This window comes from Stenotrophomonas sp. SMYL8, assembly GCF_036320065.1.
In the GTDB taxonomy this organism is placed as follows: Bacteria; Pseudomonadota; Gammaproteobacteria; order Xanthomonadales; family Xanthomonadaceae; genus Stenotrophomonas; species Stenotrophomonas maltophilia_A.
In genome coordinates this window covers 185,682-240,054 of sequence record NZ_JAWIRR010000004.1, presented here as the reverse complement: position 1 = coordinate 240,054, position 54,373 = coordinate 185,682, and the positions used below count along the sequence as shown (strand labels likewise).

Here is a 54,373-nt window from a genome sequence, read left to right as displayed (position 1 = left end):
TGTACTGGGCGCAGGCGCTGGCCGCGCAGGACGAAGACGCCGCACTGAAGGCACGCTTCGCCCCGCTGGCCAAGGCGCTGACCGACAACGAGCAGAAGATCGTTGACGAGCTGATCGCGGTACAGGGCAAGGCCGTGGACATTGGTGGCTACTACCGCCCGGACGTGGCCAAGGCCAGCAAGGCGATGCGCCCGAGCGCGACCTTCAACGCCGCGCTGGAGCAGCTGCGCGGCTGATCCATCGCCGCTCGGCCGTGACACCGGAACCCGCGCTTCGGCGCGGGTTTCTTTTTGGGCCAGGATTACTGCGGCCCTTCATCCACGCATGGCGTCGATCTACCGGGGACCAGAACCGTGACATCCATCGGCTGTCGGAATGCCGTCAAAGGGGCATGAAACTTGCCCGCGATGGCCGTCGCAGAACGGATAGGAGACAGCCTGCAACCGCCCTCGATCTGAGCAGTCGATCACGACGGCTGCCGCTGGCGATGCCCTAGCCTTGGCGACGCGAGGCCACCGGGGAGGTGGCCGCACGGGGAACACGGATGGCACGCGTGCTGGTAGTGGGAACCGACATCCAGGGCGAGCAGGCCCTGCTGCAGCGGCTGCGCGTGGCATCGGCCCTGCCGGACGGCCAGATCCGCCGCAGCCAGGACCTGGATGATTGCGATCTGCTGGTCATCCGCGATACGCCGGCGCTGCGCAACGCGGCCCAGCGCATGCGTCAGCAGCGTCCGCGACTGCAGTGCTGGATCGAAGACCTGGGCGGCCAGCTGCGTGACGGTGATGGGCACCAGGACGTGCTTGACGATGGTGCCATCGGCCGCGCGCTGCGCCGCATGCAGTTGGCACCGGAGCCCATGGCCATGCACGCACCCGCACCGATCCGTCTGGCCGATGGTGCACACGCCATCACCCGCCTGCTGCGCGAGCGGCTGCCGCTGCGACAGGGGCAGGCACTGTTGAGTGATGCGAGCGAGCCTCTGCTGCTGATGGATCTGGAGCACGACCAGGCCGTGCTGCTGCAGGAACCGGCTGCGGCGCTGGTGGAGCGTCTGGCCGATGCCTTCGAACGCCTGCAACTGGATGCGCTGACACCCGCACGCCTGCAGGCGCTGGCCGGTGAGCGGCCAGGCCAGCCACTGCGACCGCTGCTGTGGCAGTGGGCGCAACGCAGCCGCCATTGGCAGGCATTGGACGAGCGCCTGCGTGGCGCTTCAGTGAAGCTGCTGCGCTGGCCGGACTTCCGCGTACTGGGCCACGACCATGATGGCTTCCGCCTGTGTTCGCTGCTGCTCAAGCGCGCGTGCACGGTTGACGAGTGCGTGATGCTGCTCGAGTTGCCGGCTGCGGCGGTACGCGATTTCATCCATGCCGCCTACCTGTGCGGCTACGCGCAGCTGCAGACTGCACCGGCGACGCCGCTGATGGCGACAGGTGGCACCCGCACCGACAACGGCCTGCTTGCCCGCCTGTGGCGGCACCTACGCGGGAGCGAACGCAATGCGTGAGCACAAGGTGGTGGTGCTGGGCGGCATGGGCAGCGGCAAGTCGACCCTGGTACGCAGCATCGCGGTTGGCGCGGTGGTCGACACGGATGTGGCCAACAGTGATCGCCTTGGCGCCGACAAGGCGTCCACCACCGTGGCGCTGGACTACGCAGACATCGACCTGCCCAATGGCGAACGCCTGCGGTTGTACGGAACACCCGGCCAGCAGCGTTTCGATTTCCTGTGGCCGATCCTGCTGCAGGGCGCGCGTGGCGCGGTGCTGCTGCTGGATGCGCGTCGTGCCGGGCTGGCCAGCGAGCTGGAGGACTACCTGCAGGTGCTGCAGCCGTTCGCATCATCCTTGGCACTGGTGGTGGCGGTCACCCACCTGGACCAGGCACCGCAGGCCGCACTGGATGACTGGGCCGCCCGTGCCAGCCTTGACGACCAACCACTGCCGCTGCTGGCGGTGGATGCCCGCGACCGCGAACAGGGACTGTTGCTGATGGATGTACTGATGAGCGAAATGGAAGCGCACGCACTGGTGGCGGCGCATGGCTGACGGGCAGATGGCGGTACTGCCCGATGCCGGTCAGCGTGAGCGCCTGCAGCCGCTGCTGCAGGACCTGCAGCAGCGCGTGGAAGGCGTGCGCACGGTGGTGCTGGCCAGTGTCGATGGCTTCGCCCTGGTCAGTGCCGGGGCCGAAGGGCGCGGTGAGCGGCTGGCGGCGATGACCAGCGCGATGCTGGCGCTGGCCGCGGCAGTTGGCCGCGAACTGCTGCTGGGCGATCTGCAGACGCTGATGCTGGAGGCCGCGGGCGGCAAGGTGCTGATGCTGGCGATCCAGGCCGAAGGGCGCGCACCGCTGCTGCTGATGGCGGCCTGCGACCAGCGCAGCGTGATCGGCCAGGTGCTGTGGCAGAGCAGGGAATGTGGCCAGGCGATCCTGGCCGAACTCGGCGGATCGTGAGCCCGGCCGCAGGGGAACGAGGGGCTCGAACCAACATCGACAAGGGGTGCGACGTGGCTGGATTGAATGAATCGTTGAACGCACTGATGGGCATCGACGGCGCGCAGGCAGTGGCGCTGGTCGACTACGAAAGCGGCATGCTGCTGGGCGAAGCCGGTGCCGGCATGGACATGGAAGTGGCCGCCGCCGGCAACACTGAAGTGATCCGCGCCAAGATGAAGACCGCCGCGTCGCTGAACCTCAACGACAGCATCGAGGATATCCTGATCTCGCTGGGCAAGGCGTACCACATCATGCGCCCGGTGGCGAAGAAGAAGGGCCTGTTCTTCTACATCGTGCTGGACCGGACCAAATCCAACCTGGCGCTGGCGCGGCGCAAGGTGCAGGACGTAGAGGCCGATCTGGCGATCTGATCCACCGGCGCGTTGTAGAGTCGAGCTTGCTCGACTGCTTCTGCCCCTGCCTTCTGTAGAGTCGAGCCGTGCTCGACTTCGGCCAAAAGCAGTCGAGCATGGCTCGACTCTACACAAGCCACCCCACGCCAGCGTATGGTGGAGACGGTCCTCCCCGGGTACGCCGTGCATGTCAGAGCCTGTCATCGCAACCGTACTGGCGCCGCGTATTGCCGGTGCCATCCGCGATGGTTTCGAGCAGTACCATGCCCGCTTCGCGGCGATCACCGCGCGGGCGCGGCAGCGCTTCGAGCAGCGCGATTGGGCTGGTGCGCGACAGGATGCGGTCGAGCGCATCGCCCTGTACGACCTGTGCATCGCCGAGCAGATGGATGCGTTGCGCCGCCTCGCCGGTGACGCGATCGGCGAGCGTGCGCTGTGGCTGCAGGTGCACGCGCAGTACAGCGGGCTGCTGCAGGGCCTGATCGACGCCGAGCTGTACAAGACCTTCTACAACACGCTGTCGCGGCGCCTGTTCGCTACCCGCGGCGTGGACCCGGCGCTGGAATTCATTGCTTTCGACGTCGAGCCCTCCGATGCAATCACCCATCCTGTCGCGCGGCATACCTACGCGGTCTCGCCGACGCGGCCGGTGGAGGCCCTGCAACGCGTCCTGGCCGACTACCGTTTCGACATCCCCTATGCGCACCAGCTGCGCTGTGCGGCGGCCATCGCCGTGCGCCTGCAGGACGACCTCGCCCATTGGGGGGACACGCCGGTACGCAGCATCGAACTGCTCGACACGGTGTTCTACCGCGAGCGCCGCGCTTACCTGGTTGGCCGCGTGTTCGGCGAGCATCGCTTTTCGCCATGCGTGATTGCCCTGGTCAACGATGCGCGCGGCCTGCGTGCCGATGCGGTACTGACCCGGCGCCGCGATGTCGCCCATCTGTTTGGCGTGTCGCGCAGCTACTTCCAGGCTGACCTGGGCACCGTGGGCGACGCGGTGGTGTTCCTGCGCAGCCTGCTGCCGGGCAAGCCGATCGACGAGATCTACACGGTGCTGGGACGTGCCAAGCAGGGCAAGACCGAGCGCTACCGAACCTTCTTCCGCCACTTCAACGAGCATCCGCAGGAACGGCTGGTGCATGCCGAAGGCACGCCGGGCATGGTCATGGCGGTGTTCACCCTGCCCAGTTATCCATTGGTGTTCAAGCTGATCCGCGACCGTTTCGCCTGGCCCAAGGCAATGTCGCGGCAGCAGGTGGAAGAGAAGTACGCGCTGGTGTTCAATCTCGATCGTGTCGGCCGCCTGCTTGATGCGCAGCCTTATCGCCACCTGCGTTTTCCGCGCGAGCGCTTCGCGCCGGCCCTGCTGGAAGAGCTGCTGCAGCAGTGCGCGCAGAGCGTACGTGTCGATGGCGACGAGGTCGAAGTCGCACTGTGCTATGTGCAACGTCGTTTCCGTCCTTTGAACCTGTACCTGCGCGAGCAGTCCGGCGAGGCGGTGCGCGCGGCGGTGCTCGACTACGCGCAGGCGATCACCGACATGGCGCGCAACAACATCTTCCCCGGCGACATGCTGCCGAAGAACTTCGGTGTGTCACGGCACGGCCGGGCCGTGTTCTATGACTATGACGAGCTGTGCCTGGTCAGCGACTGCGTGTTCCGCGCCTGGCCGCAGCCACGCACGCCGGAGGAAGCGATGGCCGACGAGCCGTGGTTCCATGTCGGCCCGCGCGACGTGTTTCCCGAGCGCTTCGGTCCGTTCATGGGCCTGCCTGCTGCGGAGCTGGCAGCCGTGCGCGAGCACTACCGGCACCTGTTCGACCCGGGCTGGTGGCAGGGCCTGCAGGAACGCTTCGCCCGGGGTGATTATCCGGACACGCCGCCCTACGCGGGCGCACACCGGCTGGCGTGAACCGGCTGTCATGGCGGCTGGGACTGGGATAGGCTCGCCGTTCATCACCAAGGATCCGGCAATGATGCGTTCCCCACTGTTTCTCGCCCTCGCGTTGGCCGTAGGTGCCGGCGCCCCCCTGCTTGCAGGCGATGCCAGTGCGCAGACCGCACGTGCTGTACGTGCGACTGCGGAAATGAGCATGGTGCTGTCCGGTCATATCGAGGTCACGCCGGAGGGCGCGGTCCGTTCGCTGGTGCTGGACCAGAAAGCCATGGTGGCCCCGAGCATCGCCTCCTTCGTGGAAGGCACCATCGGTGGCTGGCGCTTCGAGCCCACGCTGCGCGATGGCCAGGCGGTGGCCACGCGGGCCCCTTTGCGCGTTCGCCTGCGCGGCAAGGCTGCGGCCGATGGCGGTTATGAAATCAGCATGACCAGTGTCGACTTCAGCGAGTACGATCCGAAGGCCACCGATTCGGTGACCCAGCTGCACATGACGCCGCCGCGCTACCCGGAAGCGGCCTACCGTAACGGTGGCCAGGGTGAGGTGCTGCTGTTGGTCAAGGTGGCCCGTGACGGAACGGTGGCCGATGTGGCCGCCGAGCAGGTGAACATGGCCGTGGTCGCACCTGAGCGGACCCTGGCGAAGATGCGCGACATCCTGGCCAGAGCCAGTGTCAGCACCGCCCGCACGTGGACCTTCAAGCCGCCGACCACCGGCGAGGACAGCACCCGGGACAGCTGGACGGTTCGCATCCCGGTGAACTTCGCCCTGAACAATGATCCCAATGCAGTGGCGGAACGCTATGGCCGCTGGCGCGCCTTCATTCCGGGGCCGCGGCAGACCGTCCCGTGGCGCGAGGCGGACCCGGTCGAGCAGGTCGGCAGCGATCTGCTGCCGGAAGGCGGCGTCTACATGGTGGATGGCGCCAAGCGCGGCCTGCGCCTGCTGACCCCGCTGGCGCAGGGCTGAGACCCGCTGCGGAGCCGGGCAGCCCGGCTCCGCGTCAGTCGGCGTACGGGTAGACCACCACCCGGTTGCGGCCCTGTTCCTTGGCCATGTACAGGGCCTTGTCGGCCAGCCGCAATGCCTGCTCGGCGTCGACATGGAAGCTGGGGAAGTGGGCCACGCCCAGCGATACGGTGATGGTGCCGACCGGTTCGAACGGATGGTCGGCGATGTGCTGGCGCAGGCGTTCACCGGCCTGGCGGGCCGATTCAGTACTGATGCCCGGCAGCAGCAGCAGGAATTCCTCGCCGCCGGCGCGGCAGAGGATGTCGCTGTCGCGCGAGTAGCGGCGCATCTGGTCGGCGATGTGGACGATGGCGTTGTCGCCGACGTCATGCCCGTAACTGTCGTTGATCGACTTGAAGCGATCGATGTCCAGCGCCAGGATCGCGAACGGAATGCCCTGCACCTGCAGCGCATCCAGCGCCTGCTGCAGCCCGCGGCGGTTGAGCAGGCCGGTCAGCGGGTCGGTGCGGCTGGCACGGTTGAGCGTGCCGATACGATCCTGCAGCGCATTGAAGCTGTGCAGCACCGCCTGTTTGAGCTGGGCGACCTCGAAGTACCAGGCGCGGATGCCGCTGACGTGGTTGATCGCGTTGCCGGTGTCCTCGCCGCCCTGCACGTTGCGCGCCAGTTGCCACAGCGGCATCGAAATGCGGCGTGCGAACCACCAGGTGACCAGCAGCGACAGCAGGCCGAGTGGAATCGCATTCCAGATCACTGCGGTCATCAACCGCGACAGCGGCTGCAGGGTGGCCTCGGTCGGGCGCTGCGCGATGATGCCCCAGCCGGTGGCCGCCACCGGTGCATAGCCGGCCAGCATCGACACGCCGCGGTTGTTGCGTACCTGCTGTGCGCCCCGTTCTCCGCGCACCACGGCCTTCACCGCCGGGTTGCCGACCACGTAGTCACCCACCCGCTTGCCATCGGCGTGGTACAGCAGGCGGCCATTGCGGTCCACCACGTACAGGTAGGAACCGTCGCGGTAGTAGTGCTTGCCCAGCAGCGTGTGCAGTGCACTGCGCTGGCGCAGGTACAGGGTGCCGCTGACATAGCCGCGATAGCGGCCCTGGCGGTCGAAGATCGGGTGCGACAGCGACACCAGCAGCTTGCCGGTGGCCGATTGGTACGGATCACTGATCATCGGCTGGCGCGCCGCCAGTGCCGCGTTGTTGCCGACACTGTGCAGCACTTCACCCTGCAGCTGCAGGGTCTGCGGCGAGGTGGCGATCACCAGGCCGTCGGCGTCCACCACCAGCGAGGAGTTGAAGCTGCTGGACTGCAGCTGCAGGCGGCTGGCTTCATCCTGGGCCTGCTTCGGATCAAGGTCGTCCTCGCCCAGGCGGGTCGCGGCATAGGCCAGCTGCTGCTGCGCGGCCAGCAGGAAGTTCTGGGTGGTCTCGGCCAGCTTGGTGGCGTAGACGCGGTTGGCTTCCAGGGTATTGCCGACCAGCTGGTCGCGCTGCACCCGGTAGCTGGCCAGCAGGGTGTTGGCCAGCGCGATGATGGCGCTGAGCAGGGCCAGGGCGAGGATCAGCTTGCCCAGGTTGAGGCGGGGAGACAGCGTTCGCATGCGTCGACGGATCCGGCAGGAGGCTGGACCCGACCGGTTCTCCGGAAGGGGCGACAGCGGGAATCGGTGGCAGGGCCCACGGGGGCCGGGCAGGGTATCGCGCGGATTATCGCCAAAAGCAGGCGCCAGCGAAGTGAAGTGCGTCGCCCTGCAGGCAAAAAAAAACCTGCCGCAGCGAGCGGCAGGTTTCTTCTGATGCAGCGCCAGGGATCAGCGCTTCATCGAACCGAAGAATTCGTCGTTGGACTTGGTGTTCTTCATCTTGTCCAGCAGGAACTCCATCGCGGCCATTTCATCCATCGGATGCAGCAGCTTGCGCAGGATCCAGATTTTCTGCAGCAGCTCCGGCTCGATCAGCAGGTCTTCGCGGCGGGTGCCGGAACGGTTGATGTCGATGGCCGGGAACACGCGCTTTTCAGCGATACGGCGGCTCAGGTGCACTTCGCTGTTGCCGGTGCCCTTGAACTCTTCGTAGATCACCTCGTCCATCTTCGAGCCGGTATCGACCAGCGCGGTGGCGATGATGGTCAGGCTGCCGCCTTCTTCCACGTTGCGCGCGGCACCGAAGAAGCGCTTCGGGCGGTGCAGGGCGTTGGCGTCGACACCACCGGTCAGCACCTTGCCCGAGCTCGGCACCACGTTGTTGTAGGCGCGGGCCAGGCGGGTGATCGAGTCGAGCAGGATCACCACGTCCTTCTTGTGCTCGACCAGGCGCTTGGCGCGCTCGATGACCATTTCGGCCACCTGTACGTGGCGCGCGGCCGGCTCGTCGAAGGTCGAGCTGATGACCTCGCCGCGCACCGTGCGCTGCATTTCGGTCACTTCTTCCGGGCGCTCGTCGATCAGCAGCACGATCAGGTGCACGTCCGGATGGTTGGTGGTGATGGCGGTGGCGACCTGCTGCATCATCATGGTCTTGCCGGCCTTCGGCTGCGACACGATGAGCGAGCGCTGGCCCTTGCCCTGCGGGGCCATCAGGTCGAGGATGCGGCCGGTGATGTCTTCCGACGAACCGTTGCCGCGCTCCAGGGTGAAGCGGCGGCGCGGGAACAGTGCGGTCAGGTTCTCGAACAGCACCTTGTTCTTCGACGCTTCGATCGGCTCGCCGTTGATGGTGTCGACGATGTTCAGCGCGAAGTAGCGCTCGCCGTCCTTCGGGAAGCGGATGCGGCCGGAGATGTGGTCGCCGGTGCGCAGGTTGAAGCGGCGGATCTGGCTGGGCGAGATGTAGGTGTCGTCCGGGCCGGCCAGGTAGCTGGCTTCGGCCGCGCGCAGGAAGCCGAAGCCGTCCGGCAGGATTTCCAGCACGCCGTCGGCGGCGACGCCGTCACCGTGGCGGGTCAGCACCTTCAGCAGGGCGAAGATCACGTCCTGCTTGCGGGCACGGGCCACGCCTTCGGAGATCTGCAGCTGCTCGGCGATTTCCAGCAGCTTCTGTGCCGGCATGCGCTTGAGGTCGCTCAGCGAGTAGACCGGGAAGCCCTCGGGCACGTTGGCGTGCGGGCGCGGCACGAACGGCTGCTGCTCGCCGCCGTCGTTGGGCAGGCCATCGTCGCGGAAGCGGTTGTTGCGGTCACGGTCGCGGCGGTTGCGGAAGCGGTCACGGCGGTTGCCCTGACCTTGCCCCTGGCCCTGCTGGCCGTTCTGGTTGTACGGGTTCTGGCCCTGGTTCTGGCCACCCCCCTGGTGGTTCTGCTGGCGCGGCTGGCCGGATTCGCGACCCTCACCGCCTTCGCCACCGCCACTGCTGGCGGGGGCCTCGGCGGCGGGCGCGCTCGGTGCAGGGGCAGCAGCCGGTGCCTCGGGCGCGGCGGCCAGCGGCAGGGTCGGCTGCGCCGGCGCGGCGCTGGTTTCGGCGGCTGCCGGAGCGGCGGCCTTGCTCACGCGGGGCTTGCGCACGCGCTTTTCGGCGGGCGCATCGGCGCTGCCGGTTTCGGAAGTGTTATCGGACAAGAGCGTTATTCCTCGCTTGAAGGTGCGAGCGCCCGGCTGGGGCGGCGAACGTTGGGAATGGGTCTGGAAGAAACTGCGTCCAGAGGGTGCGGCACGCGAACGCGGCCGGATATGCCGACACTATCATCGGCCTGCGGCGCCACGCAAGGGTCGCCGGGAACAGCATTCATCATGGGCGCGGGGCGCCCGCCGGCAGCCGCGGTCGGCGGCTGCCGGAGAACAGCAGGATCAGGCCAGGGCCTTGTCCAGCAGGCCGGCCAGCTGGGCCTTGCCCACCGCACCGATCTGCTCGCCGACCTTCTCGCCGTCCTTGAACACGACCAGGTACGGAATCGAACGCACGTGGTACTTGGCGGCCAGCGCACGGTTGTGGTCGACGTTGACCTTGGCGATCTTGGCGCGGCCCTGGTAGGCATCGGCCAGTTCGTCCAGCGCCGGGGCGATCATCTTGCACGGGCCACACCACTCGGCCCAGAAATCGACCAGCACCGGTTCCTTGGAATTCAGCACTGCGCTATCAAAGTCGGCGTCGCCGACATGTACAACCTTGTCGCTCATCTTGGTTTCTCGTCTTGGATTGCACCCGGCCATGCCGGAGGTGGGTGAACTGGGCCATGCCCGGTGGCGCGACCCTCGTCGTTGCCTCGCGGCGCACTGCCGCGGTGCGTTCGGCGGGATGCCTGGACGCTCACGGCCGGCAGTGTACCCCTATCGCAGGGCGGGGACAGGCGCCGGCTGGAACCCAGCGTATCGTGATCGCTTCGATGCCTGGTATGTGTCGGATTTCACTGTCTTCCTGTACATGGGGCTGGCAGCGGGCGACACCAACGGCCCTGGCAGGGCCGTTCAAGTCCGGTGTGGCTGGGTGAAGGGTGCCGTCTCTTGACTTTATGAGACAGCTCATTCCGGTTTGCCGGCCCGAGTGCGTTAAACTGGGGCATTGTGCGGCGCGCGGACCGGGTGGTCCCAGCCTGCCAACCCGCCGCAGGGGCCGCAGTTTGCGACGGTGCCCCTAGACGATGAAGTGCCAGCCGCCCCACGGGCCGGCGGCCATACCAAGACGGACTCATGAGCGACAAACCGCTGACCGATTTGACCTTCTCCTCCTTCGAGCTGCATCCGGCCCTGCAGGCCGGCCTTGAAGGAGCCGGATTCACCCGTTGCACCCCGATCCAGGCGCTGACCCTGCCGGTCGCGCTGCCCGGTGGTGATGTTGCCGGCCAGGCCCAGACCGGCACCGGCAAGACCCTGGCCTTCCTGGTCGCTGTCGTGAACCGCCTGCTGACGCGTCCGGCCCTGGCCGACCGCAAGCCGGAGGATCCGCGCGCGCTGATCCTCGCCCCGACCCGCGAACTGGCCATCCAGATCCACAAGGATGCAGTGAAGTTCGGTTCCGACCTGGGCCTGCGTTTCGCTCTGGTCTACGGCGGCGTGGATTACGACAAGCAGCGCGAACTGCTGCAGCAGGGCGTGGACGTGATCATCGCCACCCCGGGCCGCCTGATCGACTACGTGAAGCAGCACAAGGTGGTCTCGCTGCACGCCTGCGAGATCTGCGTGCTGGACGAAGCCGACCGCATGTTCGACCTGGGCTTCATCAAGGACATCCGCTTCCTGCTGCGCCGCATGCCGGAGCGCACCACCCGCCAGACCCTGCTGTTCAGCGCCACCCTCAGCCACCGCGTGCTGGAGCTGGCCTACGAGCACATGAACGAGCCGCAGAAGCTGGTGGTCGAAGCCGAGACGGTCACTGCCGCACGCGTGCGCCAGAAGCTGTACTTCCCGGCCGACGAAGAGAAGATCCCGCTGCTGCTGGGCCTGCTGTCGCGCAGCGAAGGCGCCCGCACCATGGTGTTCGTCAACACCAAGGTGTTCGTCGAGCGCGTCGCCCGTTCGCTGGAAAAGGCCGGTTACCGCGTCGGCGTGCTGTCCGGCGACGTGCCGCAGAAGAAGCGTGAGAGCCTGCTCAACCGCTTCCAGAAGGGCCAGCTGGAAATCCTGGTGGCCACCGACGTGGCCGCGCGCGGCCTGCACATCGACGGCATCAAGTACGTCTACAACTACGACCTGCCGTTCGACGCCGAAGACTACGTGCACCGCATCGGCCGTACCGCCCGCCTGGGCGAGGAAGGCGATGCGATCAGCTTCGCCTGCGAACGCTATGCGATGAGCCTGCCGGACATCGAGGCCTACATCGAGCAGAAGATTCCGTCCGAGCCGGTCACCAAGGAGCTGCTGACCGCGCTGCCGCGCCCGGAACGCCCGGCCCCGGCTGCAGGCGAGGAAGGCGAGGACAACGAAAGCGTCGGCCAGATCTTCCGCGAAGCGCGCGAAGCCCGCGCCGCCGAGGAAGAGCGTCGTGGCGGTGGCCGCAGTGGTGGCCGCTCCAGCGGTGGCCGCGGTGAGCGTCGCGACGGTGAGCGCAGCGGCGAGCGCCGTTCGCGTGGCCCGCGCAAGCCGCGCGTGGAAGGCGAGCAGGCTGCGGCCGCTCCGGTGGAAGGTGCTGAAGCCGCTGTCGCCCAGGCTCCGCGCCCGCCGCGTCCGCCGCGTGCCGAAGGTGCGCCGGAAGGTGCGGTGGATGGCGAGCGCAAGCCGCGCAAGCGTCGTCGTCGTCGCCACGGCCGTCCGGTCGAAGGTGCCGAAGGCGTGCAGGCCACGGCCGGCAATGGCGCCAGCCCGGTCACCCCGGTGCAGGTGGTGGCCAAGCCGGTGCGCACCGCGGCCGATACCGGTGATTCGTTCCTGACCCGCATCGGCCGCAAGATCCGCCGGATGCTGTCGGGCAGCTGATCGGCCGATGGTGGTGCCCCATGGGGCAGGGTAGTGCCGGCCGCTGGCCGGCAACCCACGAAGCTGCCGGCCAGCGGCCGCGCCGGTGGGGGCGCCCCGTGGGGGCGGCGGGGGGGGGCCGGGCGCCCCCCCCCCCCCCCGCCGCCCCCCCCCCCCCCGCCACTACCGATGGCGCTACCGATCCGTCGCGCTGGTCCTGCATAATCGGGGCATGAGTGTCCTGCGCTTCGACAATGTCAGCAAACAGTACGCCGGTGGCCACGAGGCGCTGACCGATGTCAGCTTCGAGGTCGCGCCGGGCGAGATGCTGTTCGTCACCGGCCATTCCGGTGCGGGCAAGAGCACCCTGCTCAAGTTGATCCACCTGGACGAGCGGCCCAGCCGCGGCGCGGTGGTGTTCGACGAGCGCAACCTGCTGAAGGTGCGCGGTGGCGACGTGCCCCGCCACCGACGCGCGGTGGGGGCGGTCTATCAGGACCACCGCCTGCTGATGGACCGCTCCATCGCCGAGAACGTGGCGCTGCCGCTGATCCTGCGCGGCACCCGCCGTAGCGACATCAACAAGCGTGTGCGCTCGGTGCTCGAGCGGATGGGCCTGGGCCATCGCGAGAAGGCGCTGCCCTCGCAGCTGTCGGCCGGTGAGCAGCAGCGCGTCGGCATCGCCCGCGCCATTGTCGGTGAGCCCAAGCTGCTGGTGGCCGATGAGCCGACCGGCAACCTCGACCCGACCCTGGCGGCGGAGATCATGGCCCTGTTCGCCGAGCTGCCCGCGCGCGGCACCAGCGTGCTGGTGGTCAGTCACGACCTGCCGCTGCTGCGCCGCATGCGCAAGCGCGTGCTGATCCTTGACCACGGCCGGCTGGTGGATGACATCTCGCCGCAGGACCTGGCGGAGTAATCGATGGCGAAGAACGAAAACAGCGAAGCCGCCGCCCCGTCGCGTGTGGGCGTCTGGTTCCAGCACCACGTGCACAGCGTGGTGTTCAGCCTCGGCCGCGCCTGCCGCAAGCCGTGGGCGACCCTGCTGACGGTGATGGTCATGGCGCTGGCGCTGGCCCTGCCGCTGGGCCTGTCGATCGCGCTGGACAACCTCAAGCAGTTCGCCGGCAGCGTGCAGCAGTCGCGCGACATCAACGTGTTCCTGAAGGGCAATGTCGATGGTCCCGGCGCGCTGCGCCTGGCGGGCCAGCTGCGTGACCGCGACGACGTGGCCGAAGTGAACGTGCGCACGCCCGAGCAGGGCCTTCAGGAACTGCGCGACGCCGGCCTCGGCGAGGCGATCGATGCACTCAACGACAACCCGCTGCCCTCGCTGCTGGTGATCACCCCCGGCCAGGGCAAGGACGACGCACGCCTGGCGCGCGCGCTGGAAAGCCTGCCCGAGGCCGACCTGGTGCAGCACGATGCGCTGTGGCGGCAGCGCCTGGATGCCTGGCTCGCGTTCGGTGCGCGGCTGGTGCAGGTGCTGTCGGTGCTGCTCGGCGTGGGCGCCGCGCTGGTGGTCGGCAACACCGTGCGCCTGGACATCCAGGCCCGCCGCGAAGAGATCGGCGTGCTGCAGCTGCTCGGCGCCAGTGATGGCTTCATCCGCCGCCCGTTCCTGTACCTGGGCGCGTGGTATGGCCTGGGTGCCGGCGCGGTGGCGCTGGCCCTGATTGCTGCGGCCGGCGCCGCCCTGCGCGTGCCGCTGGCCGAACTCTCGCGCAGCTACGGCAGCCCGTTCGTGCTGCACGGCCTGGACCTGCTGCATGGCAGCCTGGTCCTGCTCGGCACACTGCTGCTGGGCTGGCTGGGCGCGTGGCTGGTGACCGGCCATTTCCTTCGCCAGACCCGCCCGACCGATACCTGAGACCGGCATGCAACCGCAAGCGCTGAAGCACCTTGAAGGGCCCGCGACGCGGGTGATGGTGGTCGATGGGTCAAAGCTGGTCCGCAAACTGATCGCCGACGTCCTGCAGCGCGACCTGCCGGGCGTGGAAGTGATCGGCTGCGACAGCATCGAGGATGCGCAGCTGGCGCTGGCGCAGGGCCCGGTGGATCTGGTGACCACCTCGCTGACCCTGCGTGATGGCGACGGCCTGGCACTGGCGCGGATGGTCCGCGAAGCCGCAGGCCAGGCCTATGTGCCGGTGATCGTGGTCTCCGGCGATGCCCAGCAGCATCTGGAGCAGCGCCGCTTCACCGAGTACGTCACCGACTATTTCGACAAGGCGCTGGGCCACGAGGCACTGGCGACCTTCATCCGCGGCTACGTGCAGCCGCAGACCATTCCCGGCGCCACCATCCTCTACATCGAGGACAGCCGCGTGGTCGCCGAGGCCACCAAGCGCATGCTGGAACGCCAGCAGTTGAACGTGCTGCACGTGGTCAGCGCCGAAGAGGCGTTCACCCTGCTCACTGCCGAGTCGCTGGGCCGCAGTCGCCACCGCATCGACCTGGTGCTGACCGACGTCACCCTGAAGGGCGAACTGAGCGGTCGCGACGTGGTGCAGCGCGTGCGCGTGGACTTCGGCTACGGCAAGCGTCGCCTGCCGGTGCTGGTGATGACCGGCGATGGCAACCCGCACAACCAGACCGGGCTGCTGCAGTCCGGTGCCAACGACCTGGTGCTCAAGCCGATCGAAGAGCGCCTGCTGGTCACCAAGGTGCTGTTCCAGCTGCGCCTGGCCCGGTTGAACGATGGACCCCTGATTCGATGAAGTGGCGTGATGATTGATGAAGTAGCCGGCACCCCGACGATCCAGCTCGAGCCGAGCTGGAAGCAGCATGTCGGCGATTACCTGATGCAGCCGCAGATGCGCGAGCTGTCCAGCTTCCTGCGCCAGCGCAAGGCCGGTGGCGCGGCGGTGTTCCCGCCCGGCCCGCAGATCTTCGCCGCGTTCGACGCCACGCCGTTCGAGCAGGTGAAGGTGGTGATCCTCGGCCAGGACCCGTACCACGGCCGTGGTCAGGCGCATGGGCTGAGCTTCTCGGTGGCGCCCGGAGTGCCGGTGCCGCCGTCGCTGCTGAACATCTACAAGGAGATCGAGAGCGATCTCGGTCTCCCGCGTCCGGACCATGGCTGCCTGATCCCGTGGGCGCAGCGCGGTGTGCTGCTGCTCAATGCCGTGCTGACGGTGGAAGAGGGCCAGGCCGGTGCCCACCAGGGGCGTGGCTGGGAAGGTTTCACCGACCACGTTGTGGATGTGCTCAACCGCGAACGCGACGGCCTGGTGTTCATGCTCTGGGGCGCGTACGCGCAGAAGAAGGGCAAGGTCATCGACACCCGCCGCCACCGTGTGCTGAAGTCGCCGCACCCGTCGCCGCTGTCGGCCCACCGAGGCTTCCTGGGCTGCCAGCATTTCTCGATGGCCAACGAGTACCTGCAGCGCCGCGGGCAGGCCCCGATCGACTGGTCGCTGCCGCCACGCTCGGCGCTCTGAGCGGGCCGGGCAGTAGCCCGGCGCCGCCAGCGATGGATCAATGGCCCGCTGCTGGCGCGATATCCGCGCGCCGATAGTAGGCACGCGCGCCTTCGGCGATCACGCTGAGGGCTTGGACCGTGCCGTCGCCACCACGGTGGAACAGCAGCTCCGCACCTACGCTGCCGGCGAGGAAGCGAACAGGGGTCAGTGCCTGGAGCATGACGGCCTTGCCCCGTCCTGGAAGGCGCAGTTCCAGTCCCGCTTGGCCTGCCTGTACGTCCAACGTCGTGGCTTCGAACCAGTCAGCGAGACCGCCGCGGACGTCCATCGGCAGCGCGCCATCGAGTACGAAGTGGCCGCTGAAACCTGGGTAGCTGTCGCGCAGAAGCGTCGGGTCAAGCGTGCGGATGACCGGCTTGGCGTTGTGGCCGAGTGCATCGGACAGGGCATTGCGGATCTCCCCACGCAGTGCGGGGCCGTTGTCGCCATTGGTCAGGATGACGAATCCATCGCCGCTCTCCGGGTAGCCTTCGATGCCGGCGTGATAGCTGTCATTGCTGCCATTGTGGAAGAAGCGGCGACTGGCGCCGTTGCCGGCGAGCTCCGGTCCCAGGCCACGACCGGCCGGCGCCACTTCGCTGACCATCTGCAGGGCCAATGACTGCGGCAGCCATCCATCCTTGGTGCGGATGCTGCGCAGCAGGGCCGCGACGAACAGGCCCATGTCGTTGGCGCTGGTCCACAGCCCGGACGCCGCCTGTTCCGGAAAGCTCTGCCAGCCGCGTGGCAGGGCCTCCGGCAGGCCTTTGTTGTCGTGCGCATGGGCAACGTTGCCGTAGCCGGCAGGCAAGGGGCTCTGGTACGTGCTGCGGGACATGCCCAGTGGCGCGAACACCTCGCGACGTGCGACGTCGGCGAATGCTCTGCCCGTCAGGTCTTCGATCGCCAGCTGCACCACCGTGTAGCCGCCACCGGAATAGTCGACCTGCTGGCCGGGCGCGTGGATCAGGCGTATCGGTTCATTCTTTGCGGGCGCCAGTCCATCCAGTGTCTGCAGCAAGGTCGGCAAGCGTTCGGCGGGCTGGTAGTCCTGGAAGCCATGCACATTGAAGCCGGCGGTGTGCGAGAGCAGCATGCGCAGGTTGATCGGCGGGTGCAGTCCCTGCGCATCGGCAGGCACATGCCAGCGGCGCAGGCGGGGATCGATGTTCTCCTCCAGCGAGACCTTGCCGGCAGCAACCAGCTTCAGGGTGGTCGCCGCAGCGCCCATCTTGCTGACCGAGCCCACCGAGAACACGGTATCGGCATCCACCGCATCGCGCGTGCCCGCCTGGCGCAGGCCGAATCCAGCGGCGTATACCACCTGGCCATTCCGGATCACCGCAACGGCAGCGCCCGGTATCTTGTAGTGGGCGAGGCGTTCCTCGATCGACCACTGCGGCAGCGCGGCGCCCAGCTGCGCGGTGCTGGGGCGCAGGCCATGGGCCATTGCCTGGGCAAAGCGCGCAGGGTCTTCAGCACTGGCGTCAGTGGCCATCACGTGGAACGGGGTCAGGGAGACCAGCAGCGAACACAGCAGCAGGCGGTTCATCATCGACATCCTTGCAGGAGTGGAAGAGCGGGCGGGATCGGCACACGCGTTGCCACGCACGCCTGCCGCGTCCGGTCGTTGCGGGTGGAACGGGTTATCGCCGCAGCGCGGGAGGCGATGCGGCGGCGGCGTCAGCGTCGTTCGCGGCGGGCGCCCTGCGCCAGCAGGTAATCGCGCACGGCCGCGTTGCCGGCCTGGTTCAGCGGTGTCCGCCAGCGTCCCAGCCAGCCGTCGGCCTCCACGCCCAGGTTGATGTCGGCGCCGTGCGCGAGCAGGTACTGCACGGTGGCCAGATGCCCTTCGCGCGAGGCATTGATCAGCGGTGTCTCGTCATAGGTCACGACCCGGTTGACGTCTGCACCGGCCTGCACCAGCTGCTCGACGATGGGTTGCAGGCCCAGCGCGGAGGCGACGATCAATGGATTGCCTTCGCCCAGCGCGGCACGATCGGGGTCGGCGCCTAGCTGCAGCAGGGCGTCGACCATCGCCGGATCGCGTGCGCGGATGGCCTGGATCAGCGCCGTGCCGTCGCCGAGCACGCGCGCATCAAGATCGACACCGGCCGCCGCCAACGCGTGGACCTGCGCGACGTCATGCGTGCTGGCGGCCTGGAGCAGCGTGTTGACGCGCGTATCGGAGGAGCTGGCAACCGGTGGTGAGGCGAGTCGTGGTGAGACAGCCACCGCAGTGCCGGTGCAGGCCAGCAGAAGCAGCAGGCCCAGCACCAACAGGCTGCGGCGCCGGGGGGACTGCGACGCGGCGTCCAGCAGCTGATCGATGCGCTGCGCCAGCTGGCTGCGTGCACTGAACATGCCCAGTGCAAGCGTCGGTGCCTCTTCGCGCAGGGCCTGCAGCTGTTCGATGCTGGCCAGCAGCGAACCTGCATAGTCCAGCGGTTCGCGTGCCTGCATCGCAGCGCGTGCATCACAGGCCATTTCGCGCAGTACCGCCAGGCGTGCCTGGGCAAGGTGCAGGAGTGGATTCCACCAGAACAGTGCTGTTCCCGCCCGCAGCAGCGTGCTTGTCCACAGGTCGCGTCGATCCAGGTGTGCAACCTCGTGGCGGACGATGTCGCGCAGCACGTTGTTGTCCAGCCGTGCCAGCAAGGGGCGGGGCAGGAGGATCTGCGGGCGCCACAGGCCGACGACCATCGGCCCGTCGACGGCGCAGGTGGCGATCGTCACGTGGGCGGGCACGATGTCGGCCAGGACCGCGCGCAATCCGGCGGACGCCGGTTGCGCCAGCCGCCGCAGCCGGCGCGCGTGCAGCATCGCGTCCAGCAGGCGCATGCCCAGCCACAGGGTGCCCAGCAGCCAAAGCAGTGCAAGCACCGTCGGCAGGGTCTTCGGCAGTTCGACGTAATAGATGTCGGGCTGCCGTCCGGCTTCGAAGATGGCCTCTTCCGTCGTTGCCCCTTCGCCGGGCATGGGGTGGAACGCGGCCGCGGGCGGTGCCGGTGCAGGCAGGGTGGTCGACCAGCCCGGCAGGAAGGCGCTGAGCGGCAACAGCAGGGCCGCTGCCATCGCGGCGGTCAGCAGCCAGGAGCGTTGTTCGGCACTGAGGGCCCGCCGCCATGCCAGCCACAGCGCGGGCAGCAGCACAACGGCAGACAACAGCAACTGCCGAAGGCCCAGTGCCATCGCCATGTCGATGAGGTTCATTCCTTCCTCCCGGCCCTGGCATCGCTGATGCGCTGCTGCAGTGCCTGCAGTTCGTTGCGGTCGATTTCGCGTTCGTCCACCAGGTGCTGTGCCAACACGTTCGGTGAGCCGTCGAAGAACTGATGCAGCAGATGGTCGAGCGCTTGCCGGCGGGCCTGCTCGCGGCTGAGCGTGGCGTGATAGATGTAGGCGCGACCTTCCTGGCGATGACTGACAAAGCCCTTCTTCGCCAGCACGTTGAACATGGTCAGCACCGTGGTGTACGCGACCGGCTTGTGTTCGCCGAGCACATCCGCCACATCGCGGACGGACGCTTCGCCCTTGTCCCAGAGGATGTCGAGGATGGCCTGCTCGGCGGGGGTGGGATTCTGCGAGACAGGGCGGGCCATGCGCTTCTACGTATGAATTAGTTGATGCATCGGAGCATGTCGCCGGATGGCTGTCAACGGGTTTCTTAGTAGTAAAGGTGCGGCCCTCAGCCTTCGGGGCTGAACACCCGGCAACGTCTTCTGGCCTGAATGGGCCTCAAGAACGGCCCGTTCAGCTCCGCTTGACCGGAATCGGCCGGTTTCCGGCAGGTAATTGATTGAATTCCAAGGGATTGTGAATCCCGAAAAGCGTGCTCGCCACTGTCATCAAATCGCGCTACGGTAGGGTTCTGCTTGGGACCAGTGTTGCATCAATGGGACGCTGGAACTTTTTCCTCCTTTAGCAGTCCAAATGCCGGACTGCTAAGATGGGTGCCTATGAGCCAGAACACCTCTACTGCCCTTGTGGCAAACAATCTCCCGATTCCCAGTGCGCTCGGTTCGCTGGACGCCTACATCGGTGCCGTGCACCAGATCCCGGTGCTGTCGGTCGATGACGAACAGGACCTGGCCCGTCGCTTCCGCGACGGCAACGATCTGGACGCCGCCCGCGAGCTGGTGCATTCGCACCTGCGCTTCGTGGTGCACGTGGCCCGCGGCTACAACGGCTACGGCCTTGCGCTGGGCGACCTGATCCAGGAAGGCAACATCGGCCTGATGAAGGCGGTCAAGCGCTTCGACCCCGACATGGGCGTGCGCCTGGTCTCCTTTGCCGTGCACTGGATCCGTGCCGAGATGCACGAGTTCATCCTGAAGAACTGGCGCATCGTGAAGGTCGCCACCACCAAGGCGCAGCGTAAGCTGTTCTTCAACCTGCGCAAGTCGAAGACGCGCCTGGGCTGGATGAACGCGGCTGAGGTCAGCGCGGTGGCGAAGGACCTGAACGTGTCCGAGCGCGAGGTCATGGAAATGGAGTCGCGCCTGTCCGGTCGCGATATCGGTTTCGATGCGCCGGCCGACGAAGACAACGAACACGCGCCGCCGTCGCCGGCCGCGTTCCTGGTTGCCAACGACGAAGATCCGTCGATGGCCTACGAGCGCGAGGACAGCGAAGACAACCAGATGCAGCTGCTGCGCGAAGGCCTCGCCGAGCTGGACGCCCGCTCGCGCGACATCATCCGCCGCCGCTGGCTGGATGCGGACAGCAAGGTGACCCTGCAGGAACTGGCTGACGAATACGGCGTGTCGGCCGAGCGTATCCGCCAGGTTGAAGCGAACGCGCTGAAGAAGATGAAGGCGCTGTTCACCGCGTAAGCGGAAAGGCGTCGCAATTGTGAAAGGCTCGGCAGCAGTGCCGGGCCTTTTTCGTTTGTGGGGCTTAGCTACGCATGACGTGGCTCTATTCTGACGCCAGGACGGTGGTTGCGCCGACCTGATCATGTGCTGGATGCTGATGTTTACGCTGTACCACGCAGTGGCACGGTATGATCATGCCACGCGTCTTCCTCACACGAAGTTTCAATCGCAGCATGCGCAGGACCACCCTGTCCGACGCTGCGCTGTACCGGTCGGTACGTGAAATGGAAGCGAGTCTGGTGGATGCTGATCTTGGCGGCGGAATCTTCAAGAAGCGCGTTGCCTTGCCGGGGCGAGGAAAGCGCGGGAGCGTTCGAATCATCGTCGCCACACAGCGAGGCGGGCATTGGTTCTTACTTTTCGGCTACGAGAAGAATGAGCGTGCTGCGATCACGAATGCGGAACGCGATGCGCTGCAGTTGTACGCATCGGAGTTCCTGAAAATGAGTGCGGCGCAGTTGAATCGTGCCGTGGAGTACGGGGATCTACAGGAGATCGACCATGACGAAGACCCCTGAGCGACGGCGCGCGAAAAGTGCGCTTCTTGAAGCGGTGCATGATGCCGCTGTGAGTCTGCACGCGCATGGTTTCATCGATAAACGTCGATTGAGCAGCTACGAAGCGCTTTGCCTTGAGCCGGTGCCTGAGTACAGCAGTGCCCAGATACGTGCCCTGCGTACGTCATTGCAGCTCAGTCAGCCGGTCTTTGCGGGAGTTCTCAATACCAGCGTTTCCACCGTACGCAGCTGGGAGCAGGGCGAAAAGAAGCCCAGCGGACCGTCACTGAAGTTGCTTAACCTGATTGATCGGAAGGGACTCGAAGCAGTCCTGTAAAGCAAAGGCCCGGTTCTGCCGGGCCTTTGTTTTTCCGAGGCGTTCAATCCACGCATGGCGTGGATCTACCCAGTGTCAGTAGAGCCACGCCATGCGTGGCTGCGGCGCGGCCGTCACTCTTCGCGTGCGATCGCGCGCCAGCCGATGTCGTTGCGGTGGAACTCGTTGGCCCAGGTCACCTTGGCCACGCCTGCATACGCATTCGCCTGCGCGTCGCGCACGCTGTCGCCCAGTGCGGCCACGCACAGAACGCGGCCGCCGGCGCTGACGACCTGGCCCTGCGCATCCAATGCCGTACCGGCATGGAACACCTTGGCACTGGCCGGCACATCATCCAGGCCGGAAATCACGTCACCGGTGATCGGTGCTTCCGGGTAGGGCTTCGCGGCCAGCACCACGCCCAGCGACGGGCGCGGATCCCAGTGTGCTTCCACCTGATCCAGCCGGCCATCGATGGCGGCTTCCACCAGCTCCACCAGATCCGACTGCAGGCGCAGCATCACCGGCTGGGTTTCCGGATCGCCGAAGCGCACGTTGAATTCGATCACCTTCGGCGCGCCGCTGGCATCGATCATCAGGCCGGCATAGAGGAAGCCGGTGAACGGGATGCCGTCGGCGATCATGCCCTGCACGGTCGGGTTCACCACCTCGCGCATCACGCGGGCGTGCACCTCCGGCGTGACCACCGGGGCCGGCGAATAGGCGCCCATGCCGCCGGTGTTCGGGCCGGTGTCGCCGTCGCCGACGCGCTTGTGGTCCTGCGAGGTTGCCATCGGCAGCGCATGCACGCCGTCCACCATCGAAATGAAGCTGGCTTCCTCGCCGTCGAGGAATTCCTCGATCACCACGCGGGCACCGGCATCGCCGAAGGCGTTGCCCGAGAGCATGTCACGCACAGCGTCTTCGGCTTCGACCTGGGTCATCGCCACGATCACGCCCTTGCCGGCGGCCAGGCCATCGGCCTTGACCACGATCGGTGCGCCCTTCTCGCGGATGTAGGCCAGCGCGGCGTCCACGTCGGTGTGCACGGCGTAGAACGCGGTGGGGATGTCGTGGCGGGCCAGGAAGTCCTTGGCGTAGGCCTTGCTGCCTTCCAGCTGCGCGGCAGCGGCGGTCGGCCCGAAGATACGCAGGCCAGCAGCGCGGAAGCGGTCGACTACACCGGCCACCAGCGGTATTTCCGGGCCGACCACGGTCAGCGCCACGCCTTCGGCCTGTGCCAGCGCCAGCAGGCCGTCGATATCGGTGACCTTGACCGCCACGTTGCGGCACTTGTCTTCGCTGGCGGTGCCGGCGTTGCCGGGCGCCACGATCACTTCGGTGACACGGGAGGACTGGGCCAGCTTCCATGCCAGGGCGTGTTCGCGGCCGCCAGAGCCGATGACAAGTACGTTCATCACGAGATTCCAGATTGCGTGGGAAGGGAAGATCGATATCCCCGGCGGCGCGCGTGGTTCACTCGCAGCCTTCGCGTCGCAGCGATTCGGGGAAGGAATAGGCCCAGGTCTTCGGGTCCAGGGTGAAGCGGTGTTCCTGCCGGACCTGCTTGCCACCGCAGGTGGTGCCGGTTTCGTCGATCAGCAATGGCCAGACCCGCGCGCTGCGGTCGCTGTCGTCGAAACGCAGGGCGAAATCGATGCTGAAACGGCGGGTGCGGCAGTCGTTGGCGGTGTCCGGGTCGGTACTGGCGTCGACCGTGTCGCACTCGTACTGGGCGTCATTGTCGATATGGCTGCGCAGGCTGCCACTGGCCACCAGGCCGTTCGGGCCCGGCAGGATCAGCGACTGCGAGAGCAGCGAGAAGCCCTGCCCGAACCAGCCGTCCTCGACGCGGAAACCATAGAAGTCGCTGCCGGCGCGGATGACGCTGGCGGTGCCGGGTTGGCCGCCGCTGCCGAAGCGCTCGCCGGTCAGTTCGCTGGTCACCTCGAAGCCATCGCCCTTGGGGCGCAGCACGAAGAACTCGATCGTTCCCGGGTCGATGTGCGCGCCATCGACCAGCGCACCGCACACGGCCAACAACTGCTGCCAGCTGTCTCCGCTCACCACCGGTTGTTCCGCGCAGACCTGCCAGTCCACCGCATGGGTATCGCCATCGTCGGTCCAGCTACCGCGCCATTCAGCGGAGAGCGTGGCGTTGCTGCCGTAGCGCTGGGCCAGGAAAGCCTGCAGTCGTGCGGTGCGGCTGACATGCTGCGCCGGTGAGGCGGGGGCCACTGCAGGCGCATCCACCTTCGGCGCCACGCTGGGCTCGCCGGCAGGCCTGCAGCCCGCCAGTACGGCCGCGCCCGCGAGGGCGAGGGCGGCCAGCGATTTCATTGAAACTGTGGACATCCGTGTCGCTCCAGGATCAGTGGCGGAAGTGGCGCACGCCGGTGAACACCATGGCCAGGCCATGTTCGTCGGCGGCGGCGATCACTTCGGCATCGCGCATCGAACCGCCCGGCTGGATGACCGCCTTGATGCCGGCGGCGGCAGCGGCATCGATGCCGTCGCGGAACGGGAAGAACGCATCAGAGGCCATCACCGAGCCCTCGACCACCAGGTTCGCATCGGCGGCCTTGATGCCGGCGATGCGGGCCGAGTACACGCGGCTCATCTGGCCGGCGCCGACACCGATGGTGCGGTTGTCCTTGGCATAGACGATCGCGTTGGACTTCACGAACTTGGCCACCTTCCAGGCGAACAGCAGGTCGGTGAACTGCTTGTCGGTCGGCGCCAGCTTGCTGACCACCTTCAGTTCGTCGCGGGTCATGCCGCGGTTGTCCGAGGACTGCAGCAGCAGGCCAGAGCCGACGCGCTTGCTGTCGAAGTTGTTCAGGCCATCGCCGTGCGGGATGCGCAGCACGCGCACGTTGGCCTTCTTCTGCGCGTACTCCAGCGCAGCCGGCTCGTAGTCCGGGGCAATCAGCACTTCGACGAACTGGCGGTCCAGGATCACCTTGGCGGTGGCGGCGTCCAGCGGTTTGTTGAAGGCAATGATGCCGCCGAAGGCGCTGGTCGGGTCGGTGGCGTAGGCCAGCTCGTAGGCATCGCCGTTGCCGGCACCGACCGCCACGCCGCACGGGTTGGCGTGCTTGACGATGACGCAGGCCGGCGCATCGAACTGGCGCACGCATTCCCACGCCGCGTCGGCATCGGCCAGGTTGTTGTAGCTCAGTTCCTTGCCCTGCAGCTGCTGGAAAGTGGCCAGCGTGCCCGGCACCGGATACAGGTCGCGGTAGAACGCGCCGCTCTGGTGCGGGTTCTCGCCGTAGCGCAGGTCCATCACCTTCACGAAGGTGGAGTTCATCTGTGCCGGGTACTCGGTACGCGCCGGCACCGCAGCGTCGGTGGCGGTGACCGCCGACAGGTAGTTGCTGATCGCGGCGTCGTACTGGGCGACGCGGTTGAACGCGGCCACCGAGAACGCGAAGCGGGTGGCAGCCGACAGCTGGCCGTTGTTGGCCTCCAGCGAGGCCAGCAGCTCGGCGTACTGCGACGGATCGGTGGACACCGCCACGCGGGCGAAGTTCTTGGCCGCCGAGCGCAGCATGGCCGGGCCGCCGATGTCGATGTTCTCGACCGCGTCGGCCAGGGTGCAATCGGCCTTGGCGGTGACCGACTCGAACGGGTACAGGTTCAGCACCAGCAGGTCGATGGCGCCGATGCCGTGCTCGGCCATCACCGCATCATCCAGGCCCGAACGGCCCAGCAGGCCGCCGTGCACCATCGGGTGCAGGGTCTTGACCCGGCCGTCCATCATTTCCGGGAAGCCGGTGACGTCGGCCACGTCCTTCACGGCCAGGCCGGCATCGCGGATCGCCTTGGCGGTGCCGCCGGTGGACAGCAGCTCCACGCCGCGTGCCGCCAGCGCAGTGGCCAGCTCGACCAGACCGGTCTTGTCGGAAACGGAGAGGAGGGCCCGGCGGACGGGCAACAGATCAGCAGTCATGGGACAGAATCGGCAGCGGAGCGGGGCCGATATTGTAGGCGGTGGGGGCCGGTGGCGGGCGCTGGAAGGGGCAATTTGCCATGGCAATCGGCGTAAGGCCGGGTCGGGCACATCGATCCGGACCGGTCTGGGGGCTGGGCTGTGGACCGGAGCCGGGTTGTCGGAATCTGCCGACGATGGGGTAGGCTGTGCCCGCACTGCCAAGGATCAGCGGGTACGGATCATGTCGATCTATGCATTGAAAGGACGTTTCCAGGACCTGTTGCGTCCAGCCGTTCGCGGTCTATACCGCATGGGGATCACCGCCAATACGGTGACCGTGGCCGCCGCCGTGGTCTCGCTGCTGGTGGCTGCCGCCGTGTGGTGCTGCGCGCCGGCCCAGCCCCTGCTGTACCTGCTGCTGCCGCTGTGGATGCTGCTGCGCATGGCACTCAACGCCGTGGACGGCATGCTGGCCCGCGAGTTCGGCCAGCAGTCGCGGCTGGGCGCTTATCTGAACGAGCTGTGCGATGTGATCGCCGACGCGGCGCTGTACCTGAGCCTGCTCAGCGTGCCGGGCGTGCGCCCGGAAGCGCTGTGGCTGCTGGCCTGGACGGCGGCCCTGAGCGAGTACGCCGGGGTGCTGGGGCTGATGGTCGGTGCCAGCCGCCGCTATGACGGCCCGATGGGCAAGAGCGACCGCGCGTTCGTCATCGGCGTGCTGGGCCTGCTGCTGGCGCTCGGCTGGGGGGCTGCGATGACTGTCACTGGCGTGGCCGCGGCCATGGCGGTGCTGTGCGTGCTGACGATGATCAATCGCGTCCGTCGCGGACTGCGGGAAGCGGCGGTTTCGCCGAATTAATCAAGCAGATACAAAAAGACAATCAGGAGATTGCATGCGTCAGGCGCAGGAACGGGAATTCCACAGCTTCGACCAGGTACCGCTGTTCTACCGGTACTGGGCGAGCACCACCGCGACCCCAGCCACCAAGGCTGTCGTGCTGCTGCATCGCGGCCATGAACATTCTGGCCGGGTCACCCACCTGGTCGATGAGCTGGACCTGCCCGACACCGCCTTCTTCGCCTGGGATGCACGCGGTAATGGCCGTTCGCCCGGCGCACGAGGCGATGCCCCGGGCTTCCCGGCGCTGGTGCGCGATCTGGACAGCTTCATCGCCCACATCGGCGCCGAGCATGGCATCGCGGTGGAAGACATCGTGGTGATCGCACAGAGCGTGGGGGCGGTGGTCGCCGCCACCTGGGTGCACGACTACGCGCCGCGCCTGCGCGCGCTGGTGATGGCTTCGCCGGCGTTCAAGGTGAAGCTGTACGTGCCGTTCGCACGCCCGGGCCTGGCCTTGATGCAGAAGCTGCGCGGCAATTTCTTCGTCAACAGCTACGTCAAGCCGCAGTGGCTGACCCACGATCCGGCGCGAGTGGAAAGCTACCGCACCGATCCGCTGATCACCCGGCCGATCTCGGTGCGCGTGTTGCTGGGCCTGTACGAAGCGGCCGACCGCATCGTCGCCGATGCGCAGGCGATCAGCGTGCCGGTGCAGCTGCTGGTGTCCGGCTCGGATTTCGTGGTGCACCGTGGCCCGCAGGACCGCTTCTACGAGCGCCTGTCCAGCCCGATCAAGGAGCGCGTGCATCTGCCGGGCTTCTTCCACGATACGCTGGGCGAGCGCGATCGGGCGCCGGCGCTGGCGCGTATCCGCAGTTTCATCCAGGCACGTTTCGCCGAGCCGCTGCGCGAACTGTCGCGGCGCGATGCGCACCGCCATGGGCCGACTTTCGAAGAATCGGAGATCCTGGCCTGGCCACCGGAACGCAACAGCCTGGCCGACCTGCGCTGGCGCGTGGTACGTGGCGGCCTGCGCTTCGGCGGAACGTTGTCCGAAGGCATCGCGCTGGGTCTGCAGACCGGATTCGATTCGGGCAGCACGCTCGACTACATCTATCGCGATGAGGCGCGCGGCAAGGGCCCGTTGGGGCGCATGGTCGATCGCAACTATCTGGATGCGATCGGCTGGCGCGGCATCCGCATTCGCGGCCAGCACCTGCAGGAACTGCTGCGCGACGCTGCCCAGCGCCTGCGCGGGCAGGGCACGCCGGTGCGCGTGCTGGACGTGGCCGCCGGCCATGGCCGCTACGTGCTGGAAGCGCTGGGCCAGGGCGAACAGCGCGCCGAGCGCATCGTGCTGCGCGACTTCAGTGATCTGAACGTCACCCAGGGTCAGGCCTTGATCGAGCGCCTGGGGGCGGCCGACATCGCGCGCTTCGAGCAGGGTGATGCGTTCGACCCGGCACAGCTGGCCAAGGTCGATCCAGCACCGACGCTGGCGGTGGTATCGGGCCTGTACGAACTGTTCCCCGACAACGATGCGGTGCTGCGCTCGCTGCAGGGCATTGCTGCGACGGTGCCGGCGGGCGGCTACCTGGCCTATACCGGCCAGCCGTGGCACCCGCAGCTGGAGTTCATCGCCCGCGCGCTGACCAGCCACCGTGGCGGCGCCGCGTGGGTGATGCGCCGCCGTACCCAGCAGGAAATGGACGAGCTGGTGCGCCTGGCCGGGTTCGAGAAGGTGGCGCAGCGTATCGACGACTTCGGCATCTTCACGGTGTCGCTGGCGCGCCGGACCTCGTGATGGCGACGCTCGCCGCATCCCCGCTGGCCGCAGAGGGGCGCCCCTGGCGGCGCGCCCTGTTGTGGCTGGCCCTGCTGGGCCCATTCTTCTTCGCCAGCTATGGCTTCGCCAACTGGATGGCTGGCCGCCATGCCGAACTGCCGGTGATGGCGTTCGGATGGGAAACGCAGATTCCGTTCGTACCGTGGACGATCGTGCCGTACTGGTCGATCGATCTGTTCTATGCGGTTTCCATCTTTCTGTGCCGGCAACGGTTGGAGCTGGACCGGCATGCGTTGCGGTTGTTCAGTGCACAGTTGATCGCGGTGACCTGCTTCCTGCTGTGGCCACTGCGCTTCAGTTTCGAGCGGCCGGAGATCGGCGGTGTGTTCGGTTGGTTGTTCGATGTGCTGCTGGGCTTCGACAAGCCGTTCAACCAGGCGCCATCACTGCACATCGTGTTGCTGATCGTGCTGTGGGTGAAATTCGCGCAGTACCTGCATGGGGTGTGGCGTTGGGTACTGCATGTGTGGGCGCTGCTGATCGGCGTCTCGGTGCTGACCACATTCCAGCATCATTTCATCGATATCCCGACCGGCCTGCTGGCCGGTTGGCTGTGCGTCTGGCTGTGGCCGGAGCAGGGCACGCCACCCTTGCGTGCCTGGCGCACCGCGCGTGATGCGAGACGTTGGCGCCTGGCAGCGCTGTACCTGCTGGGGGCCGCTGCATTGCTGGTGCCGGTGGTGCTTCTGCGTGGCGCGGCGTTGTGGCTGCTGTGGCCGGTGGTATCGCTGCTGCTGGTGGCGTTGGCGTATGCGGGGCTCGGTACGGCGGTGTTCCAGAAGCGTGCCGATGGTCGCCTGACCATGGCGGCACGCTGGTTGCTGGCCCCGTACCTGGGTGCGGCCTGGATCAATTCGCGGCTGTGGACGCGGCGCGCGCCGCAGCCGGTGCCGGTGATGGACGGTGTATGGCTGGGGCGTGTTCCCTGCGCTGCATTGCCGGCACCCTTGGTCGGCGTGGTCGATGCCTGTGCCGAACTGTCCTGTCGTGCACCGGGCGCGGCGTATGCCAGCGTGCCGATGCTGGACCTGGTGGTGCCCACGCCGCACCAGTTGCGCGAGGCGGCCGAGGTCATCGAGCGGCTGCGTGCGCATGGACCGTTGCTGGTGTGTTGCGCGCTGGGCTATTCGCGCAGTGCTGCCAGTGTGGCGGCCTGGCTGCTGCGCAGTGGTCGTGCCACCGATACCGATGCCGCGGTGGCGATCGTGCGCACGGCACGTCCGGGCATCGTGCTGGGCGCGGCGCATCTGCATGCCATCACTGCTGCAGCGGGATCACGCACGTGAGTACGGTTCCCGATCTGGCGACCATGCAGCTGCTGCTGCGGCAGGGCCGTTGGCCGGCCGGCCTGTCGCTGGGCCTGCTGCTGGTGGCGCTGCTGCTGCTCGGCACCGAACCTGGCCTGGCGATGATTGCCGCCGGCCTGTTGCTGCTCAGTGTTGCCGCGGGCATCGCACAGATCTACCACGCGTGGCGGGTGGCGCTGGATGCCAGCCTGCTGCAGCTGCTGCGCGATGAAGGCCTGGACGGCGAAGCCGCCGCGCGCCGCACCGACCAGCTGCTGCGCGCCAGTGGCCTGCGCCGCGCGTCGCCCGATGCGCCACTGCGCGGCTGGGATGCGCGCTGGGCCGGCATGCGTCGCCTGCTGCTGCGCCAGTACCTGCTGACTGCAGTGCAGTTCGCACTGCTGGTGCTGGCCGTGTTGTGGCCGCAGACGTGAACGGGAGGGACCGATGTTCGCTGAATTGATTGCGCGCGCCTGCAGTGGCGCGATCCATGTAGTGACCGGTGCCCGCGCGCTGTGGATCGGTTGCGCGCCATCCAGCGAGCGCCGTGTGTACTACGGCAACCACGCCAGCCATGGCGACTTCGTGCTGATCTGGTCGTCGATGCCGCCTGCGTTGCGGCGCCAGGTGCGGCCAGTTGCCGCGGCCGAATACTGGCAGCGCGACGGCCTGCGTCGCTACCTGATCGATGCGGTGTTCAACGGCGTGCTGGTCGAGCGCGAGGCCGGCCATCGCCAGCAGGATCCACTGCAGGCCCTGCGTGACGCGGTGGACGAAGACTGCTCGCTGATCCTGTTTCCGGAAGGTACCCGCAACGTGGGCGATGAGCCGCTGCTGCCGTTCAAGAGCGGCATCTATCACCTGGCACGGCAACGACCGGAGCTGGAATTCGTGCCGGTGTGGATCGACAACCTGAAGCGGGTGATGCCCAAGGGCCGGTTCCTGCCGCTGCCGCTGCTGTGCACGGCCACCTTCGGTACGCCGCTGCGGCTGCAGGCCGACGAGGACAAGGCGGCCTTCCTGGCCCGCAGCCGGCAGGCGCTGCTGGACCTGGCGCCGAACGGGGGGCGCGCATGAGTTTCCTGATCGATGTGTCCGGCGACCTGGCAGCGCAGAGCGTGGGCCAGCAGACCGGCCTGCTGTTCGCTGGCGTCGGTGCGGTGCTGGTACTGGCCACGCTGGTGGCCGAAACGCTGCGATGGCGCCAGCGCGGCAGGCCCAGCGCGGTCATCGCCAACCTCGTGTCGCGCATCCGCGCGTGGTGGGTAATGGCGATCGTGGTCGGGCTGGCGCTGTTCTTCGGCCGCGCCGGGGTGATCGTGCTGTTCGCGATCATCTCGCTGTTCGCCCTGCGCGAGTTCATCACCCTGGCGCCGACCCGCTCGGGCGACTACTACGCGCTGCTGGCCGCGTTCTACATCGTGCTGCCGTGGCAGTACTACCTGGTGTGGATCGACTGGTACGGCATGTACACGCTGCTGATTCCGGTCTACGCGTTCCTGTTCCTGCCGATCCTGTCGACCATCGGCGGCGATACCACGCACTACCTGGAGCGCACGGCGAAGGTGCAGTGGGGGCTGATGATCTGCGTGTTCTGCATCTCGCACGTGCCGCTGCTGCTGAACCTGCACGTGCCGGGCCATGACCCCTCGCGCAACGTGCTGCTGTTTGCTTTCCTGGTGATCGTGGTGCAGTCCTCGGACGTGCTGCAGTACATCTGGGGCAAGTTGTTGGGCAAGCACCTGATCGCGCCGAAGCTGTCGCCGTCGAAGACGGTGGAGGGCTTCGTCGGCGGCGTGCTGAGTGCCAGCGCACTGGGCGCGGCGCTGTGGTGGATCACCCCGTTCACGCCGCTGCAGGCGTTCGGCCTGTCGCTGCTGATCAACCTGATGGGGTTCTGGGGCGGCCTGGTGATGTCGGCGATCAAGCGTGACCGGGGCATCAAGGACTGGGGCCACATGATCGAGGGCCATGGCGGCATGCTCGACCGGCTGGATTCGGTGTGCTTCGCCGCGCCGGTGTTCTTCCACGTGGTGCGGTATTACTGGAAGGCGGGCGGGGGCGGTTGATTCTGCCGGGCTTTCATCCACGCATGGCGTGGATCTACCGGTAGTGCCGGCCGCTGGTCGGGCACTGCAACATCCTGCCGTCGTTCATGGGGTTGCCGGTCAGCGGCCGGCACTACCCTCGTGCGCGCTTACGCGCTGATGCCGTATTCCTTCAGCTTCTTGCGCAGGGTGGCACGGTGGATGCCCAGCATCGCGGCGGCACGGCTCTGGTTGCCTTCGCAGTGGTTGAGCACTTCCACGAACAGCGGAATCTCCATCTCGCGCAGCACGATCTCGTAGACATCGTCCGCATCGCAGCCATCAAGGTCACGCAGGTAGCGGCGCACGGACTGGGCGACGTGTTCACGCAGCGGTGGCCGGGGAGCGCCACGACTGTTGTCAGGACGAGAAAGGACAGCGTTCAAGGGGGTTCCCGATTCGGTGGGCCCGTGCGCGCGGTGCGCGCGGCCGGACGAGGTGGTGGCGGCCAGTCTAGCGCGAGCGTGCCCGGCCTGCCACGGCCGGTCGCCTTTTCACGTTCAGAGGAAGTCGAAGGTGAATGCGACGGTGGATGCGGCGGGCTCCTGCACACGGAAGGCGACGCGCGCGCTCTGGCCCGGTTCCAGCAGGGCGGCGCCGGGGTCCTCGCCCAGGTACTGCGCAGGCGTGAACACACCGCTGCCGATCACCCGGCCATCAGCATCGGACAGTGACAGGCGCAGGTCCGGCCAGGCCTGTGCCCAGCGTGCGTCGTTGCGGATGCTGGCCTGCACCTGCAGCACGCCGGCCTGGCCGGGCAGCGGCCGGATCTCGCGGCTGGTCATGGTGAAGGCGGTGGGTTCATGCCAGGCCGGCAGGCTGCAGCGCAGGAGGCCGCAGAGCGTGCCCAGCCAAGCACGGTTGCCGGCGTCGGCGGCCAGCCGCGCACGGTCGGCCAGCACGCTCTGCAGCACCAGCAGCAGCGCCAGCCCTGCAACCAGCAGCCAGTGCCAGCGCGGTGCCGGCAGGCTGCGGGGGCGCGCACTGCCAAGGAAACTCGGCGCCTCAACGGCGGCCGTCGTCGCCGGCACTGCAACCGGTGCCGACGCGATGGCCGCAATGTCATCAACGATGACAGGCGCATCGTCGTGCTGCATCTCCGCAGCCACATGCGCCGCTTCGGCGGGCCCGGCTGGCACCTGCATGGCAGGCGACGCGTGTTCTTCTGGTTCCTGCGTGCGCGCATCGGTCGCAGGCACGGGCGAACCTTCCGGGGCGGTGCGCAGGAAGGTGGCCAGGGGACGGCGCGGTGGGTTCGGCTCGGACATGCTCAGGGTGCGGGCTCGGATCCAGCGGTCATTCAACCACGATCAGGCGCGGCGCACGCCGGTGATGCGCATCCAGTCGCCATCCTGGGTGGCCTGCAGATCGTCGAACCATGCTGCATAGCGCTGCAGCAGTTCGCCTTCCTGGCCATGCAGGATGCCGGACAGGGCGATGCGGCCACCGGCAGCAACGCGCGCAGCCAGCAGTTCGGCCAGCGCATCCAGCGCCGAGGCGAGGATGTTGGCGACCACGATCGGATAGGTCGCGACCGGTTCGTCCTGCGGCAGGTACACATGCATGCGGGCCTGCTCGCCGTTGCGCTCGGCATTGTCGGCGGTGGCGACCAGGGCCTGCGGATCGTTGTCCACGCCGATGGCTTCGGCGGCGCCCAGCTTCAGCGCGGCCAGTGCGAGGATGCCCGAGCCGCAACCGAAGTCGAGCACGCGCTGGCCCTGCAGCACGCCATCGACCGCCAACTGGTCCAGCCAGCGCAGGCACAGTGCGGTGGTCGGGTGGGTGCCCGAACCGAACGCCAGGCCAGGGTCCAACCGCACCACGGCGGCATCGGCGGCCTGTGCGGCCTCCGGCAGTTCATGGTTCCACGGCACGATCCAGGTGCGGCTGCCGAAGTCCATCGGCTGGAACTGGTCGAGCCAGGCACGTTCCCAGTCTTCATCCTCGACCGCGCGGAAGCTGCCACTGCTCCAGTCCAGCTCCGGATCGAAGGATTCCAGTGCGGCCAGCAGCAACAGCGCGTTGCTGTCGGCGGGGAACAGTGCGCTCAGCACCAGCGTGTCCCACAGCGGGGTCTCGCCCACGCCCGGTTCGAGAATGGCCTGTTCGTTGCTGGTATCGGCCTCGGCATCGAGCAGGGTCACGGCCAGTGCACCAACGTCCTCCAGCGCATTTTCATAGCGGGGCTGGGTGGCTTCGGTGCAGCGCAGGGTCAGTTCCAGGAACGGCATGGTGGTGGGGGCAATCGCGGGAAAGGGGGCCATGCTAGACCATCGGGGCGTCTCCGTATTGCCTGAGATGCCGCTCGGAGATGAACGAAGCCCGTTCAGACACGCCCGTCGGGCCTTGCTAAACTTCGTGCTTTCCTATGCGCCGCATCGCCTACCGCCGCCGATGGCCTTCGCTCCGACCCTGAAAACCTGGTTGCTCGTACTGCCGGCTGTGGCCGTGCTGGGCGTGGCCGGCTATCGGGCCAGCGGCCATGCTGCGACGTCTTCGGTAGCGTCGGCGGATCTGGCAGGTGCGGTCGCGGCCGCTGACAGTGCGGCGCCGTTGCCGGTGATGCCGGAGGCGCTGGCGCGCCGCCTGGCACCCTTCGAGCGTGGCAACGCATTGCCGTCCGGGCTGCCCCTGGATCTCCGCGCCGATATCGAAGACGCCACCGACCTGTATGCCTATGCTCAGCGGTTGCGTGCCCAGGCGGACGAAGGCAACCACGAGGCGCGCTGGATGCTCAGCCGTGTCTATGACTACTGCGCGCAGTACGCGGTCGATCCGGGTGGCTACCGCTTGGACAACAACGTGCTGGCCGGGCTGGGCCTGACCGCCGCACCGGCGATGGTGCAGGCGCGCGAACGCGTCGCGCAGCGTTGTGGTGGTTTCGTGCCGGGCGACAAGCTGGGCACGGCCTTGGTGCTGTCCGAACGTCGCAAGGCGGCCGCACAAGGCAATCTGGCTGCTGAGGCTGCGTTGTTCGCCGAGGGCGAACCGCTGCAGGACAGCCCCGAGTACCGCCGTGACCTGGTTGAACGGGTGCGCACCTCGCGCGACCCGGAGGCCTTCATGGCGATCGCACCGGGCATGGGCGTGCGCGCCTCGGGTGACCGCGCGCTCAACGGCCTGGTGGCGGGCGAGCAGCTCAGTGAACTCGCATGGCGGCTTGCGGCCTGCGAACTCGGTCTACCGTGTGGGGCAGACAGTGTGCTGGTCAACAGTTTTTGTGCGAACGGAGGGATCTGTTCGCAGGATGGTACGCAGGATTTCCGGGATTTCGTGTATGACGCTGCGGTATCGCGGCAGGGCGCTGGGAAGATGAAGGAATGGATCAAGCGATTGGTTGGAAAGAGGAACGAGCAATGAACTACCGCCGATTCCTGCACGGGGCCAAGTTCTGGTTCTGGGTGGCCCTGTTCGTGGCCTACTCGGCCGGCGCGGTTGGCCTGTTGATGATCGATACCTATGAAGATCGCTACCGGCATCTGTCGAAGGTGGAACTGACCACGGTGAAGGCGCAGGAAGACGTGCGCCGTGCCGGTGCCAGCCAGGTGGCCGCGGTCTATCGCGCGCAGAGCGGCATGCCGTTCGCGTCGCTGCCGGCGGGCAGCACCTTCCAGGTGGTGTGGCCGGATGGTTCGACCGAGACCATGGTGATCGTCGACCCGACGTCGCCCAATGGCGTGCGTCCGCTGGCGAACTCGCAGATTCCGGCCGAAGCTGCCGACAAGCGCTGATGCGCCTGCTGTAGCGCCAAGCCCACGCTCGGCTGAGCTTTCCGGCAAGCCGAGCATGGGCTCGGCGCTGCAGCAACAGAAAAGGGCGGGGATATCCCCGCCCTTTTCATGTCCAGCACGTGGCGCCGATCAGGTCAGCGCGATCGGCTTGTTCTTGCGTTCGGCCAGGCGCTTTTCCAGGTAGTGGATGTTCTGGCCACCGGCCTGGAAGCCCTTGTCGCGCATGATCCGCTGCTGCAGGGCGACGTTGGTCTTGATGCCATCGACCACCATTTCGCTCAGTGCCACGCGCATGCGGGCAATGGCGGTTTCGCGGTCCGGGCCGTGCACGATCAGCTTGCCGATCATCGAGTCGTAGTTCGACGGCACGCGGTAGCCACTGTAGATGTGGGTGTCCACGCGCACGCCGGGGCCGCCCGGCGGATGGAAGCCGGTGATGGTGCCTGGGCTCGGCACGAAGGTCTCCGCATCTTCGGCGTTGATGCGGCATTCGATGGCATGGCCGGTCAGCACCACGTCACTCTGCTTGATCGACAGCTTCTGGCCGGCGGCGATCTTCAGCTGCTCGGCCACCAGGTCGATGCCGGTGACCATTTCGGTGACCGGATGTTCCACCTGGATGCGGGTGTTCATTTCGATGAAGTAGAAGCGGCCGTCCTCGTACAGGAACTCGAACGTGCCGGCACCACGGTAGCCGATGCGTACGCAGGCTTCGGTGCAGACCTTGCCGATCTGCTCGCGCTGCTCGGCAGTGATGCCCGGTGCCGGCGCTTCTTCCACCACCTTCTGGTGGCGGCGCTGCATCGAGCAGTCACGCTCGCCCAGGTGGATGGCGTTGCCCTGGCCGTCGGCCAGTACCTGGATTTCCACGTGGCGCGGGTTCTCCAGGAACTTCTCCATGTAGACCTCGCCATTGCCGAACGCGGCCTTGGCCTCGCTCTTGGTGGTTTCGATCGAGGTCTTCAGCGAGGCTTCGGCGTGCACCACGCGCATGCCGCGGCCACCGCCACCACCGGCCGCCTTGATGATGACCGGGTAGCCGATCTCACGGGCGATCTTGGTGTTGGCGACGATGTCTTCGCCCAGCGGGCCGCCCGAGCCGGGCACGCACGGCACGCCGGCGGACTTCATCGCGCGGATGGCTTCGACCTTGTCACCCATCATGCGGATGGTGTCGGCCTTGGGGCCGATGAAGATGAAACCGGACTCTTCCACGCGCTCGGCGAAGTCGGCGTTCTCCGACAGGAAGCCGTAGCCCGGGTGGATGGCCTGGGCGTCGGTGACTTCCGCCGCGGCGATCAGTGCCGGGATGTTGAGGTAGCTCTGCGGCGACGGCGCCGGACCGATGCAGACCGACTCGTCGGCCATGGCCACGTGCTTGAGGTTGCGGTCGACCGTGGAATGCACGGCCACCGTGCGGATGCCGAGGGTGTGGCACGCGCGCAGGATGCGCAGCGCGATTTCCCCTCGGTTGGCGATGACGACTTTGTCGAGCATGGCGTGCCCCTCAGCCGATCACGAACAGCGGCTGGTCGAATTCGACCGGCTGGCCGTTCTCGCCGAGGATGGCGACGATGGTGCCGGACGTGTCGGCTTCGATCGGGTTGAACATCTTCATCGCTTCGATGATGGCCAGGGTCTCGCCTTCCTTGACCTGCTGGCCAACGCTGACGAACGCCGGCTTGTCCGGGGCGGACGACGCGTAGAAGGTGCCGACCATCGGCGAGCGCAGCACGTGGCCTTCCGGCAGCGCCGGGCCCGGCTTGGCGGTGCCGCCGGTGGAGGCTTCGGTCGGCGACTGCATCGGCATCGCCTGCGGCGCCGGAGCGGCCGGAGCGGCGTACACCGGGGCGGCGACCGGGGCGGCATAGCCGGCCACCGGGGCGCGCGACAGGCGCACCGACTCTTCGCCTTCCTTGATTTCGATTTCAGCCAGGTTCGACTCTTCCAGCAGGTCGATCAGCTTCTTGATTTTGCGGAGATCCATGGTGGCCTCTTTGCTCTTGATGTCAGTGTGGTGGGAAGCGCATCGCGCTCGGGTCAAAGCAGTTCGTAGAACTCGCGCAGCTGCCGCGTACGGTCGCGCGTCTGGGTGATCAGGCACTGCATCTTCGCAGGGGTGCGCGAGGTGCCGTCTGCATTGAAGGCGTAGACTGCCTCGCAGTCTGCATCGCGCAGGGTTATCCAGATGCGCTGGGCCTTCACCAGCTGCTGTTCGGCCGCTGCGCAGCGGCTGCAGCTGCCATCGGCGGCCTGCGCCTTCAGTTCGCCGCGCGCCTGGACGTAAACGGCGTTCAATGCGCTGTCGGCGTCATCCAGGCGATCGGAATCGCACATGTCGCGCTCGTAGCCGCCGGTCGCCTGCGCGCAGTCAATGCCAGCGGCCGCGCGCTCGGCGGCGATGCTGGCGCCGCACACGCCGGCCCACAGCACGATGCAGGCAAGCACTCTTGGGAGCATCTTCACGCGCGGGCCGCCTGCACGCGCAGCAGCGCCGCGTCCATCGCGTAGCGGTAGCTGTCGGCGCCGAAACCGCAGACCACGCCCACGGCCTTGTCACTGAAGTAGCTGTGCTGGCGGAACGGTTCGCGGGTATGCGGGTTGGACAGGTGGATCTCGATGAACGGCACCGCCACCGCCGCCAGCGCATCGCGCAGGGCGACCGAGGTGTGGGTGAAGGCGGCGGGGTTGATCAGGATGAAAGCGGTTCCGTCGTCGCGTGCGGCCTGCACGCGGTCCACCAGCACGTGCTCGGCATTGGACTGCAGGCTCTCCACCGCGTGCCCGGCAGCCGAGGCTTGGGCGGCCAGCGCCTGGTCGATGTCGACCAGCGTGGTGTGGCCGTAGACCTCCGGCTCGCGGGTGCCGAGCAGGTTGAGGTTGGGGCCGTGCAGGACCAGCAGCTTCGCCATGGGATCCGGAAGACGGGAAAGGGCGGCAGTCTGGCGGAACCGGCGGATGCTGTCCAGTTCGGCGAAGTTTGCAGCGTTTCAATCGATTGTTTGAAATTCCCCGGAGGGCTTGCGGCCGTATGGCGGGCGCTGGATCAAGGCGCGCTGAACGCCGTGCAGCTGGGGGATGCGTGCACGTAGGCCGACGATGGCGGCAGGCCGGGCGATGACCGATGCCGCAACGGGCGGTGATGCGGTAGATCCACGCCATGGGTGGATGAGGGAAGTTCGGTGCGCAGCAAGCTAGGCACCCACCGAGGGGCAGCGCATGGTGCGCTGCACGCCACCCACCGCCCCCGCCACGCACCCGCTCACGTCTCCAGCGGCACCGTCGGCACCACGTTCGGGAACACCTCCTCCAAGGGCTCCCGTTCCCCCGGCTTCGGTGCCGGCCAGTTGTAGGCGTTCACCGGCTGCGCGCGGTTCACCCACAACGCGTAATACAGATGGTCGGCGCGGCCATCACCGGTATTGGGGTGGATCAGGATGGTCAGGCCCAGGCTGTTGAGCTGCAGCCAGGGCACCAGCACCGGCAGCAGGTCGTTGGTGAAGCCGAAATAGAACGACGGGGTGACGTGCGGTCCGCGCGGTTCCAGGTTCCAGTTGCCCAGCTCCACCGGGAAGCGCTCGGCCGCCCAGCGCCGCAGCAGCGCAGCTTTCTCGAAGCTGTCCTCGTCGAAGTAGATATGCGCGTGATAGCTCTTGATGTCGGTGTAGGCACGTGGGGTCGCGGGCAGGGTGGCCTCCCCGGGACGCACGCTGGCTGGGCGCGGGGTCGGTTCGCTGGCGGTGACCTGGCCCCAGGGGCTGCTGCCCTTCACCGGCGGCGGGACGATGGCACGGAAGCCGGGGCGCCCGGGTTCGGTGGTGTTCACCGTGCTTTCGCCGCGCGGGGCTGCGGCGGCAGTCGACGCACTGGCCAGGCCGCTGGCGGCCAGACCGGCCGAAGCGATCAGGCGGCGGCGTGTGGGCGAAAGCAGGTCGGCCCAGTGGGCGTCATCGTCGCCGGCGTCGATCAAGGTCAGCGGGTCCGGGTGCATGAAGGGCTCCGTGGCGGCATCGTGTGGGCAGGCAAGCACGCTCGGGCACCTGCATCCACAGCGTCCAATAAGCAGGTGGCATCACCTCATGCAGGTTTGCCCCGTCGTCGTTGAGCGCGGCTGCAGGGCGGGCTAGGGTGCAGGTCTGCCGCCCCGGAGCCCGCCATGACCTCGCCCGATGCCGATACCCAATGCAAGCGCGCGGCCTTCCGCCAGCTGCATGCAGCAGGGTGCTTCGTACTGCCCAATCCGTGGGACGTGGGCAGTGCGCGCTACCTGCAGCGGCAGGGCTTCCAGGCACTGGCCACGACCAGTGCCGGCTGTGCCTGGAGTGAAGGGCGGCCGGACGGAGCGGTTTCGCTGCAGGCCACGCTGGACCATCTGCGCCTGATGGCGGCAGCGACGCCGCTGCCGTTGAACGCCGATTTCGGCGATGGCTTCGGTGAAACGCCGCAGAAGGTGCAGGAGGCGGTGGCCGCGGCGATCGACACCGGCATCGCGGCGTTGTCGATCGAGGATGCCAGCGGCGTCGCCGATGCACCGCTGCGTCCGATCGATCAGGCGGTGGAGCGCCTGCGCGCTGCCCGTGCAGCCATCGACCGCGCGGGCGGCGACGTGCTGCTGGTTGGCCGTGCCGAGAACTTCTTCGTCGGCGTGCCGGATCTGCCGGACACCCTGCAGCGCCTGCGCGCCTATGCCGAGGCCGGTGCAGACGTGCTGTATGCACCTGGCATCAGCACGCGCGAGCAGATCAGCGCGGTGGTTGCCGCCGCAGGGTCGAAGCCGGTGAACCTGCTGGTCGGTGGGCCGACACCGCTGAGCCTGCAGGACATCGCCGCACTCGGCGTGCGCCGGGTCAGCCTGGGCGGTGCGCTGGCGCGTGCGGCGTGGGGTGGGCTGATGCAGGCGACCCAGCCGATCGTGCAGGACGGCCGCTTCGACGGCCTGCAGCAGGCGGCTTCCGGGGCCGCGTTGAACGCGCTGTTCCGTTGAGCGAAATCCCGGTGCAGTCCCAGACCAGCAGGGATAGTAGATCCACGCCATGCGTGGATGGATATGCCTGCGATTACAGCGCTTCCATCCCACCCTTGGGCAGCGTCACCCCAGGCTCCAACGCTGGCAGCAGTTGCCGCAGCAGCGCGGGATTGTCCAGCAACGCAGCACCGTCAATGAAACTCCATTGGGCTGTGCCGACGCGGCGCACGGCGAGCATGAACGAGGTGCTGCGCATCGGCGCCTCGCGCACGCGCAGCAGCGACTGGCGTGGCACGAAGCAGACTTCCTCATCACCGGCTGCATAGGTGTGGCCCGGCACGCCGGCCTCGTCGCTGATGATGGTGACCCCGGCCTTGCGCAGCTCTTTCAGGGTGTCGCGAGTCATACGCGCATAGGCCTCATCGCCCCCGGCCAGGCGCTTCAGGCTGGGATGGGTTCGGGCGATGATCAACTCGGCATCGCCGCGGGCGAATGCGCCCATCATCGCCTGCACGTCCTGGCGCAATGCGGCCGAGTCTTCCGGACTGAGCTCACCGGCCAGCGCTGGCGCAACGGCCATTGCCATCGGCAGGGCCAGCAGAAGGGCGAGCAGGTATCGGTGCATCGTCGGGTATCTCAGCGGGAACCGCCGCACTATACGGCGGATGCGGAAACAGCGTCCCACGCATGGCGCTGGTGTCCCGGGCGCCATTACCTACTATTGGTAGGTAGTGAATTCCGGACATCCCCCATGCACACCCTCATCGTTACCGCCCATCCTGAATCCGCCGCGTTGACCCATGCCATCGCCAGACGCATCGGCGAAGCCATCACCGCAGCGGATGCCGCCAATACCGTGACCCATGCCGATCTGATGGCCGAAGGCTTCGATCCGCGCTTCAACACGCACGACCAGGCGCTGTTCCGTGGCACCGGCGCACCTCCAGCCGACGTCGCCGCCGAGCAGGCGCGGCTGGATGCTGCCGACACGCTGGTACTGGTCTACCCGCTGTACTGGTGGTCGTTCCCCGCGCTGCTGAAGGGCTGGATCGATCGCGTGTTCACCCAGGGCTGGGCCTACCAGGACGGTGCAGACGGCAAGGTGCAGAAGAAGCTGCAGCGGTTGCGCGTGCACCTGGTCGGCATCGGTGGAGCCGGCGCGGACATGATCGAACGGCGCGGTTACGGCGCGGCGATGAAGACGCAGATCGACATGGGCATCTTCGACTACTGCGGCGCGCACGTGCTGACGTCAGACCTGCTGCTGGATGCCGATACCGGTGCGGCCGAAACGCATCTGCAGACCGCGCTGGCGATCGGCCGTAAAATCGGAACTCCGATGCACTGATCGCCGTGTTCCGCCGATGCCTGCCAACGCCGCTCCCACGCGACGCCGATTGACCCGCGAGCAACGCGCCCGCCAGTTGCTGGACGTGGCCTGGGCGCTGGTTGGCGAAGAAGGCACCGACGCGTTGACCCTGGGTCGGCTGGCCGAGGCCGCGGGCGTGACCAAGCCGGTGGCCTACGATCACTTCGTGACCCGCAACGGCCTGCTGGCCGCGCTCTACGATGACTACGACGGCCGCCAGACGGTGGTCTTCAACGAGCGCATCGGCCGCGCACGGGCGCAGTTGGCCGATCGTGCGGCGGCCATCGCCTCCGGCTACATCGACTGCATCCTCAGCCAGGGCAGTGAAGTGCAGGGCATCCTCGCCGCGCTGGTGGGCGCTCCGGAACTGCACGAGGTACGGCGGCGTTACCAGCAGGATTTCATCGACAACTGCGACGCCTGGCTGGGCCCGTTTGCTGCCGACGGCACGGTATCGCTGGCGGGACGCTGGGCGATTCTCGGTGCGGCCGAAGCACTGTCCGAGGGTGTGGCTGCGGGCGCGCTGGACAAGGCCGACGCCGGGGCCGAACTGCAGCGCTTGATTGTGGCGACGGTCAAGCGGCGCTGAGCCGCTCAGGCGTCGGCGGTGCTGTCGGCCAGCGCCGCGAACCCGGCGGCCAGCCGCTCGCGCACAAGGGCATCGCGTGCGTCGCGGCTTTCAGAACCCAGCACCACGGTGATCAGGCGTACCGGCTGATCCCGCCCGGGCACTGCCCGGCAGGCGGTGGCGGCCAGGCAGAAGCCTGCGGCCTGGGTGTAGCCGGTCTTCAAGCCATCCACGCCGTCATCGCCAAGCAGGGCGTTCTGGTTGCTGCGGCTGAAGCTGCCGTGCGCGAACATGCGCTGCGCGGTGATCGCCAGGATCTGCGGATGATCGTTCAACAGGCAGGCGGCCAGCACCGCCATGTCGCGCGCGCTGGACGCATGGTGCGGCGTGGTGATGCCGGACACGCTGGCGAACCAGCTGCTGCGCAGGCCGAGCTGGCGTGCGTGCCGGTTCATGCGCTCCAGGAACGCAGGCTGCGATCCGTCCACGTGGCGCGCGATGGCCAGCGCCGCGTCATTGCCGGAGACGATCATCAACCCTTCCAGCAGGCGCGCGAGCGTGACCGTCTCGCCGGGCACCAGGCCCATGCGCGTTTCATCATCGGCCACCGCGTGCACATCCCCGGCGGCGATGGTGACCGCTTCGTCCCACGCGCCTCCGTTCTCTTCGACGCATTCGTATGCCGCATAGGCGGTCATCAGCTTGGTCAGCGAGGCCGGTTGCCGCGCGATGTCCGCGTTGTGCTGATGGACCACCGCGAAAGTTGCCGCATCGAGGGTGATCGAGGACAACGGCGCGCGCTCAGTAGCAGGAGACGGCATGGATGGGCCGATGGAGGAGGGCCTGCAGGATAGCCCGCGGCGGCTGCATGAAGCTGCAATATTGAAACGATATAACGTACCGTCATTGTGGGCCGCCGTTGGCCCGACGGGACATCCGATGACTGCACGCATGCCACGCCGTTGGCTCCATTCCTCGCTGCTGCTTGCGTTGGCTACGCTGGGTGGCTGCCAGCCCAACCTGCGCGCCGAGGCTGTTGCTTCCGGCCCAGCGCGCCCGCACAACGTGATCGTGATGATCAACGACGGTGCCGGTTGGGGTACCTGGGACGCCGCCGCCTACTGGCAATACGGCAGCCGCGAAGGGGCGCCGTATGCGGATTTTCCGCAGCGCTTGGCGGTGACCACCTTCCCGTTGAACGCCAGCAGCCAGCCGACCCGCGACAACGCGCAGACCCTGGGCTACGACGCGGGAAAGGCCTGGGACAGCGAACCGGTGCCGGCGCAGGACCTGCCATTCGTCGGCTACCAGTACCTGGCCGCGGTCGCCACCGATAGTGCTGCGGCCGGTACGGCGCTGTCCTCGGGCATCAAGACCTACAACAACGCCATCAATTACAGCAACGATGGCAATCCGGTCGAGTTCAACACGCTGCGCGCCAAGCGGCTGGGCATGGCGACCGGTGTGGTGACTTCGGTACCGTTCGCGCATGCCACGCCGGCCGCGTTCGCGGCGCAGAACGAATCGCGCAACAACTATCACGCCATCGCGCACCAGATGCTGGCGCAGGGCCACATGGACCTGGTGATGGGCACCGGCGGTCCCGGCTACAGCGTTGATGGTCGCGCCTGTGACGAGAGTGCCGGCGCGGCCAAGGCCGAGGGCTGCGCGAACCCGTGGGAATGGGTGTCGCAGCAGGATTGGCAGCAGCTGGAAGCGGGCAGCACCATTGCCGGCAATCCGTCGGGGCCGTGGCGCCTGATCCGCAGCAAGGAGGCGTTCGCCGCGCTGGCGCAGGGACGGCTGCCGGCCGACCGGCCGCTGATCGGCGTGCCGCGCGTGGCCAACACGCTGCAGCAGGCGCGCCAGCTGCAGGTGCTGGGCAAGGATGCGGCCACGCCTTCCGGTGTGAGGAAGATCGACAGCGTGCCGGATCTTGCGACCATGACCCGTGGCGCGCTGCAGTTCCTGCAGCAGCGTTCGACCAAGGGCCTGTTCCTGATGGTGGAAGGCGGCGCCACCGACTGGGCGGCGCATACCAGTGCCTGCGGCACCGAATGGCACTACGGCCAGTGCAGCGACCAGCCGCAGTACGGCCGGCTGATCGAGGAAACCGTGGAGTTCAACGACGCGGTGGCGGCGGTGGTCGACTGGATCGAGCGCAACGGTGGCTGGGAGCGCAACCTGCTGATCGTCACCACCGACCACGACAACAGCATGCCGATGGGCCCGGATGCACAGAACGTCGCCTTCGAGCCGGTGCGCAACAACGGCCGTGGACGCATGCCCGGGATCAGCTTCCGTCCCACCGGCAACCATTCCAATGCACTGGTGCCGTTGTGGGCCAAGGGTGCGGGCGCGGAACTGCTGGGCCAGCGCGTGCGGGGCGTCGATGCCGGTTACCGCCAGCATGTGCGCTGGAACGACGGCAGCTACATCGACAACACCGATGTGGCTGCGGCGGTGCAGGAAGCGCTGCAGCGTTAGGGGTGTGCCGGCCGCTGGCTGGCAGCTGCAGGTTTCCCGGTCGGCGAGGTTGCCGGCCAGCGGCCGGCACTACCGGGGGCGGTGCTGGGCGGCGGCGTCGGCGACGGGCTGGCCAGCTGGCGTGCCAGCTCGGCACTGGCCACGTGGCCGTGCAGGAACAACAAGCCGCTGAAGATGTTCATGAGCGTGCCTCCACTTGAGTGGATTGCACGATACGGGCAGCATGGAAGGGCAAAAAGCGACATTTCCGCAAGCATGCCTTGAGAGGAATTCAAGCCTGATGTCCCGCCCTCCGCTCCATGCCCTGCAGGGCTTCGTGGCTGCTGCCCGGCTCGGCAACCTGTCGCGCGCGGCGGCGTCGATGAACCTGACCGTCAGTGCGCTCAGCCATCAGATGCGGCAACTGGAAGAACGGCTCGGGCAGCCGCTGCTGATCCGCCAGCCGCGTGGTGTCACCCTCACCCTTGAGGGGCAGCGCCTGCTCGACCAGGTCGGACCGCATCTGGATGCGATCAACGAAGCCTTCCAGCCCTATGCCGCACGTGCCGAGCACGTGCTGACGATCAGCGCGGTGCCGTCGATGGCGTCGGCCTGGCTGGTGCCGCGCCTGGGTCACTTCGTGGCTGAGCATCCACAGATCGAGATCAACCTGCAGTCGAGTGAACGCCTGATTGATTTCGAGCGGCAGCGCCAGTTCGACGCCGCGCTGCGTCTGGGCAGCGGGCAATGGCCGGGCCTGGTGGTGGAACCGCTGTTCGACGAGTGGCTGGTGCCGATGGCGAGCCCGGCGCTGATCGAACGCATGGGCGGCATTGACAGTGTGCCGTTGACCCGGTGGCCGCTGCTCGGTGATCCGGACGGCGCGTGGGGCGCCTGGTTCGCGTTGAGCGGGCAGAGCCCGCCGTCGCGTTTCGTGGCGGTGCTGGATGATTCGGAGGCGCACCATCGCGCCGCTCTGGATGGCGTGGGCGTAGCGCTCGGGCGGGTGACGCGGGCGCGGCTGCTGCTGGATTCGGGCCAGCTGGTCGCACTGTCCAGCCAGCGCCTGAAGACCGACTGGCCGCATTGGCTGGTGTACCCGCAGCGCTCGGCCAGCCATCGCGGCTTCCTCGCGTTCCGCGACTGGCTGCATGCGCAGGCCGCCGAGCATGTGCGGCACATGGCAGACGCACATCTATAGCGCCGAGCCATGCTCGACCATTGCATCTGGATCTGTAGCGTCGAGCCATGCTCGACTGCTGGTGCTCTACAGTCACCGAACCAGCGTGACTGCCTGCCCGGCACGCGCGAACGCTGCCTCAAGCAACGGGCCGGCCTTGATCGCCTCCACTTCCTCGAACAACGCCCGCAATGCATCGGCCGGGCGTGAGGCCGGCGCCGCCACTGCCTGCTGGAGCGCGGTGAAACGGCCGGCCAGCACACGGTGGCCGGGATGCACCTGCGCCCATGCTTCCAGCGGCTGGCGTACACCGGCGGCGGCATCCAGGCGCTGCTGATCGAACAACGTGATGGCCGCCGCCGAGGTCTCCGCCCGCTCGATCGTGGCGTGGCGCAGTTCGCGACTGAGGAACAGGTCATAGGCCGCGCCACGCCCCACCGCGATGCACAGCCCCTCGCGATCCAGGTCGGCCACCTGCTGCGCAGGGCTGTCCTCGCGCACCAGATAGGTGCCTTCGATCTCCACATACGGAGCACTGAAGGCAATGCGGTCGGCGCGTGCCGGATCGATGGCCAGGAAGGCCAGATCCCAGCCGTCTTCGCCTGCTGCCTCGACCACCGAGGCTGCGGCATCGTGGCAGGTGAAGCGAGCCTGCACCCCCATCCGTTGCGCCAATGCGGTAGCCAGTTCCAGTGAGGGGCCGCGCGGTGAGCGCGCATCGCCCTGTGCCAGCACCGGGTTGCCCAGGTTGATCGCCACGCGCAGGAAACCGTGTGGTGCCAGCGTACTTCGGTGGTCGGCCAGGGACATGCGGGACTCCACGGGGCAGGGGAGATCCAGCATGCCAATAACGGTGTCCGCGTGGCGTGGAATCAGCCGCGCGCGGCGAAGGTGCCGTGGAAGCCCAGTGGTACCGCATAGGGCAGCCAGGCCTGTGCCAGCGGACCGTCGTCCAGGTGGCGGGCATCGAGCACCGCCAGGCCGCTGCGCTTGTTCACCGGGTCAAGCAGGGTGCCGATCAGCCAGCCATCATCGGCGTTGCGGCTGCCCGGGCGCGGTACGAACACATGCTCTTCGGCCATGATGTCCGCCCCGTAGTTCCAGAGCTGGCGGCGTCCGTGCTCGATCTCGAACGCGGCCACCGCGTTGAAGTACGGCGCAGTGGCCGTGCCGTCGATGGTCGGCGCATACAGCCGTGCGCCACGTGTGTTCGCCGAGCGCGGGTCGAACAACGGGAACTCCATCGCGCTGATGCCCAACGTCTGCCAGCGGGCCTGTCCACGACGCAGGTCCAGATGCAGCTCGACCAGGCTGGCGCCACTGTTGGCCGCGTGTGCGCCATCACCGGCCATCGCTTCCTTCATCGGCGAGCGCGCCTCATTGATGTCGTCGTGGCGCACTGCGCGCAGCACGATGCCGCCATCGCGGGTGAACGCGTCGCCGAAGTGGTAGATCGCCGCGAACGGGGCCTCGAACCATTGCGCCTTGTCCGGCGCATCCTTGGCGACCACCGCGATGCGCACCGGACGCTGCGGTGCGAACTGCATGCGCTCGAAGAAGCTGCCACCTGCGCCGGTGAAATCGAACGGCATCATCACGAACACCAGGTGCTGGTCGGTCATCGCGAAGGCATGCAGGTAGCCATGCTCGGGTGTTTCGATCACATTGGCGCTGCGCAGCTGGCCGTCCGCACCGATGTGCCAGACCAGCAGGCCATGGCCCCCCATCAGGCTGATCGAGCCGAAGTTCCAGAGGCTGCCGTCGCGGTCGCGCAGCGGGTGCGCCGAGAACGGCAGTGCAGCGAGGTCCGGACGCCAGGTCACCGGACCCAGTGTCTGCAGCGAATCGGGATCCACTTCGAACGCCGAGCCGGACTCGCACAGCGCGAACAGGCGGCCATTGATCATGGCTACCGAGGTGTTTGCCACGTTGGCATCGTCGTTGTTTCGAACTGCCAGCGCACCGGGAACGCTGGTGCCGGCAGCCGGATACTGGAAGCGGCCGGCCTTCTGTTCACGGGTGAATTTCGGCGTGGCGACCATACGCCCGTGATGGATCAGGCTGCCGTCACCATTGAAGCGCCAGCCATGCACCATGCCGTCGCCGTCGAACCAGTGGTCATAGCGGAAGCCATCGCGCTCGGTCCACGCCGGGCCGTTGCGGTACAGCGTACCGGCCAGGCCTGACGGCAGCTTTCCCTGCAACTGCACGGTGGCCGGGCCGAGGCTTTCGCTGCCGACGCTGCGCCAGCCGAGCAGCCACGGGTGTTCCTGCATGCCCTGCGCGAACCGCGTCGGGTCGCCGGCGAAGGCGGGAGCGCTGCGCAGCGCGGTGGCGCCCAGGGCCAGGCAGGCACTGCTGCTGAGCAGGGTACGAAGGAAGCGGCGACGGTCCATGGTGGCCTCGGGTATGGATGCGGAATCAGCGCAGGGTGATGTCGATGGCGGTGCCGGCGGCCGGCACGTCGACGCTTGCCTCGTCGAAGGTCGGCTTGCGCATCACCTGCGGGTTGTTGCTGAAGCCGTAGCCTTCCACCGGCATCCCGACCAGGTTGGTGTCGAGCTTGCCGTTGTCGTTCTCGTCGTGGGTGAGCAGCACGGCATAGCTGCCGGCCGGCACGCCCTTGAACGTGAAGTGGGCACTGTCGCCGCTGGGCGCCGCCTGCTGGGCCTGCACGGGCTTGGCCTTGCCGTCCCAGGCGGCGGCGTTGTCGACCAGCGCAACGCGCAGGGTGCCGGTCTGCGCGCGGACGTCGTGCACGGTCACGGCCAGGTCGGCGGCGTGGGCACTGCCGACCAGGGCCAGGGCAGTCAAGGCAGTGCTGAGCAGGGCGGTGCGGATCATGGCAGTGGCTCCGGAAGTGTGTGTGGCGGTGTGGAGCCAGTCTGCGTGGGGCGCTGCACCGGGTTCAGGGCCAGTGGTCATCGATTCGACGTGCCAGAAGTCACTTTCTGCGCCGGACCCATTGCCGCCGGCGTGCGCGGCCGTCAGCATCTGGCCATGCCCAGCCTGTTCCGCCATCTGTTGCGTCCGCTCAGCCTCGCCGGCCTGGTCACCGTGCTGGTGGTCGGCCTGTCGTTCGCAGTGCAGCGCAGTGGCGCCGGGCTGAGCCTGCTGTTGCTTGCTGTGTTCCTGCTGCTGTTCGTGGTGCACGGCTGGGCGTCGATGCCATCCCGCGTGCGCGTCGCCGCTGCGGTGTTGCAGGCGCTGCTGGCGGTTGTGCTGGTTGCGCTGCAGCCGCGTACCGGTACCGCCCCGGTGCTGCTGGTGGTGCTGGTTGCACAGCTGGCCGAACACTGGCCGCCGCGCTTCGTGCTGGGCGTTGCGCTGCTGGCCAACCTGGCGGTGTACGCCGTGCTGCGCCACAGCGGCTTCAGCCAGCCGCTGCTGCTGGTGCTGCTGTATGGCGGTTTCCAGGCCTTCGCCGCGCTGACCGCGCACTATGCGCGCAGCACGGCGCTGGCCCGCGATGACCTGGCCCGGGTCAACGCCGACCTGCTGGCCACCCGCGCGCTGCTGGCCGACAGCGCGCGCGATGCCGAGCGCCTTCGCCTTGCGCGCGAGCTGCACGATGTGGCCGGGCACAAGCTCACCGCGATGCGGCTCAACCTGCGCGCCCTGGCCGCTGACCCTGCGCTGGCCGGCCGCGAAGGGCTGGTGCTGGCCGAACAGTTGTCCGGCGAGTTGCTGGCCGACATCCGCCAGGTGGTGCAGTCGATGCGCGATGATCGCGGCCTCGATCTGGCCACCGCGCTGCATGCGCTGGCCGCACCCTTCCCACGACCGAAGCTGCAGCTGCAGATCGGCGACGGGGTGCGCGTGGCTGACCCATTGATGGCCGAGACCGTGCTGCGGCTGGTACAGGAAGCCCTGACCAACGCCGCCCGCCACGGCAATGCGGACACCGTGTGGCTGACGATCAGTGAAGAGGATTCCCAGTTGCGTATCGATATCCGCGATGACGGCCAGCGCGCCGAACGCATCCGCGAGGGCAATGGCATCGCCGGCATGCGCGAGCGTCTGGCGGCCGTACAGGGGCGGCTGGAGTTGGCCCGAACGGCGCAGGGCGGCATGCATCTGACCGCGCGGTTGCCGGCATGAGTGCCGCCATGATCAGGGTGGCGCTGGCCGATGACCAGGCGCTGGTCCGCGCCGGCCTGCGCGCCCTGTTACAGGGGCTGGGCGTAAACGTGGTGCTGGAGGCCGAGGATGGCCAGGCCCTGCTGGATGCGCTGGATACGCAGCGCGTGGACGTGGTGCTCAGTGACATCCGCATGCCCGGGCTGGATGGGATCGAGGCACTGCGCCAGCTGCGGGCGCGCGGCGATGCCACGCCGTGGCTGCTGCTGACCACCTTCGATGAAAGTGATCTGCTGCTGCGCGCCAGCGAGGCCGGCGCACAGGGCTTCCTGCTCAAGGATGCCGCGCCGGCCGACCTGCGCGAGGCCATCGAACGCGTTGCCGCTGACGAGACCCTGCTGCTGCCGGTCAGTACCGATCCGGTGCGCGCGCGTTACCGCTTCCACGACGAAGCGCCGCCCACCGATACCTTCGGCGAACGTGAAGTGGCAATCCTGCGCCTGCTGGCCGGGGGCTACAGCAACAAGGAGATCGCGCGCAGCCTGTTCCTGGCCGAGGGCACGGTGAAGAACTACGTGTCCGCCATACTCGACAAGCTGGGCACCCGCGATCGCACCCGTGCAGTGCTGAAGGCGATTACCCTGCGCATCATCTGAGTGGACGTGGCAAGGAATGTCAGTGAACCCGATCCTGCATGTGGAAATCCCGGCCAGTGACCTGGACCGGGCCATCACGTTCTACCAGCGATGGCTGCAGGTTGCGGTGGACGAACCCATCGTGCTGCACGACTGCCGGATGGCCCATCTACCGTTTTCCGATGAGGCCGCCGGTGCCAGCATTGCGCTGGTGCACGGCGCGGACTATCTGCCTTCCGAGCAGGGCGCGCGCATCTACATCGGCGTCGATGACCTGGATGCCAGCCTCGAGCGTGCGCTGCAGGCCGGAGCCGAGCTGCGCTTTGGCCCGGCCGACGCCGGCGACTGGCGCGTGGCCGAGATCCGCGACAGCGAAGGCAACCGTATCGCATTGCAGGCGCGCACAGCGCCGTAACGTCAACGCTGCGGTGCGCGCAAGTGTTGAGTCTAGCTTGCTCGACTGATTTTGACGTCGCCGTAGATGCATCAGTCGAGCAAGCTCGACTCTACAGCGTCGCGGCGCGTGAGCGCTGCAGCCAGTCGTTGATTGCGGGATCCAGCCGCGGGTCGTCCGGAAGCTGGATGCCGAAGCGCTGCTCCAGCACGTCGCGCACATCACCCACATCATGCAGCGGGCGCTTGTCCGGTGCCTGTCCGGGGCGGTACTCGGTGTAGTTGCCGCTGCCGATGGTGCGGCGCCAGTCCGGCCCGGTCAGCGACGCGCGCAACTGGCCGGGGAAACTGGAATCGGGATGGGTACATACGTACCAGTTGCCCACCACGTTGTCGATCGGCGCCGGCGCCTGCAGATCGAAGCGGTACATCACCCGCCAGCCGTCGCTGGATTCGGCCGACAGCATGAAATCACCGCCGTCTTCCAACCGCTGCAACAGATAGCGTTCGTGCGGGGTGGCCTGCGGCTGCGGGTCATGCAGGCGCAGCGGTACGGTCGGGGTCAGGCTGCCAAAACCGGCATCCACCAGCCAGTCATCGCCGTCCACGTGCACGCGCAGCAGCAGATGGGTACGCGCGGTCAGTTCGCCGTCCTGGGCGGCCAGCAGTACGCGCGCGCTCAATGGCTGGGCATCGAAGCCCAAGGCCTGCAGCAGCGCCAGCAACCCACCATTGAGCTCGAAGCAGTAGCCACCGCGGCGCTCGTCAAGCAGCTTGCGCTGCACGCTGTCCAGGTCGATCGGCACCGCATCGCGCAGCAGGCAGCTGAGGGTTTCGAAGGGCAGCAGTGCGTTGTGGCGCTGCTGTAGCAGGGTCAGGCCGGCCAGGGTCCGTGGTGGCGGCGCATCCAGCTGCAGGCGCTGCAGGTAGCGGGGGACATCGAGCCTCGTCATGGGGGCACCGGGCGGGGAAGGGAGGTCCACTGTGCTCCCCCAACCGGGGTTGAGGTCAAGCACGGCGGCCGTGTCATGCGCCCGTCGCCTGCACCCGGTACAAAGACCGCGTCCGCCAGTGACGGGGGACGCAGACGAAAAAAGGCCTAAAGTTGACCTGAATCCGGCCGATACAGGTGCGTCCTTCCGCCTGGAGTCTGTCATGTCGGCCGTTGTCCCCCACCTCCGGTCCCTGCGCACGCGTCTTGCCACGTTGCGCTCGGCGTCCCCCGGCCTGCTGCTGTGGCTGCAACCACACCGGCTCAGCGTGGCCAACAAGCTCAAGGCGACCCTGTGGGTCTGTGGCCTGGGGCTGGTGGCGATCGCCGCTGTCTACGCCTGGACTGGCCATGCCAACGCCCTGGCCGCGCGCAGCCAGGCCAGCTACCAGCGCGGCAGCGATCTGGCTGCCAGCCTGTCCACGCGGGTGGCCGAAGCGCGCCGCCTGCAGACCCAGTATGCACGCAGTTTCGATGATGCTGACCGCAGCCAGTTGCTGGCAACACAGAAGGCCCTGCAGGCTGACCTGCAGGCGCTTCGCGCGATGCCGATGGACGCCGGCCGGCGCAAGGCGCTGCAGGTGCTGACCGAATCGGCCGACGCGTTCTCGCAGGGTGTCGCCGCCCTGTTCGAACGGGTCGACGAGATGGGCCGCGGTGAGGCCGGCCTCGCTGCACAGCTGCAGCAGGCCGCCGAAACCCTGCAGGCGCAGGTGGATGCGCTGCAGCGGCCGTCGCTGGCCCTGTCCCTGCAGAAGATGCGAAGGCAGGAGGCCCTGCTGCTGCTCGACGGTGATTCCACCCACGCCGACCGCGCCAGCGAGGAAAAGCTGCCGTTCGACCTCGCGCTGGCGGGCTTGCCCGCGGATGCGCAGGACGCCCTGCGCACCGGGATGGAGGGCTATCAAGGCGCCCTGCTGGGGTATACCGCTGCCCGCGTCGGCCTGGATGTGGAAGCGCAGTCGCTGCTGGATACCGCCGCGGGCGTAGCGCCGGCGCTTGCCGCTTTCCAGCAGGCGCAGGTGGTAGCGCTGGCCAAGGCGCAGGCGCGCCAGCAGGTCGGCGCGCGCACGATGAGCGTGCTGTTCGCACTGACCCTGCTGCTGGTGGCCGGCGTGCTGATCACCAGCCTGGTGCTGGTGCTGCGTGCGGTGCGCCAGCCGATCCAGGACACCCTGCGTTTCGCCAGCGACATCGCCGACGACCGCCTCGACACCACCCTGCGCGTCTACAACGCCAACGATGAGATCGGCCAGCTTGCCCAGCGCCTGGTCGACATGCAGCAGCGCCTGCGCGCGCGCATCGAGACCGAACGTGCTGTGGCGCGCGGCAACACCCGCGTGCGCCAGGCGCTGGACAGTGCGCAGACCGGGCTGATGGTGGTCGATGCCGAAGGCCTGGTGGCGTACGCCAATCCGGCGCTGCTGGAGCAGTTTGAACTCCAGGTTGAAGATCTGGTGGGGAGCGATGCGGTGCGCCTGCATCCGGCACTGGTAAGCCTGGCCGGCGTGCGACAACGCGAAGAACGCGAGATCGGCCATTGCGGTGTGCGCTATCAGCTGATCGCCAATCCCATTGTCGACGAGGGGCATTTCCTCGGCGTGGCGGTGGAATGGCGCAGTCGCGCGCTGGAAACCCTGCTGGAAACCGAAGTGGCAGCCCTGGTCGACGCGGCCGCGCACGGTGACCTGCACGGTCGCATCGCGCTGGAGGGGAAGCAGGGCTTTGTGCGTACGTTGTCGACCAGCATCAATCGTCTGTTGACCACCTTCGAGACCAATCTTGGCGATCTGCAGGCGCTTCTGGCCGCGCTGGCCCGCGGTGACCTCAGCGTGCGCATGGAAGGTGAACTGCAGGGCGTGTTCGCGCGCATGCGCGACGATGCCAACGCCACCGTCGCGCAACTGGGCCGCATCGTCACCCGCATCCAGCAGGCCACGTCCAGCCTCGATACCGGTGTTGGTGAGATCGTCGCCGGTCACCATGATCTGTCGCAGCGTACCGAACAGCAGGCGGCCAACCTGGAAGAGACGGCAGCGTCGATGCACGAGCTGACCGACACTGTTGGCCGCAATGCCGATGCCGCGGGCCGTGCGGATGCGCTGGTCAAGGGCGCGGCGGCAGTGGCCCAGCGTGGCGGCGAGGCGGTCGGCCAGGTGGTGGCAACCATGCATGGCATCAGCGAAGCCTCACGGCGGATCGGTGACATCACCCAGCTGATTGATGGCATCGCCTTCCAGACCAACATTCTCGCGCTGAATGCTGCGGTGGAAGCGGCGCGTGCCGGAGAGCAGGGCCGCAGCTTCGCCGTCGTGGCTGCCGAAGTGCGCCTGCTGGCACAGCGCAGTGCGGAGGCGGCCAAACAGATCAAGGGATTGATCGAGGATTCGGTGGCGCGTGTGGGCCAGGGCAACCAGCAGGCCGAACAGGCCGGCACCACGATGGGCGAGATTGTCGGCAGCGTGCAGCAGCTGGCGGATCTGCTGGCCGGAATCCGCAGCGCGTCGCAGGACCAGCATGCCGGCATCGCACAGGTGAACCAGACCATCGTGCAGATGGAAGCCAGTACACAGCGCAACGCCAGTCTGGTGGAAGAGGCGGGGGCCTCGACCGCGCAGATGCAGGCGCAGGTGCATGCCCTGGCAGAAGCCGTGGGCGCGTTCCGTCTGCAGTCGATGCCACAGGCGCGCGCTGCGGCTTGATCCTGCTCCGGTAGTGGGCGGGGGGGGGGGGGGGGCGGCCCCCGGCAGCACCGCCGGCGCGCGCGCCCCCCCGCGGGGCGGCGGG

General features: G+C 67.5%; 56 protein-coding genes (1 of these 56 running past the window's edge). 32 read left to right on the top strand and 24 right to left on the bottom strand.

The genetic code is table 11. The features are described 5' to 3' along the window. The 7 genes from V3B25_RS06130 to V3B25_RS06100 form a co-directional block, all read left to right on the top strand. A protein-coding gene (locus V3B25_RS06130) for an NADP-dependent isocitrate dehydrogenase (protein WP_049401649.1) crosses the window boundary here: on the top strand, positions 1-236 show its end. 1,987 nt of this gene lie to the left of the window's left edge; the window shows 236 of its 2,223 coding nt (coding positions 1,988-2,223); its start codon lies beyond the left edge, outside the window; it ends in the stop codon at positions 234-236. 308 nt (positions 237-544) lie between these two features. Next, on the top strand, positions 545-1,510 hold the full coding sequence (locus V3B25_RS06125) for a hypothetical protein (RefSeq protein WP_329810314.1): 966 nt from the start codon (positions 545-547) through the stop codon (positions 1,508-1,510). Further along, positions 1,503-2,051, top strand: a complete 549-nt coding sequence (locus tag V3B25_RS06120) for an ATP/GTP-binding protein (RefSeq protein ID WP_071229345.1) — start codon at positions 1,503-1,505, stop codon at positions 2,049-2,051. Before V3B25_RS06125 ends, V3B25_RS06120 begins: the two co-directional genes overlap by 8 nt. Continuing rightward, the gene (locus V3B25_RS06115; protein ID WP_049401646.1) at positions 2,044-2,460 is read left to right on the top strand and encodes a roadblock/LC7 domain-containing protein; all 417 of its coding nucleotides are present in this window, start codon (positions 2,044-2,046) and stop codon (positions 2,458-2,460) included. Before V3B25_RS06120 ends, V3B25_RS06115 begins: the two co-directional genes overlap by 8 nt. A 53-nt stretch (positions 2,461-2,513) precedes the next feature. Then, on the top strand, positions 2,514-2,873 hold the full coding sequence (locus tag V3B25_RS06110) for a hypothetical protein (RefSeq protein WP_049424080.1): 360 nt from the start codon (positions 2,514-2,516) through the stop codon (positions 2,871-2,873). A gap of 169 nt (positions 2,874-3,042) precedes the next feature. After that, on the top strand, positions 3,043-4,773 hold the full coding sequence (gene aceK / locus V3B25_RS06105) for a bifunctional isocitrate dehydrogenase kinase/phosphatase (protein ID WP_049424082.1): 1,731 nt from the start codon (positions 3,043-3,045) through the stop codon (positions 4,771-4,773). 61 nt (positions 4,774-4,834) lie between these two features. Continuing rightward, entirely contained in the window at positions 4,835-5,725 is an 891-nt protein-coding gene (locus tag V3B25_RS06100) for an energy transducer TonB (protein WP_329810313.1), read from the top strand. A 34-nt stretch (positions 5,726-5,759) separates the two neighbouring features. Here the strand turns inward: V3B25_RS06100 and V3B25_RS06095 are convergent, their stop codons facing one another. From V3B25_RS06095 to trxA, 3 genes are all read right to left on the bottom strand, one after another. After that, positions 5,760-7,334: a sensor domain-containing diguanylate cyclase gene (locus tag V3B25_RS06095; protein ID WP_032130287.1), complete on the bottom strand. Its 1,575-nt coding sequence runs from the start codon at positions 7,332-7,334 to the stop codon at positions 5,760-5,762. A 210-nt stretch (positions 7,335-7,544) separates the two neighbouring features. Next, positions 7,545-9,287 (bottom strand): transcription termination factor Rho, encoded by a 1,743-nt coding sequence (rho, locus tag V3B25_RS06090; RefSeq protein WP_029379723.1) that lies wholly within the window; start codon positions 9,285-9,287, stop codon positions 7,545-7,547. Between the two features lie 228 nt (positions 9,288-9,515). After that, on the bottom strand, positions 9,516-9,845 hold the full coding sequence (gene trxA / locus V3B25_RS06085) for a thioredoxin (protein WP_005411275.1): 330 nt from the start codon (positions 9,843-9,845) through the stop codon (positions 9,516-9,518). Positions 9,846-10,355: 510 nt separating this feature from the next. On the opposite strand from trxA, the gene rhlB reads away from it, so the two are divergent. The 5 genes from rhlB (at position 10,356) to ung (ending at position 15,499) form a co-directional block, all read left to right on the top strand. After that, the gene (gene rhlB / locus V3B25_RS06080) at positions 10,356-12,077 is read left to right on the top strand and encodes an ATP-dependent RNA helicase RhlB (RefSeq protein ID WP_329810312.1); all 1,722 of its coding nucleotides are present in this window, start codon (positions 10,356-10,358) and stop codon (positions 12,075-12,077) included. Positions 12,078-12,288: 211 nt separating this feature from the next. Next, positions 12,289-12,975, top strand: a complete 687-nt coding sequence (gene ftsE, locus V3B25_RS06075) for a cell division ATP-binding protein FtsE (protein ID WP_032129538.1) — start codon at positions 12,289-12,291, stop codon at positions 12,973-12,975. A 3-nt stretch (positions 12,976-12,978) separates the two neighbouring features. Then, complete coding sequence (ftsX, locus tag V3B25_RS06070; protein WP_010481047.1) at positions 12,979-13,926, top strand: permease-like cell division protein FtsX; 948 nt, start codon at positions 12,979-12,981, stop codon at positions 13,924-13,926. 7 nt (positions 13,927-13,933) lie between these two features. Continuing rightward, the gene (locus V3B25_RS06065; RefSeq protein WP_032129540.1) at positions 13,934-14,776 is read left to right on the top strand and encodes a response regulator; all 843 of its coding nucleotides are present in this window, start codon (positions 13,934-13,936) and stop codon (positions 14,774-14,776) included. A gap of 9 nt (positions 14,777-14,785) precedes the next feature. Beyond that, positions 14,786-15,499 carry a uracil-DNA glycosylase gene (gene ung, locus V3B25_RS06060; protein ID WP_329810311.1) on the top strand — a complete coding sequence of 238 codons (714 nt, stop codon included), beginning with the start codon at positions 14,786-14,788 and terminating at the stop codon, positions 15,497-15,499. A 37-nt stretch (positions 15,500-15,536) separates the two neighbouring features. Here ung and V3B25_RS06055 read toward each other — a convergent pair whose 3' ends face one another. From V3B25_RS06055 to V3B25_RS06045, 3 genes are all read right to left on the bottom strand, one after another. Next, entirely contained in the window at positions 15,537-17,072 is a 1,536-nt protein-coding gene (locus V3B25_RS06055; RefSeq protein ID WP_329810310.1) for a serine hydrolase domain-containing protein, read from the bottom strand. A 131-nt stretch (positions 17,073-17,203) separates the two neighbouring features. Continuing rightward, positions 17,204-18,733 carry a M56 family metallopeptidase gene (locus V3B25_RS06050; RefSeq protein ID WP_329810309.1) on the bottom strand — a complete coding sequence of 510 codons (1,530 nt, stop codon included), beginning with the start codon at positions 18,731-18,733 and terminating at the stop codon, positions 17,204-17,206. Further along, a complete protein-coding gene (locus V3B25_RS06045; RefSeq protein ID WP_032129544.1) occupies positions 18,730-19,122 on the bottom strand; it encodes a BlaI/MecI/CopY family transcriptional regulator in 393 nt (130 codons plus the stop codon). The genes V3B25_RS06050 and V3B25_RS06045 overlap by 4 nt, the downstream gene beginning before the upstream one ends. Before the next feature lie 357 nt (positions 19,123-19,479). Between V3B25_RS06045 and rpoH the strand changes: the two genes are divergently transcribed. From rpoH to V3B25_RS06030, 3 genes are all read left to right on the top strand, one after another. Continuing rightward, a complete protein-coding gene (gene rpoH / locus V3B25_RS06040) occupies positions 19,480-20,355 on the top strand; it encodes an RNA polymerase sigma factor RpoH (protein ID WP_071229352.1) in 876 nt (291 codons plus the stop codon). Between the two features lie 176 nt (positions 20,356-20,531). Further along, positions 20,532-20,915, top strand: coding sequence for a type II toxin-antitoxin system RelE/ParE family toxin (locus V3B25_RS06035; RefSeq protein ID WP_236494389.1), 384 nt, complete (start codon positions 20,532-20,534; stop codon positions 20,913-20,915). After that, the gene (locus V3B25_RS06030; RefSeq protein ID WP_019338970.1) at positions 20,899-21,231 is read left to right on the top strand and encodes a DNA-binding transcriptional regulator; all 333 of its coding nucleotides are present in this window, start codon (positions 20,899-20,901) and stop codon (positions 21,229-21,231) included. Before V3B25_RS06035 ends, V3B25_RS06030 begins: the two co-directional genes overlap by 17 nt. A gap of 113 nt (positions 21,232-21,344) precedes the next feature. Here the strand turns inward: V3B25_RS06030 and purD are convergent, their stop codons facing one another. The 3 genes from purD to purH are packed head-to-tail and all read right to left on the bottom strand — an operon-like array spanning position 21,345 to position 25,165. Continuing rightward, the gene (purD, locus tag V3B25_RS06025) at positions 21,345-22,628 is read right to left on the bottom strand and encodes a phosphoribosylamine--glycine ligase (protein WP_329810308.1); all 1,284 of its coding nucleotides are present in this window, start codon (positions 22,626-22,628) and stop codon (positions 21,345-21,347) included. Positions 22,629-22,686: 58 nt separating this feature from the next. Continuing rightward, complete coding sequence (locus V3B25_RS06020) at positions 22,687-23,565, bottom strand: hypothetical protein (protein WP_329810307.1); 879 nt, start codon at positions 23,563-23,565, stop codon at positions 22,687-22,689. 16 nt (positions 23,566-23,581) lie between these two features. After that, on the bottom strand, positions 23,582-25,165 hold the full coding sequence (purH, locus tag V3B25_RS06015; RefSeq protein ID WP_049423484.1) for a bifunctional phosphoribosylaminoimidazolecarboxamide formyltransferase/IMP cyclohydrolase: 1,584 nt from the start codon (positions 25,163-25,165) through the stop codon (positions 23,582-23,584). Positions 25,166-25,388: 223 nt separating this feature from the next. On the opposite strand from purH, the gene V3B25_RS06010 reads away from it, so the two are divergent. Genes V3B25_RS06010 through V3B25_RS05985 form a run of 6 tightly spaced genes read left to right on the top strand, consistent with a single transcriptional unit; the run spans position 25,389 to position 31,189 of the window. Then, a complete protein-coding gene (locus V3B25_RS06010) occupies positions 25,389-26,006 on the top strand; it encodes a CDP-alcohol phosphatidyltransferase family protein (RefSeq protein ID WP_201117493.1) in 618 nt (205 codons plus the stop codon). A gap of 34 nt (positions 26,007-26,040) precedes the next feature. Continuing rightward, on the top strand, positions 26,041-27,792 hold the full coding sequence (locus V3B25_RS06005) for a bifunctional alpha/beta hydrolase/class I SAM-dependent methyltransferase (RefSeq protein WP_329810306.1): 1,752 nt from the start codon (positions 26,041-26,043) through the stop codon (positions 27,790-27,792). Positions 27,793-27,815: 23 nt separating this feature from the next. Further along, positions 27,816-29,120 (top strand): phosphatase PAP2/dual specificity phosphatase family protein, encoded by a 1,305-nt coding sequence (locus tag V3B25_RS06000; protein ID WP_329810321.1) that lies wholly within the window; start codon positions 27,816-27,818, stop codon positions 29,118-29,120. Next, positions 29,117-29,554: a hypothetical protein gene (locus V3B25_RS05995; protein ID WP_329810305.1), complete on the top strand. Its 438-nt coding sequence runs from the start codon at positions 29,117-29,119 to the stop codon at positions 29,552-29,554. The genes V3B25_RS06000 and V3B25_RS05995 overlap by 4 nt, the downstream gene beginning before the upstream one ends. A 13-nt stretch (positions 29,555-29,567) precedes the next feature. After that, complete coding sequence (locus tag V3B25_RS05990) at positions 29,568-30,197, top strand: lysophospholipid acyltransferase family protein (protein WP_005411260.1); 630 nt, start codon at positions 29,568-29,570, stop codon at positions 30,195-30,197. After that, on the top strand, positions 30,194-31,189 hold the full coding sequence (locus V3B25_RS05985; RefSeq protein ID WP_005414654.1) for a phosphatidate cytidylyltransferase: 996 nt from the start codon (positions 30,194-30,196) through the stop codon (positions 31,187-31,189). Before V3B25_RS05990 ends, V3B25_RS05985 begins: the two co-directional genes overlap by 4 nt. A gap of 128 nt (positions 31,190-31,317) precedes the next feature. Here the strand turns inward: V3B25_RS05985 and fis are convergent, their stop codons facing one another. The 3 genes from fis to prmA all read right to left on the bottom strand — a co-directional run bounded on the left by fis (position 31,318) and on the right by prmA (position 33,438). Next, positions 31,318-31,593, bottom strand: a complete 276-nt coding sequence (gene fis, locus V3B25_RS05980) for a DNA-binding transcriptional regulator Fis (RefSeq protein WP_005419706.1) — start codon at positions 31,591-31,593, stop codon at positions 31,318-31,320. 114 nt (positions 31,594-31,707) lie between these two features. After that, positions 31,708-32,475 (bottom strand): DUF3426 domain-containing protein, encoded by a 768-nt coding sequence (locus V3B25_RS05975; protein WP_329810304.1) that lies wholly within the window; start codon positions 32,473-32,475, stop codon positions 31,708-31,710. A 42-nt stretch (positions 32,476-32,517) separates the two neighbouring features. Beyond that, positions 32,518-33,438: a 50S ribosomal protein L11 methyltransferase gene (gene prmA / locus V3B25_RS05970; protein ID WP_107433184.1), complete on the bottom strand. Its 921-nt coding sequence runs from the start codon at positions 33,436-33,438 to the stop codon at positions 32,518-32,520. 163 nt (positions 33,439-33,601) lie between these two features. On the opposite strand from prmA, the gene V3B25_RS05965 reads away from it, so the two are divergent. Further along, entirely contained in the window at positions 33,602-34,567 is a 966-nt protein-coding gene (locus tag V3B25_RS05965; RefSeq protein ID WP_032129558.1) for a hypothetical protein, read from the top strand. Further along, the gene (locus tag V3B25_RS05960; protein ID WP_010481078.1) at positions 34,564-34,938 is read left to right on the top strand and encodes a hypothetical protein; all 375 of its coding nucleotides are present in this window, start codon (positions 34,564-34,566) and stop codon (positions 34,936-34,938) included. Before V3B25_RS05965 ends, V3B25_RS05960 begins: the two co-directional genes overlap by 4 nt. Positions 34,939-35,067: 129 nt before the next feature. Here V3B25_RS05960 and accC read toward each other — a convergent pair whose 3' ends face one another. The 5 genes from accC to V3B25_RS05935 form a co-directional block, all read right to left on the bottom strand. Further along, complete coding sequence (gene accC / locus V3B25_RS05955) at positions 35,068-36,435, bottom strand: acetyl-CoA carboxylase biotin carboxylase subunit (protein WP_032129559.1); 1,368 nt, start codon at positions 36,433-36,435, stop codon at positions 35,068-35,070. 10 nt (positions 36,436-36,445) lie between these two features. Beyond that, positions 36,446-36,925 (bottom strand): acetyl-CoA carboxylase biotin carboxyl carrier protein, encoded by a 480-nt coding sequence (gene accB / locus V3B25_RS05950; protein WP_107433185.1) that lies wholly within the window; start codon positions 36,923-36,925, stop codon positions 36,446-36,448. Positions 36,926-36,978: 53 nt separating this feature from the next. Further along, positions 36,979-37,404 carry a lysozyme inhibitor LprI family protein gene (locus V3B25_RS05945; RefSeq protein ID WP_329810303.1) on the bottom strand — a complete coding sequence of 142 codons (426 nt, stop codon included), beginning with the start codon at positions 37,402-37,404 and terminating at the stop codon, positions 36,979-36,981. Further along, positions 37,401-37,850 carry a type II 3-dehydroquinate dehydratase gene (gene aroQ, locus V3B25_RS05940; protein ID WP_329810302.1) on the bottom strand — a complete coding sequence of 150 codons (450 nt, stop codon included), beginning with the start codon at positions 37,848-37,850 and terminating at the stop codon, positions 37,401-37,403. Before aroQ ends, V3B25_RS05945 begins: the two co-directional genes overlap by 4 nt. A gap of 350 nt (positions 37,851-38,200) precedes the next feature. Next, complete coding sequence (locus V3B25_RS05935; protein WP_329810301.1) at positions 38,201-38,929, bottom strand: DOPA 4,5-dioxygenase family protein; 729 nt, start codon at positions 38,927-38,929, stop codon at positions 38,201-38,203. A gap of 165 nt (positions 38,930-39,094) precedes the next feature. Here V3B25_RS05935 and V3B25_RS05930 point away from each other — a divergent pair, with 165 nt between their 5' ends. Beyond that, positions 39,095-39,922 carry an isocitrate lyase/phosphoenolpyruvate mutase family protein gene (locus tag V3B25_RS05930; protein ID WP_049423468.1) on the top strand — a complete coding sequence of 276 codons (828 nt, stop codon included), beginning with the start codon at positions 39,095-39,097 and terminating at the stop codon, positions 39,920-39,922. Between the two features lie 73 nt (positions 39,923-39,995). Here V3B25_RS05930 and V3B25_RS05925 read toward each other — a convergent pair whose 3' ends face one another. Continuing rightward, entirely contained in the window at positions 39,996-40,529 is a 534-nt protein-coding gene (locus V3B25_RS05925) for a hypothetical protein (RefSeq protein WP_049401740.1), read from the bottom strand. A 126-nt stretch (positions 40,530-40,655) separates the two neighbouring features. On the opposite strand from V3B25_RS05925, the gene V3B25_RS05920 reads away from it, so the two are divergent. Together V3B25_RS05920 and V3B25_RS05915 are read left to right on the top strand one after the other, a co-directional pair. Then, the gene (locus V3B25_RS05920) at positions 40,656-41,252 is read left to right on the top strand and encodes an NAD(P)H-dependent oxidoreductase (protein WP_329810300.1); all 597 of its coding nucleotides are present in this window, start codon (positions 40,656-40,658) and stop codon (positions 41,250-41,252) included. Between the two features lie 16 nt (positions 41,253-41,268). Continuing rightward, positions 41,269-41,862: a TetR/AcrR family transcriptional regulator gene (locus V3B25_RS05915; RefSeq protein ID WP_189720124.1), complete on the top strand. Its 594-nt coding sequence runs from the start codon at positions 41,269-41,271 to the stop codon at positions 41,860-41,862. Between the two features lie 5 nt (positions 41,863-41,867). Here V3B25_RS05915 and V3B25_RS05910 read toward each other — a convergent pair whose 3' ends face one another. Further along, positions 41,868-42,662, bottom strand: coding sequence for a D-alanyl-D-alanine carboxypeptidase family protein (locus V3B25_RS05910; RefSeq protein WP_329810299.1), 795 nt, complete (start codon positions 42,660-42,662; stop codon positions 41,868-41,870). Positions 42,663-42,780: 118 nt separating this feature from the next. Here V3B25_RS05910 and V3B25_RS05905 point away from each other — a divergent pair, with 118 nt between their 5' ends. Further along, a complete protein-coding gene (locus V3B25_RS05905) occupies positions 42,781-44,328 on the top strand; it encodes an alkaline phosphatase (RefSeq protein ID WP_329810298.1) in 1,548 nt (515 codons plus the stop codon). Here V3B25_RS05905 and V3B25_RS05900 read toward each other — a convergent pair. Then, complete coding sequence (locus V3B25_RS05900) at positions 44,325-44,510, bottom strand: hypothetical protein (RefSeq protein WP_049423457.1); 186 nt, start codon at positions 44,508-44,510, stop codon at positions 44,325-44,327. The genes V3B25_RS05905 and V3B25_RS05900 overlap by 4 nt on opposite strands. Before the next feature lie 98 nt (positions 44,511-44,608). On the opposite strand from V3B25_RS05900, the gene V3B25_RS05895 reads away from it, so the two are divergent. Further along, positions 44,609-45,508 (top strand): LysR substrate-binding domain-containing protein, encoded by a 900-nt coding sequence (locus V3B25_RS05895; protein ID WP_049423455.1) that lies wholly within the window; start codon positions 44,609-44,611, stop codon positions 45,506-45,508. A gap of 72 nt (positions 45,509-45,580) precedes the next feature. Here V3B25_RS05895 and V3B25_RS05890 read toward each other — a convergent pair whose 3' ends face one another. The 3 genes from V3B25_RS05890 to V3B25_RS05880 all read right to left on the bottom strand — a co-directional run bounded on the left by V3B25_RS05890 (position 45,581) and on the right by V3B25_RS05880 (position 48,331). After that, positions 45,581-46,297, bottom strand: coding sequence for an ABC transporter substrate-binding protein (locus V3B25_RS05890; protein WP_329810297.1), 717 nt, complete (start codon positions 46,295-46,297; stop codon positions 45,581-45,583). Positions 46,298-46,359: 62 nt separating this feature from the next. Then, on the bottom strand, positions 46,360-47,883 hold the full coding sequence (locus V3B25_RS05885) for a carotenoid oxygenase family protein (RefSeq protein ID WP_329810296.1): 1,524 nt from the start codon (positions 47,881-47,883) through the stop codon (positions 46,360-46,362). A 25-nt stretch (positions 47,884-47,908) separates the two neighbouring features. Then, positions 47,909-48,331, bottom strand: coding sequence for a DUF2141 domain-containing protein (locus V3B25_RS05880; protein ID WP_154353434.1), 423 nt, complete (start codon positions 48,329-48,331; stop codon positions 47,909-47,911). Positions 48,332-48,487: 156 nt separating this feature from the next. Here V3B25_RS05880 and V3B25_RS05875 point away from each other — a divergent pair, with 156 nt between their 5' ends. From V3B25_RS05875 to V3B25_RS05865, 3 genes are read left to right on the top strand one after another with little or no spacing between them, the layout of a single operon-like run. Next, entirely contained in the window at positions 48,488-49,588 is a 1,101-nt protein-coding gene (locus V3B25_RS05875) for a histidine kinase (RefSeq protein WP_154353433.1), read from the top strand. Further along, positions 49,585-50,223 (top strand): response regulator transcription factor, encoded by a 639-nt coding sequence (locus V3B25_RS05870; RefSeq protein ID WP_329810295.1) that lies wholly within the window; start codon positions 49,585-49,587, stop codon positions 50,221-50,223. Before V3B25_RS05875 ends, V3B25_RS05870 begins: the two co-directional genes overlap by 4 nt. 22 nt (positions 50,224-50,245) lie before the next feature. Further along, positions 50,246-50,617 (top strand): VOC family protein, encoded by a 372-nt coding sequence (locus V3B25_RS05865; protein WP_049423447.1) that lies wholly within the window; start codon positions 50,246-50,248, stop codon positions 50,615-50,617. Between the two features lie 91 nt (positions 50,618-50,708). On the opposite strand, the gene V3B25_RS05860 is transcribed toward V3B25_RS05865, so the two are convergent. Further along, the gene (locus V3B25_RS05860; RefSeq protein ID WP_201117470.1) at positions 50,709-51,548 is read right to left on the bottom strand and encodes an arylamine N-acetyltransferase; all 840 of its coding nucleotides are present in this window, start codon (positions 51,546-51,548) and stop codon (positions 50,709-50,711) included. A gap of 202 nt (positions 51,549-51,750) precedes the next feature. Here V3B25_RS05860 and V3B25_RS05855 point away from each other — a divergent pair, with 202 nt between their 5' ends. Continuing rightward, positions 51,751-54,288, top strand: a complete 2,538-nt coding sequence (locus V3B25_RS05855; RefSeq protein WP_329810294.1) for a methyl-accepting chemotaxis protein — start codon at positions 51,751-51,753, stop codon at positions 54,286-54,288. The last annotated feature ends 85 nt before the right edge of the window (positions 54,289-54,373 follow it).

What these genes read in the sequence shown, in the direction of transcription:
- V3B25_RS05935 (WP_329810301.1), bottom strand. Translation starts at nt 38,929, where the DNA reads ATGCACCCGGACCCGCTGACCTTGATCGACGCCGGCGACGATGACGCC.
- ftsE (WP_032129538.1), top strand. Translation starts at nt 12,289, where the DNA reads ATGAGTGTCCTGCGCTTCGACAATGTCAGCAAACAGTACGCCGGTGGC.
- V3B25_RS05920 (WP_329810300.1), top strand. Translation starts at nt 40,656, where the DNA reads ATGCACACCCTCATCGTTACCGCCCATCCTGAATCCGCCGCGTTGACC.
- V3B25_RS05875 (WP_154353433.1), top strand. Translation starts at nt 48,488, where the DNA reads ATGCCCAGCCTGTTCCGCCATCTGTTGCGTCCGCTCAGCCTCGCCGGC.
- V3B25_RS05895 (WP_049423455.1), top strand. Translation starts at nt 44,609, where the DNA reads ATGTCCCGCCCTCCGCTCCATGCCCTGCAGGGCTTCGTGGCTGCTGCC.
- accC (WP_032129559.1), bottom strand. Translation starts at nt 36,435, where the DNA reads ATGCTCGACAAAGTCGTCATCGCCAACCGAGGGGAAATCGCGCTGCGC.
- rpoH (WP_071229352.1), top strand. Translation starts at nt 19,480, where the DNA reads ATGAGCCAGAACACCTCTACTGCCCTTGTGGCAAACAATCTCCCGATT.
- ung (WP_329810311.1), top strand. Translation starts at nt 14,786, where the DNA reads ATGATTGATGAAGTAGCCGGCACCCCGACGATCCAGCTCGAGCCGAGC.
- V3B25_RS05885 (WP_329810296.1), bottom strand. Translation starts at nt 47,883, where the DNA reads ATGGACCGTCGCCGCTTCCTTCGTACCCTGCTCAGCAGCAGTGCCTGC.
- V3B25_RS06055 (WP_329810310.1), bottom strand. Translation starts at nt 17,072, where the DNA reads ATGAACCGCCTGCTGCTGTGTTCGCTGCTGGTCTCCCTGACCCCGTTC.
- prmA (WP_107433184.1), bottom strand. Translation starts at nt 33,438, where the DNA reads ATGCCGTTCCTGGAACTGACCCTGCGCTGCACCGAAGCCACCCAGCCC.
- V3B25_RS06125 (WP_329810314.1), top strand. Translation starts at nt 545, where the DNA reads ATGGCACGCGTGCTGGTAGTGGGAACCGACATCCAGGGCGAGCAGGCC.
- aroQ (WP_329810302.1), bottom strand. Translation starts at nt 37,850, where the DNA reads ATGGCGAAGCTGCTGGTCCTGCACGGCCCCAACCTCAACCTGCTCGGC.
- V3B25_RS05915 (WP_189720124.1), top strand. Translation starts at nt 41,269, where the DNA reads ATGCCTGCCAACGCCGCTCCCACGCGACGCCGATTGACCCGCGAGCAA.
- V3B25_RS05870 (WP_329810295.1), top strand. Translation starts at nt 49,585, where the DNA reads ATGAGTGCCGCCATGATCAGGGTGGCGCTGGCCGATGACCAGGCGCTG.
- V3B25_RS05975 (WP_329810304.1), bottom strand. Translation starts at nt 32,475, where the DNA reads ATGTCCGAGCCGAACCCACCGCGCCGTCCCCTGGCCACCTTCCTGCGC.
- V3B25_RS06115 (WP_049401646.1), top strand. Translation starts at nt 2,044, where the DNA reads ATGGCTGACGGGCAGATGGCGGTACTGCCCGATGCCGGTCAGCGTGAG.
- V3B25_RS06065 (WP_032129540.1), top strand. Translation starts at nt 13,934, where the DNA reads ATGCAACCGCAAGCGCTGAAGCACCTTGAAGGGCCCGCGACGCGGGTG.
- V3B25_RS06100 (WP_329810313.1), top strand. Translation starts at nt 4,835, where the DNA reads ATGATGCGTTCCCCACTGTTTCTCGCCCTCGCGTTGGCCGTAGGTGCC.
- V3B25_RS06005 (WP_329810306.1), top strand. Translation starts at nt 26,041, where the DNA reads ATGCGTCAGGCGCAGGAACGGGAATTCCACAGCTTCGACCAGGTACCG.
- purD (WP_329810308.1), bottom strand. Translation starts at nt 22,628, where the DNA reads ATGAACGTACTTGTCATCGGCTCTGGCGGCCGCGAACACGCCCTGGCA.
- accB (WP_107433185.1), bottom strand. Translation starts at nt 36,925, where the DNA reads ATGGATCTCCGCAAAATCAAGAAGCTGATCGACCTGCTGGAAGAGTCG.
- V3B25_RS06020 (WP_329810307.1), bottom strand. Translation starts at nt 23,565, where the DNA reads ATGTCCACAGTTTCAATGAAATCGCTGGCCGCCCTCGCCCTCGCGGGC.
- V3B25_RS05990 (WP_005411260.1), top strand. Translation starts at nt 29,568, where the DNA reads ATGTTCGCTGAATTGATTGCGCGCGCCTGCAGTGGCGCGATCCATGTA.
- V3B25_RS06035 (WP_236494389.1), top strand. Translation starts at nt 20,532, where the DNA reads ATGCCACGCGTCTTCCTCACACGAAGTTTCAATCGCAGCATGCGCAGG.
- V3B25_RS06120 (WP_071229345.1), top strand. Translation starts at nt 1,503, where the DNA reads ATGCGTGAGCACAAGGTGGTGGTGCTGGGCGGCATGGGCAGCGGCAAG.
- V3B25_RS05930 (WP_049423468.1), top strand. Translation starts at nt 39,095, where the DNA reads ATGACCTCGCCCGATGCCGATACCCAATGCAAGCGCGCGGCCTTCCGC.
- purH (WP_049423484.1), bottom strand. Translation starts at nt 25,165, where the DNA reads ATGACTGCTGATCTGTTGCCCGTCCGCCGGGCCCTCCTCTCCGTTTCC.
- V3B25_RS05960 (WP_010481078.1), top strand. Translation starts at nt 34,564, where the DNA reads ATGAACTACCGCCGATTCCTGCACGGGGCCAAGTTCTGGTTCTGGGTG.
- V3B25_RS05910 (WP_329810299.1), bottom strand. Translation starts at nt 42,662, where the DNA reads ATGCCGTCTCCTGCTACTGAGCGCGCGCCGTTGTCCTCGATCACCCTC.
- V3B25_RS05900 (WP_049423457.1), bottom strand. Translation starts at nt 44,510, where the DNA reads ATGAACATCTTCAGCGGCTTGTTGTTCCTGCACGGCCACGTGGCCAGT.
- V3B25_RS06030 (WP_019338970.1), top strand. Translation starts at nt 20,899, where the DNA reads ATGACGAAGACCCCTGAGCGACGGCGCGCGAAAAGTGCGCTTCTTGAA.
- V3B25_RS06050 (WP_329810309.1), bottom strand. Translation starts at nt 18,733, where the DNA reads ATGAACCTCATCGACATGGCGATGGCACTGGGCCTTCGGCAGTTGCTG.
- V3B25_RS05925 (WP_049401740.1), bottom strand. Translation starts at nt 40,529, where the DNA reads ATGCACCGATACCTGCTCGCCCTTCTGCTGGCCCTGCCGATGGCAATG.
- V3B25_RS05855 (WP_329810294.1), top strand. Translation starts at nt 51,751, where the DNA reads ATGTCGGCCGTTGTCCCCCACCTCCGGTCCCTGCGCACGCGTCTTGCC.
- V3B25_RS06010 (WP_201117493.1), top strand. Translation starts at nt 25,389, where the DNA reads ATGTCGATCTATGCATTGAAAGGACGTTTCCAGGACCTGTTGCGTCCA.
- V3B25_RS05880 (WP_154353434.1), bottom strand. Translation starts at nt 48,331, where the DNA reads ATGATCCGCACCGCCCTGCTCAGCACTGCCTTGACTGCCCTGGCCCTG.
- V3B25_RS05860 (WP_201117470.1), bottom strand. Translation starts at nt 51,548, where the DNA reads ATGACGAGGCTCGATGTCCCCCGCTACCTGCAGCGCCTGCAGCTGGAT.
- V3B25_RS06045 (WP_032129544.1), bottom strand. Translation starts at nt 19,122, where the DNA reads ATGGCCCGCCCTGTCTCGCAGAATCCCACCCCCGCCGAGCAGGCCATC.
- ftsX (WP_010481047.1), top strand. Translation starts at nt 12,979, where the DNA reads ATGGCGAAGAACGAAAACAGCGAAGCCGCCGCCCCGTCGCGTGTGGGC.
- V3B25_RS05905 (WP_329810298.1), top strand. Translation starts at nt 42,781, where the DNA reads ATGACTGCACGCATGCCACGCCGTTGGCTCCATTCCTCGCTGCTGCTT.
- trxA (WP_005411275.1), bottom strand. Translation starts at nt 9,845, where the DNA reads ATGAGCGACAAGGTTGTACATGTCGGCGACGCCGACTTTGATAGCGCA.
- V3B25_RS06095 (WP_032130287.1), bottom strand. Translation starts at nt 7,334, where the DNA reads ATGCGAACGCTGTCTCCCCGCCTCAACCTGGGCAAGCTGATCCTCGCC.
- V3B25_RS05890 (WP_329810297.1), bottom strand. Translation starts at nt 46,297, where the DNA reads ATGTCCCTGGCCGACCACCGAAGTACGCTGGCACCACACGGTTTCCTG.
- aceK (WP_049424082.1), top strand. Translation starts at nt 3,043, where the DNA reads ATGTCAGAGCCTGTCATCGCAACCGTACTGGCGCCGCGTATTGCCGGT.
- V3B25_RS05985 (WP_005414654.1), top strand. Translation starts at nt 30,194, where the DNA reads ATGAGTTTCCTGATCGATGTGTCCGGCGACCTGGCAGCGCAGAGCGTG.
- V3B25_RS05965 (WP_032129558.1), top strand. Translation starts at nt 33,602, where the DNA reads ATGGCCTTCGCTCCGACCCTGAAAACCTGGTTGCTCGTACTGCCGGCT.
- rhlB (WP_329810312.1), top strand. Translation starts at nt 10,356, where the DNA reads ATGAGCGACAAACCGCTGACCGATTTGACCTTCTCCTCCTTCGAGCTG.